This window comes from Flavobacterium sp. (assembly GCF_050696275.1).
In the GTDB taxonomy this organism is placed as follows: Bacteria; Bacteroidota; Bacteroidia; order Flavobacteriales; family Flavobacteriaceae; genus Flavobacterium.
In genome coordinates this window covers 1-57,671 of the sequence record NZ_JBOGUT010000018.1, presented here as the reverse complement: position 1 = coordinate 57,671, position 57,671 = coordinate 1, and the positions used below count along the sequence as shown (strand labels likewise).

Below are 57,671 nucleotides of genomic sequence, written 5' to 3'. Positions count from 1 at the left end.
AGTTTTTTGGTTAAAAAAGCTGCTTTTATAGGACTTTCCGGAGTAGAACTGTCAGAAATTGTTTTGGTTCCCAAACAAGCCGACACTCTTTTATCTGTAGAAAAAATCAAAACCGACATCAATCTTCTGCAATTAATAACCGGGAATATCCAACTGCAGAAACTCGAAATAAAAAATGGTTTTATTCAACTTATTAAAAATAAAAACGGACGCAATTTTGATGCTTTTCTAAAACGTGATAAAAGTGAAAAAGTGAGTGAAAGCCGTAATTATGCGAAACTTACTTATCGCATTTTGACTAAAATACTGAATTTGGTTCCTTCTGAAATGGAATTGGAAAATCTGTCATTCCGAATCGTCGATATGCATCGGTATGTGACAATGCATATTGACCATTTACAATTGGAAAATCATCAGCTGCAAACCGCAATCAATGTAAAAACCAGTACTTTTTCACAAAACTGGAACATCGCAGGATTTGCGGATCCTCGAGACCGAAAAGCAGATCTGAAATTCTCCAACAGCGATACCACCAAAATACAGGTTCCTTATATAGACGAGCGATTTGGCTTAAAATCAAGTTTCGACAGTATCCACGTGAATCTTAACAAACTGGATATGGAAAGTGGCGAATTGCATATTGACGGTTTCGCATCTATTTCAAATTTTACTGTAAACCATCCTAAAGTCGCCCAAAAAGATGTAGTAATTAAAAATGCTCGTTTTGATTATCGCTTTTTACTTGGAAGTGATTTTGTTTCTTTAGACAGTACTTCAACAGCACAATTAAACAATATAAAAATAAAGCCTTTTGCGGAATACAGCACCGAAAAAGACACTATTTACAAACTGAAAATCGATATGGAAAAGATGAAGGCACAAGACTTTATCACTTCACTGCCGGAAGGTTTGTTTACCCACTTTGAAGGCATGGAAGCGGAAGGAGATTTTGATTATAAATTAAATTTCGAATACAATAAAAACAAGCCAAACGCCTTGGTTTTTGACAGTAAAATCAATAAAGAAAACCTAAAAATCACAAAATACGGCCAAGCCAATTTATCTAAACTTAACGAAGGATTTACGTATCGGGCAATAGAGAACGGAGTTCCGCAACGTCCTATTTTAGTGAGTTCAGCAAACCCTAACTACACTTCTTTAGACCAAATTGCTCCTTATCTTGAAAAAGCCGTTCTGACTTCGGAAGATCCGTCATTCTTTACGCATCGCGGTTTCATTAACGAAGCATTTAAACAATCGATAATTAAGAATATTAGAACCAAAAAATTCTCTCGGGGCGCCAGCACCATCAGTATGCAGCTGGTCAAAAATGTATTCCTGACAAGAGAAAAAACACTTTCCCGAAAGCTGGAAGAAATTTTACTGGTGTATATTTTGGAAAACAATAGAATCGCATCCAAATCAAGAATGCTGGAAGTCTATTTCAACGTAATTGAATGGGGGCCGAATGTATATGGAATTGGTGAAGCAGCTCATTTTTACTTCAATAAAAGACCTATCGATTTAAATCTGAATGAATGCCTGTTCCTGGCCTCTATTGTTCCGAAACCGAAGAAATTCATGTGGCAGTTTGACAACGAAGGCAAACAAAAAAGATATGCTGAACAGCATCAGAGATTCATTAAAAACTTAATGTTCAGACGTGCATTAATCTTTCCAGAAGATACTATTGGAGAATTTCCAATGACCATTTCAGGACGGGCGCGTTCATTTTTGAAACTAAAAGTGGTTCGGGATTCCATTCCCGCTGATTCACTTTCAATGGATGAATTTGATTTTTAAGTGTAAACGAGTGTTAAAACAGTTTGACTATTTTACTTTTTACAGATTCGAATTGCATCGGAATTCCAATACTCTTTCATAAAAAAAGAGACATACAATAAAACTTTTGTACCTTTATGTGAGTCCTTTTGATAAAAACCACTATAAAACAGGGCTTTACTAAAAACCAAGATGTAAAATTTAAAAACTGTAAAAATGGTAAGCGGAATTTTATTTGCGTTGTTACTATTGGTAATAACACTACTTTTTGGAGCACTTGGGGGAATGCTTGGCGAAAGACATCAGAAGCGTCATGGAGGAGAATACTTAGCCGAATCCGGTTGCGTAATATTTGCAGGAATTGGGTTATTACTTGCAATATGGTTATTCTCAAAGTAACTTCTTTTGTATAATTTTATCTAACAAACAGGGAAAAAAGCAGATCGTTACTATTTAAAATTCTTCAAAAATTCTTCTTTGTAAGTTGGTGAAATTTCGATTTCAGCTCCGTCATTCAACATGATATAACCTCCTTTATTGTAGGATTTTACAAAATTCACATTAATAATATGTGACTTGTGAACCCTCAAAAAAGGAAAAGGTAAAATCTCGGAGAAATGTTTCAGAAATCGGCAGACCATTTTCTTGTTTCCGTTGGACAGATACAAATCTGTAAAATTTCCATTCCCGCGCAAACGCACAATATCTTCCATTTTCACCACCTCAAAACCTTCAAGCGTCGGTAAAATAACCTGTTGTTTTTCTGGCTTGGTTTCCCGAAAGTTTTCAACGATAATTTTATTTCTATCGAAGATTTCATGATTTAAAATTTGCTGCTGCACTTTGTTTACGGCAACAATCAATTCTTCGATACTAATAGGTTTCAGCAGATAATAGGCGGCACTTTGGTTTAAGGCCTTCAAAGAATATTCCGAGAAAGCCGTAACAAAAATGGCTTCGAACTGCAAATCTTTACAGGCTTCCAGGACATCGAAAGCATTTCCAAAAGGCATCTCAACATCCAGAAAAACCAGTTGTGGCATTACTTCATGTAACAAAGGAACTGCTTCTTTGATGTTTTGGGCTTCTCCAATCACTTCTACCTGCGGGCAATATTTACTCAAATAATTTTTAAGTACTTCGCGCGCAGCCGCTTCATCTTCTACAATTACAGCTCTTATTTTTTGAAATGTCATCATATTTTGTCTATTAACGGGAAATTAATTTCGACAATAGTTCCGGTTTCCGGGGTTATTTTTTCACTTACGTTAAAAGTAATATTTGTTTTATACAATTCGTTAAGTAATGTAATGCGTTCTTTTGTATTTGTCAGTCCCCGCGATTGATGGACTTTCTGATTTCGGGTTTTAAGTTCCTGGCTTTTGGTCAGACCAATACCATTATCGTCAATAATTACACCTATTGCGCCTCTTTTCAGCGTAAATTTAAGCAACAGCGTCCCTTTTATTTCCTTATAGCGCAAACCGTGCCAAATGGCATTTTCTAAATGTGGCTGAATAATCATATTCGGAACAAATGTAGTTTCGATATCGAGGTTTTCATCGGCTGAAATCTGGTAATCGAATTTGTCCTGAAATCGCAAATGTTCCAAATCCAGGTATTTCCTCAACTGTTCAATTTCATTACTCAACGTGACGAAGTCTCTGTTGGAATTTTCCATCATGTTTCGCATCAAATTAGAATAAGATGTTAAGTATTTATTGGCTTCCAATTCTTTGTTTTGAGAAATAAACTGATTTACACTGTTCAGACTATTAAAAATAAAGTGCGGATTCATTTCGCGTCTCAAGGACTGCAATGCAATTTTTTTGTTCTTTGTTTTGATAGAATACAGGGCTTTCACGATAAATCCGAAAAAGAGCAACAGCAATAAAATGGATCCCATTAAGAAATAATTGAAGGTGTTTTTTTTCGAGATCAATTCGTCCTTCAGTACCTTTTCTTTTTCCAACTGACGAATTTTCTCTTCTGTGATTTGAAAAGCTTTAGCGTCAATTAGCGAAGTGTCCGATTGAATTAACTTTTCAAAATTCTGAAAAAACTGCTCATACAAAGCAATACTTTCTTTGTCCTTGCCGTTCGATTTGTAATACCGCAGCAATTGCGTCAGGCTCTTTTTTACTTCTTCGGTATTTCCTTTCTGAGAAGCCAGATTATAAGCCTGTTTTAATGAAATAATCGCTTTTTCAGGTTCGTTTTTCTTAAAATAAATGGTGGCCAGGGATTGAAGCTGCTTAATTTGCGTATCAAAATCCTTTTTATCTACAGCTTCCGTCAATAACTTTTCGTTGATTTCAATTGCTTTATCAAACTGATTATCGGAAGCATATACTTTGGCAATTTCATTTTTAATCTTAACAATGGCTTCGGGTTTGTCTTTCGAGAATGAAATCGCTTTCTCATAACTCTCTATCGCCACTTCTTTATTTTTTTGCTGCAGGTTCATTTCGGCCTGCTGCACATAAGCATCAGCTGCTTCTTCTTTTTTATTTTCTTTTTCAAGCAGTTGGATATTTAACCTATTGTAGGTCGACTGAACCGCGGGATTATTATCGTTTTTCAGGCGATTTGCATCATTTCTATTCAGTTGTTCGTCATTTTTATCCATGGAAGCCGCTCCGGCTGCTTCATAACTTTTGATAGCAGAACTGAATTTATTTTGGCTTTCCTGTGCTTTTGCTAGCTTTCTGGCGACTCTGGTTTTGTCCGTTTTCTTGTTTAATTTAGTATAACTCGCCAATGCTTTTTTTAGGTATTCTTCTCCTTTGGCATAATCTTCTTTTTCAATAAATTCCTGAGCTAAAACCTCATAATTTTTGGCAATTTCAGCTTCATCGTCTACATCTAATGCTTTTTTTAAATCATCGGCAGCTTTATACATTTTGGCTCCAGCCGCTTTTTTACTTTTCACAATAGTGTCTTGTGCCATCGCTTGATTTGAAAGCAATGACATCCAAAAAAGACAATTAAAAAGCACTGATACTAAACGCATTTCCTCTTCTGTATTTGATAATGTAAAGTAAATTAATTTAAAATGCTTTTCCTAATTGTTTCACCAAGTCAAAACCCCATTTCACCCATTCTGCAAAAAACGGATGCTTTGTCTTGATAATTTTGAAGTATAATCTTAAAACTAGAAATCATGAAAACGACAATTCTATTTGCAGCAACATTATTAGGTACTTCACTTTCATTTGCAGCTTGCAATAATGCTTCCGGTAATAACAGAAATACAACTACTGTAACGGAAAATGCCTCCGAAAAATCGGCAAAAGACGGAAACACAAAAATTCAGGTGGCGCTCTTGCTGGATACTTCCAACAGTATGGATGGATTAATCGAGCAAGCCAAATCACGTTTGTGGAATATCGTAAACACATTGACTACCTTAAAATACCAAGGCAAAACACCTGATATTGAAATCGGTTTATACGAATACGGCAATGACGGTTTGTCTTCTCAATCGAACTACATCCGTCAAGTAACCTCATTAACAACTGACCTGGATTTGATTTCAGAAAAACTGTTTTCATTAAGAACCAACGGCGGTTCAGAATATTGCGGTGCGGTGATTGCCGATGCCACCAAACAACTTTCCTGGGGCAAAGACAGTGCTAATATGAAACTGATTTATATTGCCGGAAACGAAGCCTTCAACCAAGGAGGAATCAATTATAAAGAAGCCATTAGCGATGCATTGCGTAACAATATTTTTGTAAATACTATTTTTTGTGGTGATGCTCACGAAGGGGTTAACACTTTTTGGAAAGACGGTGCAGATGTAGGAAAAGGAAAATATTTCAATATCGATTCAAATCAGTCAGTGCAATATATTGTGACTCCTTATGATGTAAGAATTTCGGAATGCAACACAAAAATCAACACCACTTACATCAGTTACGGAACGAAAGGATATGAGAAAAAAAGAAATCAGGAAATGCAGGATCAAAATGCACAAGGAGTTTCTTCAGCTAATTATGCAGAACGTGCCGTAAGCAAATCGAAAGCAGCCTATAAAAACGACAGCTGGGATTTAGTCGACAAATTAAAAGACGATAAAGAGGCTATCGGAAAAATCAAAAAAGAAGAATTACCTGAAGAACTAAAAAACAAAAGCAAAGACGAGATAAAAGTATATGTTGAAAAGAAATCTAAAGAAAGAGAAGCCATCCAAAAAGAAATCTCAGAATTAGCTAAAAAGCGTCAGGATTATATTGACAACGAAGCTAAAAAAACAAAAACACAGGATGATTTAGGCAATGCCATAAACACCTCTATCATAGCTTTTGCAAAAATAAAAGGGTATACAGTCGAAAAATAAGTATACTGCTTTCCAACCTTTTCTAACAATTCATTCTCTAAATGAGGTATAACATTAATTTACAATAATGAAAAATATCATTCTCTTACTCACTCTTTTTGCTTCAACAATTGGCTTATCGCAAAAACCAATTTTTACTTCGGCTAAAGTAAAAAACGCCACGGTATATTTCAGCGCTGCCGAATTATCGCAAACCACATCGGTCAATCTTCCTTTAGGAACCAGCGAAATAGTGGTGAAAAACGTAGCCGATTATTTAAACGAAAGCACCATACAAATTGGAGCACCATCGACTGTAACGGTTTTGTCAGTCCAGTTTACCAATAATTATATTTCAGAATATGAAATTGACGAAAGCAGTCCGGTCATCAAAAAAGTGCGGGATAGTATCACCCTGGTAAAACTGGCTCTTGGTAAAGTCGTAAACGAGCGGGTATCACATTCAAAAACGATTGAGTTGCTGGATAAAAATCAAAATGTTGCAGGACAAAATTCCGGACTGAATATAAGCGAATTAATGAAACTTGTTGATTATTATAAATCGAAAAGAACAGAATTGAGCGATTTAGTCAATGTTTTGTACGAAAGAGAAAACAAGTTGAATGATCGGTTGGCGAAACTAAACACCAAACTGGAAACCAATACTAAAAAGGAAGAAAAAATGTCGTCAGGAAAATTGGTTTTACAAGTGATGAATGAAGTGGCTGGCAATGTAAATCTGGATATTAATTATGTGACAAACAACGCCAGCTGGTTCCCTTTCTATGATTTGAGAGCCGAAAATATAAAAGATCCGATTAATATGATGTACAAAGCACAAGTAGTTCAAAATACAGGAATTGACTGGAAAAAAGTCAAACTGACACTGTCTTCCGGAAATCCGAATCAAAGCAATCAGGCACCGATTTTAAGTTCTTGGTTTTTACGATACGGATACGAGAAAAATTATGGTTACAATCAAAATGCAAGGCTGAATGTAATCCAGTCGATATCAGACAAAGAGGATCTGATGGAAGTTAAAAAAGAGAAAGGAAAAACGGCCTCCATTTCAGATTTTACCACCATTCAGGAAAACCAATTGAATGTTTCATTCGACATTGATATTCCGTATGATATTTCATCCAATGGGAAAGTGCACAGTGTGGCTTTAAAAGAAATAAAACTGCCTGCTTCCTACAAATATTATGCAGCACCAAGAGTCGAAAAAGAAGCTTTCTTACTGGCTGAAATCAATGATTATTCTAAATATAATTTATTGCCTGGTGAAGCAAATATCATCTTTGAAGGTATGTACGTTGGAAAAACAATGATCAATCCCGGACAGACTTCTGATACGTTGAATTTAAGTATGGGACGCGACAAGAAAATTTCTATCAAACGGGAAAAAGTCACAGACAAATCAGGAACAAAGTTTTTATCTTCCAAAAAAGAGCAGACTTTCACCTATGATATCACGCTGCGAAATAACAAAAAAGAGGCTGTTCAAATGTTACTGAAAGACCAATATCCTATTAGTACGGATAAGGAAATCGAAGTCGAGCTGAAAGATAAAAGCGGAGCGAAAGTAAATACTGAAACCGGAATACTCACTTGGGAATTGGATTTAAAACCTAATGAAACACGAAAAATCAGAATCAGTTATGTTGTTAAATATCCGAAAGACAAAATAATCGGCAATTTATAAAGCTAAAAAACCAGTGAAATACTGGTTTTTTTATTCACATAAAAATCAAATAGTTACAATCAGTTTTGTAACTATTTTTTTATAAATTTACGTACCAAATCAAAAACCGATAAACCATGAAAAAAATCTCATTACTGTTAATTTTATTTAATTTCAGCTTTTCATTTTCGCAAACCATCGCCATTCAGTCTTTTGCAACAGGATTCACTAGTCCTGTCGAAATCACACATGCCGGAGACAGTCGTTTGTTTGTTGTTCAACAAGGCGGGATAATTAAAATTTTAAATTCCAACGGAACAACAAATGCTGTTGCTTTTCTCGATATTTCTGGAATTATCAGCTCCGGCGGAGAACGCGGCTTACTCGGTTTGGCTTTTCATCCCAATTATGCTACTAACGGTTACTTTTATGTTAATTATACCAATCCAAGCGGAAATACTGTAATAGCCCGTTATTCGGTTGACAGCGGAAATCCAAGTATCGCAAACCCGGCAAGTGCATTAGTACTTTTAACAATTACCCAGCCATTTTCCAATCATAACGGAGGAAGTATAAAATTTGGCCCTGACGGCTTTCTTTATATAGGGATGGGAGATGGCGGAAGCGGAGGAGACCCTGGAAACAGAGCACAAAATACCACTGAATTGCTAGGCAAAATGCTCCGAATTGATGTGAATTCGGGTTCACCTTACGGAATCCCAGCCGGAAATCCATATGTAGGAATCGCCGGTGCTGATGAGATCTGGGCCATTGGTGTTAGAAACCCATGGAAATTTTCTTTTAACAGAAGTAATGGTGATTTATGGATTGCTGATGTAGGTCAGAATAATGTAGAAGAAATTAACAAAGTTACTTCAACGCAAGCCGGTTTAAATTACGGATGGCGTTGCTATGAAGGCAATTCAGCCTATAACACCACTGGTTGTGCTGCAATGGGAACAATGACATTCCCATTAGCTGTTGTAAATCATTCCACTGGAGTTTGTTCTATTACCGGAGGCTATGTCTATACTGGAACAATGTATCCTGCTTTTGCCGGAAAGTATTTCTTTACGGATTACTGTAAACCTCAAATTGGCATGATGACTTCGGTTGGAGCAGTTACTTATTCTGCCTCATTTGCCGGTAATAATTTTACCACCTTCGGTGAAGATACGAATGGCGAGCTTTATGTTGCTGCTATAAACAACGGAACTGTCTATAAAATCTACGATTCTTCGTTAAGCGTTTCCGAATTTGACAAAACGCTATTTGCTGTTTATCCAAATCCGGCAAAGTCAGAAGTTTTTATCCGAAAATCCAATGAAAGTTATCCTGTCGAAGTAGAGATTTTCGACACCAATGGAAAGTTATTGCTAACTCAAAAAACAGAAAACCTGGAAATAAACACTATAAAAACGGGAACCCTATCTGCCGGTCTTTATCTTGTAAATATTAAAAACAATCTCGGAGTAACATTCACTCACAAATTAGCGATTGAGTAATTAAGGCGCCGGGTTGGGAATTAATTCCTGTATTTTATTGATTTCGGCTAAAACGGCATCAGTAAGCATTACATCAAAAGCATTGATGTTTTCTTCCAATTGATCTAATGTCGTTGCGCCTATAATCGTAGAGGTTACAAATTGTTTTTGGTTTACAAAAGCCAAAGCCAATTCTGTTAATGACAATCCGCAATCATGTGCCAGATTCTGGTATAATTTGGTTACTTTAAAACAGTTCTCATTTGTGTATCTTATAAAATTCGGAAACAATCCAAGACGGGAATCCGATTGAATACCATTCAGGTGTTTTCCTGTCAGGAATCCGAAACCCAGTGGAGAATAAGCCATTAAGCCTACATTCTCGCGCATGCATATTTCGGATAAACCAACTTCAAACAATCTGTTCAGTAACGAATAAGGATTCTGAATTGTTGCAATTCTTGGAAGGTTATGCTTTTCACTTTCGTTCAGAAACTTCATCACGCCCCAAGGATTTTCATTAGAAACTCCAATATGTTTGATTTTTCCTTCTTTGATTAAACTGTCAAAAATGGTTAAAACCTCCAAAATATTATCCTGCCATTTAGTATCAATTTCCAAAACTCCCCGTTGCCCAAACATGTTCATCACGCGTTCCGGCCAATGCATTTGGTACAGGTCAATATAATCGGTTTGCAGATTTTTAAGACTCAGATCAACTGCTTCCTGTACGCTTTTTTTCGAAAAATCCAACGGCTGACGAATGTAACCCATACCACGATTAGGTCCAGCAATTTTAGTTGCTATAACAAGATTTTCCCTTTTGCTTTTTCCGATTTTATGAATCCATGAACCAATAAAACGTTCTGTACTTCCAAAAATATCCGCATTCCCTCCAATAGGATACATTTCAGCTGTATCCAAAAAATTGATTCCTTTTTCTATAGCATAATCCAACTGTGAGTGGGCTTCGGCTTCCGTGTTCTGATTCCCGAAAGTCATGGTTCCGAGGCAAATTTTACTAACTTTTAAATCAGTATTGGGTAACGTTGTATATTTCATTTTCTTTAAGGCACTGAATAGCTAAAGCGCTGGTTTATTAAGTTTCGGCTGCAAAGATAACACTCTGCAAAGTAAAAAAAAAGGCGCTAAGAAAACCTTAGCACCTTTTTAATTCAGAACCTTAGTTCTATATTAAATTTCATTCAGCATTTTAGAAATTTCATCCAATTTTGGAGTTAAGATAATCTCAATACGACGGTTTTTTGCTTTCCCATCCTGAGTGTCATTGCTCATTAATGGAGAATACTCACCACGTCCTGCTGCTGTTAAATTCTCTTTCTTTACTTTTGCGTTTGAAGTCAGGATGTTTACAATTGCTGTAGCACGTTTTGTAGATAAATCCCAGTTGCTTTCAACACCACCACCAATGATTCCTGTGATTTTATCATTATCTGTATGTCCTTCAATCAATACGGCAATATCAGGATTGTCTCCCAATACTTTACCCACTAAATCAACTGCTTTTTTTCCTTCAGTACCAACAGTCCAGCTTCCTGATTCAAAAAGTAATTTGTTTTCCATCGAAACATATACTTTCCCGTCTTTATGCTGTACAGTCAAACCTTTGCCTTCAAATGCCTTAAGCGATTTAGACAATGTTTCTTTCAGTTTTTTCATTGAAGCTTCTTTAGCTGCAATTAAACCTTCCAATTCATTTACTCTGTCAGAACGATCTTTTAAGTCCGCTGATAATTTATTCAAACGGTCTTTTTCAGATGCCAATGCTTTTTCTTTTGACTCCAATTGTGATAAAAGTTCACGGTTTTTGTCCATATTGGCTTTTAAAGCCTCATCACTGTTTTTCTCCAAAGCATTATAAGACGCCTGTAATGTTTTCAGATTATTGCTTGAAGCCGCATAATCCGCAGCCAGTTTATCCCTTTCTGCTTTAAGCTTATCCAATTCTGTTTTCAGATTTCCATTATCTGCTAAGTATTGATTGTTGGCTGTTTTCAACGAATCATTCTGATCAGCTAAAGAGTTGCGCTCTTTCTTCAAATCAGCGAATTTTGTTTCTAAATCAGCGTATATTTTTTTAGAAACACAAGATGTGGTCAGGGCAAATGCCAACAAACCTAAAGAAATTCTTTTTATCATTTTTTGTGGTATTTATTATTATCTACTCGTATTTGGGGTTCTGTTTTTATGCTATTTCTATTAAAATCGGACAGTGGTCCGAATGCTTCGCTTCAGGCAATATCAAGGCACGGGTTACTCTTCCCATCAAGGGTTCAGAAACCAAATGATAGTCAATCCTCCATCCTTTGTTATTTCCTCTGGCTCCTGCTCGGTAACTCCACCAGCTGTAATGATGCGGCTCTTTATTAAAATGACGGAAACTGTCTATAAATCCGCTTTTCATAAATCCGTCAAGCCAGGTTCTTTCTTCCGGTAAAAAGCCTGAAATCTTAGCATTTCGAATCGGGTCATGAATATCAATTGCCTGATGGCAGATATTGTAATCCCCACAAATAATCAGGTTTGGAATTTCTATTTTCAGTGTGTTGATGTAATTCTGAAAATCATCCATAAACATAAACTTGTGATCCAGCCTGTCTATATTGGTTCCTGAAGGCAGATACAGACTCATTACCGAAAATCCGTCGAAATCGGCCCGAAGTATTCTTCCTTCAAAATCCATATGATCGATTCCAGCACCAAAAACGATATTGTTCGGTTTTGTTTTGGATAATATCGCAACACCGCTGTATCCTTTTTTTTGTGCTGAAAAATAATACTGGTAAGGATAACCTGCCTTTTCAATTTCTGCGATCGGGATTTGATCTTCGGTTGCTTTAATTTCCTGAAGGCAAATTACATCTGGATCAGCGCTTTGCAACCATTCTAAAAATCCTTTGGTTATTGCTGCCCTGATTCCATTAACATTGTATGAAATAATTTTCATTGGTAAAGAATCTTTTTTTCAAAAGTATAGAAAAACCATGAAATAAAAACAAGAAATTTAATTATCTTGTAAAGCATTAAATATCAATGTTTTTTTCAACAGTCTGATAAATCAGGAGTGCATTATCCACAAAACTTTTCTTTAAGTTCCACAAGTTTTGCTATCTTTGTTTCTCGCATAAAATCAAAAAATTAAATGGGTTTAGTTACCGCTAAAGAAGTTGCAAAAGCTATAAATGCCGATAAATATGGAGTTTTAGGGACTTTCTCGGGTTGGTTACTCATGAAAGTACTTCAAATTTCGACACTTAACAAAATTTACGACAGAAACAAACACTTAAAAGATGTGGAGTTTCTGAATTCGATATTAGATGAATTTCAGATAAAATTCGAAATCCCTGAAGAAGACTTAAAACGTTTACCGAAAGACGGCGCTTACATCACAATCTCAAATCATCCGTTAGGTGGTATTGATGGCATCTTGCTTTTGAAATTAATGTTGGAAAAAGAACCGAATTTCAAAATTATCGCTAATTTTCTCTTACACCGCATCGAGCCTTTAAAACCCTACATCATGCCGGTTAATCCTTTTGAAAATCATAAGGATGCCAAATCGAGCGTCATCGGTCTTAAAGAAACTTTCCGCCATTTGAGTGATGGAAAACCGCTGGGAATGTTCCCTGCCGGTGAAGTTTCAACCTATAAAGATGAAAGACTGGTTGTTGACAAAGCTTGGGAAGAAGGCGCGATTAAAGTAATACGAAAAGCTCAGGTTCCTGTTGTTCCTATTTATTTCCACGCTAAAAACAGTCGTATTTTTTATTTTCTTTCCAAAATAAATGATACGTTGCGTACTGCAAAATTACCATCCGAATTACTGACTCAAAAAGACAGGGTAATTAAAGTGCGTATTGGAAAACCTATTTCGGTGGCAGAACAAAATGAATACGAAACTATAGAAGCGTACTCTGAATTTTTACGCAAGAAAACCTATATGTTGTCCAATGCTTTTGTTAAAGAATCAAAATTATTGACAGCTCCAAGTTTAAAAATTCCAAAACCTGCCAAAGAAATCGTAACCGGAGCCAATCAGGAAAAAATGATTGCCGAAGTAGAAAAACTTCGCAAAAACGACGCCCGATTGTTACAAAGCAAAAATTACGAAGTGTTTTTTGCAGAGGCTAACCAGATTCCGAATATCCTACACGAAATAGGCCGTTTACGAGAAATCACTTTTAGAGAAGTTGGAGAAGGCACAAACGAATCTATAGATATAGACAAATTTGACAAATATTACCATCACATGTTTTTATGGGATGAAGAAACCAAGCAAATCGCCGGTGCTTACCGTATGGGCTTGGGGTCTGAAATATTTTCAAAATATGGTATTGACGGATTTTATCTGCAGGATTTATTCCGTTTTGAACCGGAATTATACGACATGATGAGCAAATCCATCGAAATGGGCCGAGCATTCATCATTAAAGAATACCAGCAAAAACCAATGCCATTATTCCTATTATGGAAGGGGATTGTACACACTACATTGCGTTATCCTGAACACAAATTCCTGATTGGAGGAGTAAGTATCAGTAACCAATTTTCTGATTTCTCCAAGTCATTGATGATTGAGTTCATGAAGTCGAATTACTATGACCCATATGTTGCACAGTATATCCACCCGAAAAAAGAATATAAGGTAAAACTGAAAGATGCGGATAAAGATTTTATTTTCAATGAAGCAGAAGCTGATTTGGTTAAATTCGATAAAATCATTGACGAAATTGAACCTGGAAATTTACGCTTACCTGTTCTTATCAAAAAATACATCAAACAAAATGCCCGTGTGGTTGCGTTTAATGTGGATCCGCTGTTCAATAACGCCATCGACGGCTTAATGTATATCCGAATAGCAGACTTACCTGAAAGCACCGTAAAACCGGTTATGGAAGAATTTCAAGCGGAACTGGAACGAAAACTTTCTGAAAAAGGAGAATAAAATTGTTCGCTGATTTATAAAAAACAAAAAGCCGGGAAAATTTTCCCGGCTTTTTTTATGTTCTTAGAACCAACCTTTCTTACCTACCTGATACGTCTGGTAAAATTCCTGATCAGACTTTGTCAAGTAAATAATACCTTCTATAAGGCCAATGATACTTGAGGCTGCTCCGCAGGTAAACAGAGTTATTACCAGCATTATAATCCCTTCATTTGTATATCCTAAAAGAAATTTATGAATCCCCAGAGGACCTAAAAGGATAGCTAAAATACCGCAAGCTACTTTTTTATTGTCTTGTGGGATTTCGGTCTGTTTATTCCACTCTTCAGTAGGTTTAGTTGTTTCCATTGTTATTATTTAATTATAAAATTTACTCTTGTACACTTCCGATTTCGCTTATCTCGCTAAAATCGCTTTTTGGATCTGCACCATATTGGTTATTGCCTTTGGTTCCCTCAGTAAATAATAAAATCAAAAGCCATATATTAGCAAGAGGTACAAAAGCTAGTAAAATAAACCATCCGCTTTTATTAACATCATGCAAACGTCTGACAGCCACAGCAATTGAAGGGATTATAGTGGCTAAGAAAAGAAGCCCATAAATTGGCCCATATCCAAATTTTCCAAAACCTAGACCTAAAACACCATCAAGTATCATAGCAATAATTGCTAAAATAAAATTCGCTAATGTATAATACCAATACTCACTTCTTCTTGCACGACCATTAAAATTTGCATAATTCTCAAGGACTACTTTTTTGTACCAATCAATCATAATAAATAGTTTTAGTTTTGTTTGTCTTACTCTTAAGGATTTTCAGTCACTCCTGCTTTTTTAAATGAAAAAACAAAAACATTGAATTCAAATATAAATAAATTTTGTTTTCCTTAACAGTAGTTTAGTAATTATTTTCGTAGGTTTATTATTCGTTACAATAAAAAAATCAACAACAATCCAACTTGCACACGTCTTTAATCAAGAGATTCCATACCAATTTCATTAATCTCATCAAATTCCTGCTTCGGGTCTTTTCCATAACCATTATTGCCGGCAGTACCATCAGTACACAACAATATAAGCAGCCAAATAGGTCCCGCCACTGGGATAAAACGAACAAAATAATACCATCCGCTTTTATTAATATCATGTAGCCTTCTCACAATAACAGCTAAACTTGGGATTATAATAATCAGAAAATAAAGCAGTAATGCCCCTAAAAAGACACCTCCTAAAGTCTCTGAAACAGTAAGCATACAAAGGTACAATATCACTAAAAAGACAATGACAACAACATTCATCAATACGAAATACCAATATTCGCTTCGCCTGGCCCTTCCGCTAAAATTAGCATAATTTTTAATCATTACTTTTTTGTACCAATCAATCATAATTTTTTATTTAAAATATTTGTGTTTCATTCTTATTTCAATCTATTAAAGAGCTCCATCGTGTGGCTCCCAAAGTTCAATTTTATTTCCTTCAAGGTCCAGAATCCAGCCAAACTTCCCATAATCAAAAGATTGCATCTCGCCTACAACCGTTACACCTTCTTCTTTTAAAGTTTCAAGTAAAATTTCTAAATTATCAACCCTGAAGTTCATCATGAATTGTTTTTCGCTGGATTCAAAGTATTTTGTATCGGCTTCGAATGGCGACCATTGCGTAGAACAGTCATTCCCTTCTTTGTCTTTCCACCAAAAAGTCCAGCCATATTGGTCTGTAGGAATTCCCAAATGGTTTTTATACCATTCTTTAGTTGCATTTGGATCTTCGCTTTTAAAGAAAAAACCTCCAATACCCGTTACTCTTTTTATATCTTTTTTACTCATGCGTCTGTTTTTTAAAGAAAATAGTTGTGGCCAATAAAAGTAGAATCCCTTCCACTGTAAAGAAAAATAAATGATTGAACACTTCCTTGGCAATATAACTGCTACCCATTCCAAAAGCAACCAGCCCTAATGCCAATAGCAATCCTTGAGTTCTTGCCAAATGGCTTCCGTTTTTAATCGGTTTGGCCAAAAACAACATCCAAATCCCAGACAACAACATCATAATCGAAGAATACATCCAGATAATCTGCATACCTTCGGCTGCAGGCGCTTGAATTTCTCCTTTCGCAATATGCTCTATGACGGCAGGCATTCCTAAAAAAGCATGCGGAATAAACTGCAGACAGGTTAAAACACCCACAAAAACAGTCAGATAATACGCTATTGTATTCATATGTATAATTTTAAGATTTTATCCACGATAGTTTGTGCCAGTTTTTCTTTGCTTTCAACTGTCCATCCGGCAATATGAGGTGTCAAAAGCACATTTTCGGCTTGCAACAGGAATTCAAATGCTTCCGGTTTTTCTCCTTCAAATAAGGTCTCAAAGGAAAGTTTCTCATATTCCAAAACATCCAATCCGGCACCATAAATTTTCCCGGAGCGCAGAGCAGTTACTAAATCGGCTGTAACAACATTCTTCCCTCTTGACGTATTAATTAACCAAAAAGGTTTCGCAAAAGCATCGATAAAATCAGTGCAAATCATTTTATCGGTTTCCGGAGTCCACGGAATGTGAAGACTCAATACATCTGCTTTTTCCTGCAGTTCAGTAAGGGAAACCTGTTTTGCGTTTTCGTCTCCTACATCATTCAAAATATCATAACACAAAACGGCAACATCAAATCCACGCAATTTCTTGGCAAACGATTTACCCATATTCCCATAACCAATAATTCCCACCGTTTTTCCGTCGAGTTCATGCCCACGATTGGATTCCCGGTTCCAATGTCCGGAACGAATTTCTTTATCGGCCTTGTTAAGCTTATTCATTAACGACAATAATGTCCCTAAAGCATGTTCGCCTACCGCATTCCTGTTGCCTTCGGGAGCGGCTATAAGATGGATTCCTTTACTGATTGCATACTCACAATCGATACTTTCCAGACCAGCCCCTACCCTGGCAATAAACTGCAGGTTGGTTGCTTTGTCTAAAAATGTTTTGTCAATTTTAAATCGGCTGCGAATAACAATGCCTTGATAGTCATGAATTTTAGCTTCGACTTCTTCTTTAGATGATACAAAGTCTTCGTAATTACTAAAACCGGCTTGTTGCAATTGTTCCCATAATAAAGGATGATTGCTGTCAATATGAAGGATTTTGATGTTTTGATTCAAGATTTCTGGATTCTGATTCTTCCAAAGTTACAAATTTGAATTGAAATGAAGTGATTAGTTTGTATCCGAAAAAGCCTGCAACGGATTTCGATTTCCTTCCTGAAAGTTACGGTTTTGTCCTTGTCGATTGAAATCTCTAAAACCCAAGAACCAATCTGGCGATTGCAAAATAAAGAATAATCCCGAAAACGTCATTAGTTGTTGTAATAAACGGTCCAGTAGCAATTGCAGGATCGATTTTATTTTTATGCAGAAATAAAGGAACCAAGGTGCCTAAAGTAGCAGCAAACAAAATCACTACAATAATAGAAATAGAAATGGCTAAACCTACCTGATACTGTTGATACATTACAGAATGGTACAGCAAAAGAAACAAAGAGATAATGGTCCCTGAAATCATTGATACAGTAATCTCTTTGCTAAAATATTTTCGACTGAATTCTTTTATGGTACCATTCGCTAAACCTTGTACCACAATAGCAGATGCCTGCACCCCGATGTTTCCGGCAGTTGCCGAAAGCAAAGGCACAAAAATAATTAACGTAGAATATTTTTGGAAAGCACCTTCATTGTTCTTTAAGGCAAATGAGGCTACAATTTCAATAACCATACCCATTAAAAGCCATGGCAATCGGGCTTTTGTAAGTTCAAGAACACTGTCATTTGCTTCAACGTCTTGTGTAATACCCGCTGCTAATTGGTAATCCTTATCTGCTTCATCTTTAATAACATCAATAATGTCGTCAATGGTAATCCGGCCAACCAATCGTCCCATTTCATCTACAACAGGAATGGCTTCCAAGTCGTATTTTTGCATGATACGGGCTACTTCAACATCTTCGGCATCGACATTGACTGAAGTTACTTTTTTGATATAGATATCTGCAATCTGGGTTTTGGTAGATGTTGTAAGCAAATCTTTAAGAGATAACCTTCCTTTCAATCTTCCTTCATCATCAATCACATAAATAGAATGCACTCTGGAAACATTTTCAGCTTGCGCCCGCATCTCTTTTACACAGGTAAGCACGGTCCAGTTTTCATTCACTTTTACAAGCTCTTTCCCCATCAGACCTCCGGCAGTATCTTCGTCATAACGCAATAGATCAACGATGTCTTTTGCGTGTTCCAGGTCTTCCAGCTCGGAGATTACCTCTTCTTTTTTAGATTGCGAAAGTTCCCCAATAATATCAGCCGCATCATCGGTGTTAAGCTCATCAAGCTCTTCTGCGATTTCTTTTGCGGATAATCTTTTTAATATATTTTCTCTTAAATCATCTTCTAGTTCCAGAAGGATTTCAGCCGTCTTTTCTGAATCAAGGACTTTGAAAATATAGGTAGCTTCTTCAAAATCAAGTTCATCCAGAATTTCAGCAATATCAGCATGGTGCAAGTCATTCAATAAAACTTCCAATTGCTTGTCGTCTTTATTTTGAATAAGTTGCTCTAATTCTTGTATTAGATCTTTGCTGATTTTAAACTCCATCGGCTGCTATTTTTTGAGTGAGTTCTATAAATTGTTCCACCGAAATCTGTTCCGGACGGAGGTCAAAGATACTATCTTCTCGCAAATTATCCGACAGATTGAGTGATTTTAAGCTGTTTCTCATTGTTTTTCTTCGCTGGTTAAACGAAGTTTTCACAACATTAAATAATAATTTTTCGTCACAAGGCAAATGATAATTTTCTTTTCTAATCATTCTCATCACACCTGATTTTACTTTTGGTGGAGGATTAAACACGTGCTCATCAACAGTAAAAAGATATTCAACATCATAAAATGCCTGTGCTAAAACAGATAAAATCCCATAAACTTTGCTTCCTTTTTTGGAACAGATTCTTTCTGCAACTTCTTTTTGAAACATCCCCGAAAATTCCGGTATCTGGTCACGAAGCTCTAATGTCCTGAACACAATTTGTGTCGAAATATTGTATGGGAAATTTCCAATAATAGCAAATGGCTCATCACCGAAAACCTCCTTAATATTGTATTTTAAAAAATCTTTTGAAATGACTTTTCCTTCCAGCTTCGGATAATGTACATTCAAATATTCTACGGATTCCGTATCGATTTCGATAACATACGTTTCAATAGGTTTTTCGAGCAAATACTTAGTCAGTACACCCATCCCAGGACCTATTTCCAAAACCTTTTTGTATCGGTCTAACGTCAGCGAATCTGCTATTCTTTTTGCAATGCTCTCATCATTTAAAAAATGCTGCCCGAGATGTTTTTTGGCTTTTACTTTGTCCATACTTAAATTATTAAGCTATTTAGCGGTTAGACTGTTGGTTTTTTGATTTTAGAGAATTTAAATTTCATGCATTTGCCCGATACCATTTTCCAAAGGCAGAATTATCTCTTTAATGCTCTGAAATAAGCTCTAATTCCGTTCTGAAAGCAAGCATTTTATCAGCAAAAAGCCTTAATCCTTCCGCTCTCAAACGCGGTGCATCTTCTTCGTAATATCTTTCCAGGGTTTCTTTACTGTCTGTAGTATATTGGATGGAATAAGTAACGCCTCCCATTTCTTCTTCGACTAAAACCTTGACCATTCGCGCTGACGAAAATTTCCCTGTCGCCAAAACATCTTTAATGTGTTTTTCCTGCATCCATTTCATCCATTCGTCGTGAACACTTTCGTGTATATTGATGGTTACGTTGTAAATTATCATATCTCTGTAATTGTAAAATTTGGTTATTGGCTCAATCAGTTATCCAAAAGAGCAACCTTTGAATTATAAATTAGTATCTCCCCGCAGTTTCCTGAAATTATTCCTTGCCTCTACAAAGTAAATACTGTCTTCGTGGCTGAATATTATTTTTTCGTAATTGGCCTTGGCTTTCTCTACATCCTGCAATTGCTTGCGGTAAATTTCTGCTGAGAAAAAAAGAGCTTCATCGATGTAAATACTTTCGGCATGCTTGTCTATAATTTTTTGAAAATAGGTTAACGCCTGTAAAAAATCTTGTTGTTTTTCGTATAATTTACCTATTCTCAACAATGTCACATCTTCGATACTTTGCTCTTTATGCTGGTCTAAAATAGCTTTAAACTGCAGCATTGCTTCATTATCTTTATTCTGATAGGCTAAAAAATCTGCCTTAGAGAATTTCTTTAAAGCTACGTGGGTAGAATCTTCAACCGTATTGTCGCTTATCAGCAAAAATAACTCCATTGCATCGTTCGCTATAAGTTGTGATGTGGAAGATTTCAAGACTTTAAATTGTTTTTGTGACCATTCGAAATCTCCTTTGAAATAACTTGCTTTTGCCATTTTCAGACTGGCTTCATGTGCGACAGCATCGTTTTCTAAATCGTCTTCCACTTGGGCATAATAAATGATTGCCTGGTTGAATTTTTCATCCAAAAGCAATACATCGGCCAATTCGATTTTAACTTCTGCTTTTTGATAATTGTTTAACGGCAGTTCCAAAGCTTTTACCAATGTGGCTTTTGCCGATTCTAATTCTTTAAGATAAAAAGCATTAAAATGCGCATGAAGAATTTGGAGATTCAAAGAATAAGGTGAAATTCCGAATTGTTTGAGCAACAAATCCAATTTAGCTTTAATTGCCGGATATTCTTTGGCGGAAGCCTTATCAATATCCATCAAAGCCAACTGATAATGCGCCTGCATCTGCAATTCTAAATCCTGTGTGTTGAGCAGAATAAAGTCTAATATTTCTCTTGCTGTTTCACTTTCTTTATCATCAATAGCCATTTTTGCCAGATTAATGATATTGAAAAAATTATCAGGACTTCGTTTAAAGATTGCTTTCTCTTGAATAAATGCCTTTCCATACTCTTTTTGCTGAACAAAAAACCAGCTCATAAATTGATTCCAGAACAACTCCTGATTTTTCTGTGTACGGAGTAACAACGCTTTTTTTACATATTCAGTAAATGTTTTCTGCGTATCTTCCATCATAAAACGAACGAGCTGACTTTGTACCAAAGGTAAATTGGTCGGATTTGAAAAACTGTAATCCAATAACTTATCAGTCATCAGTTCGAGTTTGCCCAATTGCCCCTGAAGCAGCGCAATCTGATAATCAAAATTGAAATTGGGATTGCTTTTAATTCCCAGAGTATACGCTTGAATAGCTTGTTCTACCAATACTTTTTGCTCAAAATCACGAGCAATTGTAAAGACGTTATTGGGGTTTTCACTTATTTTCCCAAGTGCTAAATCATAGTTAGCATTCGCTTTATCAATTTTCTTTTGCAACTGATAATTGTATCCCAATTCAATATATAAATTGGGCTGTTTTGTTCGGGCAAGCTTATTCTGGATTAAAAATTCAGCTTTGTCAAATTGTTTCAACTGCTGATAACACAGCACCTGCTTCTGAAAATACTGATAATTATTGGGCTGAATCTTAATTAAGTCTTCGTAAATAACAATGGCTTTGTCAAACTCACCTCTGTCCACATAATTTTGAGCCAATTGTTCGTTTTGTGAAAAAACAAACATTGACCAGAGCAAACCAATAAACAAAAAGAAGTTTTTCATTTTCTATAAAAAAACAATGTACTAATGTAACAATTTTATGCTTCATTAGTACATCGTAAAATGATAAGTTTGTCTTAATTTATAATATCAAAACCTGTATATTTTCGTAATACTTCCGGGATTACGATTCCTTCAGGTGTTTGGCAATTTTCTAAAATTCCGGCTAAAACCCTTGGAAGTGCTAATGAACTTCCGTTTAAGGTATGAGCTAATTGTGTTTTTCCATCTTTCCCTTTAAAACGCAGTTTCAATCGGTTGGCCTGGAAAGTTTCAAAATTAGAAACAGATGAAATTTCTAACCAACGATCCTGAGCGGTTGAAAACACTTCAAAATCATACGTCAATGCTGAAGCAAACCCCATGTCACCACCGCAAAGACGAAGAATTCTATACGGTAATTTCAATTCCTGTAAAATACCTTTTACATGCTCTACCATACCATCAAGTGCTTCGTGTGATTTTTCAGGGTGCTCGATACGTACAATTTCCACTTTGTCAAATTGGTGCAAACGATTCAATCCACGAACGTGTGCTCCCCATGAGCCTGCTTCACGACGGAAACATGGCGTATATCCTGTACATAAAACAGGCAATTCATTTTCCTGCAAAATCACATCTCTGAAAATGTTTGTTACCGGAACTTCCGCAGTCGGAATCAGGTATAAATTATCTTTAGCATCGTGGTACATTTGCCCTTCTTTGTCCGGCAATTGACCCGTTCCGTAGGCTGAAGCCTCATTGACCATATGTGGAACCTGGTATTCCTGATAACCGGCTTCCGTATTTTTATCTAAGAAATAAGAAATTAGCGCACGTTGTAATTTGGCACCTTTTCCTTTATACACAGGAAATCCTGGCGCAGTTATTTTAGTACCTAATTCGAAATCAACGATATCGTATTTTTTAATTAAATCCCAATGTGGCATTGCTCCTTCATGCAAAACTGGAACGTCTCCTTCTTCAAAAATATTGACGTTTTCTTCAGGTGTTTTTCCAACTGGAACAATATCCGCAGGAAGATTAGGTAGCTTGTATAATTCTTCCGTTAATTCTTCTGTAACTGCATTTAAAACTTCTGAAAGTTCTTTGCTTTTTTCTCTGAATTGTGCTGATTTTTCTTTTAGTATTTCTGCCTTGGCTTTTTCACCATTCTTCATCAGCTCACCCACGTCTTTGGACAGCTTATTAGATTCGGCCAAAATGTTGTCTAATTCTACTTGTGTTGCACGACGTTTTTCGTCTAGTGACACAACTCTTGCAACCAAAGCGGTAACATCAAGATTTCTCTTTGCCAAAGCTTTGATTACTTTTTCCTGGTTTTCTCTAATAAATGCTATTTGTAACATGACTTAATTTTTATAAGGAAGCAAATTTAATAATATTTGCTTTAGAATCTTAAAAATAAGTCGAAATTCCTAAATTGAATCCGTCAGTGATTGCAGGAGGATTTCCTAAGATATCACGCTGCTTTTGAAAACGATAATTTAATCTGAAAACAGTTTGTGGAGTTGGCCTGAAACTAACGGCCGGCATGATACTCCAGATATCTTCGCCAATATTTCCACCGGTTTCATTAAACCTGCCCACATTCCAATCTACATACTCTAATCTGCAGGCTACGTTTAACACGGCATTATCCCATCCCAAAATAGTTTTATTTACAACCGGCTGAACAATATCTATAAAACCCCCGTGTTGTTTGTTCCCAAATTGTTGTGTATACGTACTCGGAACATCAACTTTTATCCAGGCAAATTCAGTGGTAATGAAAGTTTTGATTTTTGGAAGTGTTGTATTAAAATCTAAAGCAAATACAGATACTCTGCGCTTTTTATCTAAAATAATTCCGTCATCCTGAAATTTATTATAAATACCACCCATGTAAGAAACCCCTAACTCTCCTATTTTAGTATTTCTGACAGCTAATTTACCTGTAAACAAAGGCTCTCCGCTGTTGATTTCTTCGAAACGTTCCGGATTTTCTTTTGCTGCCGGAAGGAATGTTTTATTCTCGGTATTTTCAATTATCGAATTATCGAAACTTCCCGAAAGATAGGCTTCGTAACCAACCATCCAATTGTTTTGGTATTTTTTTCCGAAAAAACCAGCTCCTGCATTGCTGAATGTACCCGGTAACATTTGAGTTGCCGAAATAGGCCGATCAGTGAACTCCCATTTTGGTCCGTCATGGTTTTGATTGAAAGACCCGATAGGATTTACAATAATCCCCGCTCTGAAATTAACTAAAGGATGGAATTCTACATCAACGGAAGCAAATTCTATGGCAACTTCTTTTCCGCCATCTTCAAATTCAATTTCACTTAAAAATTTCACGCGTTTGCTAATTGCCGATGACATAAAAACAGACAATCTTCGGGCTTGAAACTGATGTCCTTCAGAAATACCATCCGTGGTAAGATGTTGCCAGTTCGCTTCAAGATAACCACCGATAGCAATAGGTGTTTTGGCTATATTTAAAGCCGGACGATTATAAAGAGCGTCCATATTTAGGGTTTTGACTGTGTCTTTTGGAACTCTTTTCAGTAAACTTGGATCAATTTGAGCAATAGAATTTATGGTGAAAAAAAAAGTAAGCGTGACTATAAAGCAGGTAAAATTTAATCTCATTTTAAAGATATTTTTAAAGTATTGTTTTCTAAAATAATTGGGAAACTTCTCAAATCTCCCTGGGCTGGACCGGATTCGGCTACACCCTTGTTACTGAATTCACTTCCATGAGCCGCGCATTGTAATTTATCTCCAAAAACCTGTAATTCCGCACTCTGATGTGTACATTTCATCAGCAAAGCCGAATATTCTGACGAATTGTGTCTGTAAACACAAATTGGGTATTGCAAAATTTCGTTTTGAACAATGATGTATTTTTTATACTCAGTTTTCCCTTCCGATTTAATTTCAAAATCAGTCATTGGCACCAAAATATCAGAGCCTTTTATTTCTTTGGTCAAAACCTGAGAAGACGAACAGCTTTCCAATATTGAAATTCCGACAAGTCCGGCCAAACAGCCAAATCCACAGGTTTTTAAAAATTCTTTTCTGTTCATGATTACAACGATTTTAAGAATCTGATTACTGCATTTTTGTCATCCTGCGACAAATTATGAAATGCAGTTTTACTATTGGTTGCTTCGCCTCCATGCATAGAAATGGCTTCTTCTATGCTTTTGGCTCTTCCATCATGCATTAAAAAATAACCACCACCCTGAGAATTTCCGGAAAGCCCCAAGCCCCATAACGGCGGTGTTTTCCATTCGTATGTTTTGGCCACTCCTTCTGTATAACCATCGTCTAAACCAGCTCCCATATCATGCAAAAGAAGATCTGTATATGGCGAAAACGACTTGAAAGACAATCCATTAATTGGAGAATATCCTGTACTTAATTCTGATTTATGACAACCAATACAATTAATCTGACTGAATAACGTTTTTCCACGAACTACCTCTGCATCATCTGCATTACGCTGTATAGGTGCCTTTAATGTTTTGAGATAAAACACGACATCATTAACCGTACTTGTTGCTATTTCCGGATCAATTTCTTCATTTGTATACACATCGATTGGGTTATAAACCGAAGTAATACCGATGTCCTGATTGTAAGCATTTACCGTTTGATGCAATAAATTGAAAGCTGCCGCTTTTTTCCCAAATCGTCCAATATATTTTCCTCCCTGAGAAATAGCTCCTTCATCATTAATATAAGAAGGCATTGAAACCCAGTTTGGCACTCCTGAAATCCCATCTCCATCCGAATCATTAGGATCAGCCATAGCTAGGATAGCCGCATCTGGAACATACTGTAAAAACCCTAAACCCGTATTAGACGGCGGTGTAAACTTTGAAAAAGTAGCTCCAAACGGAATTTGTTCAGGCATAAATCCAGGCAAAGCTTTATTTTGCAATTGCGGTCCACCTTGATTTAAAAACAGATTTCCTGTTTCATCAATTTGTCCGAAACGGGTTAATGTAGTAAAAGGATGTCCTTTCCCATCACCTGCATGACAACTAATACAACTTGTTGACACGAAAGTAGATCCCAAACCGGTTTCACGAGTAAAAACTTCATTAAAAGCCACGTCACCTTTTAAGAACCGCGCTAATTGTTCCGAAGATAAACCGTCTATTGTTCCGTCTAAGACCTCGTCATCATTTGGCACATCAACATAGGAAGCTTCGCAGGAAATTAACGACCCAACTGACACAATAAGAGAGAAATATAATAATAATCTTAAAGTTTTCATTTATAGAATTTAAATTTTAGACAAAACTAAAAAATATATTCATATGCGACAAAAAAAATTAATTATATTTGCGCTAATTAATTTTTTTATCATGAGTAAATCGTTAGAAGAAGTACATCAATCGGTTTCAGCACAGAATAAAACCACGATTTTCAGGAAGATATTAGCTTTTTTTGGCCCGGCTTATTTAGTGAGTGTAGGTTATATGGATCCGGGAAATTGGGCAACTGATTTGGCCGGAGGCAGTCAGTTTGGTTACACTTTAATTTGGGTATTGTTAATGAGTAATATCATGGCTTTGCTTCTTCAAAGTCTGAGTGCCAGATTAGGAATCGTTACCCAGCGAGATTTAGCACAGGCTTCACGAGAAACCTACTCGCCTTTTATCAATTACATACTGTATTTTTTAGCCGAAATTGCTATTGCTGCCTGTGATCTGGCTGAAGTTTTAGGAATGGCGATTGGATTAAATCTTCTTTTCGACATTTCACTTATTCAAGGTGTCGCAATTACGGTCTTAGATACTTTTCTATTGCTTTTCCTTATCAATAAAGGAATTCGGAAAATGGAAGCTTTTATCATCTCATTAGTTTTGATTGTGGGCATTTCTTTCATTTTTGAAATGATTTTTGCCCAACCGGAAATGGGTAAAGTCATAACCGGTTTAATTCCAACACTACCGAATGACACAGCTTTGTATATCGCCATCGGAATCATCGGTGCCACCGTAATGCCACATAATTTATACCTGCATTCTTCTTTGGTTCAAACCAGAAAATTTGACAGAAGCAAAGCAGGAATCAAGCAGGCTTTGAAATACAATTTCATCGATTCGACCATTGCCTTAAACTTTGCTTTCTTTGTGAATGCGGCAATTCTTATTTTGGCAGCAGCCACATTTCATAAAAACGGCTATTTTGAAGTTGCCGAAATTCAGGACGCACATCGTTTACTTGCTCCATTATTAGGAACAAAATGGGCGCCCATTTTATTTGCTGTTGCTTTAATTGCAGCTGGACAAAGCTCAACAGTAACAGGAACTCTCGCCGGACAGATTATTATGGAAGGTTATTTGAATTTACGTATCCAGCCTTGGGTTCGCCGAATCATCACACGATTAATTGCTATTGTTCCTGCCGTTATTGTGATTTCTATTTTTGGCGAAAGCGTAACCGGAAAAATGCTGATTTTAAGCCAGGTTATTTTAAGTTTGCAATTGGGGTTTGCCATCATTCCGCTGATTCATTTTGTGAGTGATAAGACCAAAATGAAAGGATTTCATATTAGTAAAACAACGCAGGTTGCTGCTTGGTTAATTGCGATTATCATTGTTTCGTTGAATGCTAAATTAGTTTATTCTGAAATCGCCGGGCTTCTGGAAAGTTCTGAAAACCCTCTTATTTTATGGCTTACTGTTGTTCCTTTAGCTATAAGTTTTCTGATTTTATTACTTTATATTGTCTTTAAACCGTTTATTTCAAAAGCAAAAACAGACGTTTTAAACCACTCTCCGCATCATTTAAAATTACAATTTTCACCATCCGGTGTGTACAGTAAAAAAAACGTTGCCATATCTGTTGATTTCTCAAGTGCTGATGAAGCTGCAATAAACAATGCCTTTGAATTAGGCGGAAAAGAAGCGCAATACACTTTAATTCACGTAGTGGAGACCATTGGAGCCATGATATATGGTGATGACATTGACGATTGCGAAACTACCATTGATGAAAAGCTCCTGGAAGAATACAAAACAATGCTTTCAGAAAAAGGGTTTAATGTAACAACAAAACTAGGCTTTGGAAAACCTACCAAAGTAATCCCTCAAATCATCAATGAAGGAACTTTTGACATCCTTGTTATGGGAACACATGGTCATACCGGTATAAAAGATTTGCTTTTTGGAACTACCGTCGATAAATTGCGTCATAAAATTTCGATTCCTTTATTTATTGTTAAAAAATAAGACATGACTTTTTCTGAAGAAAATTACCTGAAAACAATATACCATTTAACCAACCTGCTGGATTCGGAAATCAGTACCAATGCTATTGCAGAAAGAATGGAAACCAAAGCCTCTTCAGTAACTGATATGCTTAAAAAATTATCTGAAAAGGACTTGATTAACTATAAAAAATACCAAGGCGTTTCTTTAACTGAAAAAGGATTGCATTCGGCAAAAATGATTGTAAGAAAGCACCGTTTATGGGAAGTTTTTTTAGTGGATAAATTAAATTTTCCTTGGGATGAAGTACATGATATTGCGGAACAATTGGAACATATTAAATCCGAAAAACTGATTAACAAATTGGATGAATATCTTAATTTCCCAACAGAAGATCCTCACGGCGATCCAATTCCGAATGCAAACGGGCAAATTGTAAAAATCGAAAAACAACTGCTTTCCGAACTCATAGAAAACCAAATCGGAATTTGTGTGGGAGTAAAAGACACTTCTTCAGATTTTTTAAAATACCTGGATAAACAGGGAATTGCCTTAGGGTCTAAAGTTGAAATTTTATCTAAAGAAAGCTTCGATTTATCTCTAAAAATAAAAGTAGACAGTAAGGAACTTACCATATCAAATAAAATTGCAGCCAATCTTTTTGTAAAAAAATCCAACTAAAAGATCGTATTTTTGATTGATTCAAATGAAAAGCAAAAATGAAAAATCTATTCTTCAGTCTTTGTAGTTCACTTTTTCTTCTAAGTGGTTGTTCGGTTCAAAAAGACAGCACCGAAATCAATCAGAAACTGGATTCTAAATCCGAAAAAGAAATTGTGCTGGTAAAAGTTATAGAAGATTCCAGATGCCCGGAAGGCGTTCAGTGTATCTGGGCAGGTGAAGTAACGATTGTCGTTGCTGCTTACGAAAATAAAAAAAAGATTGAGCAGGTGCAATTTGTCATAAACCAAAATTCGATGGATGATGTAAATAAGTGGTTTACCCAACATCTGCCTCAAACCAATAAAAGTCTAAAAGAAACCAGCGTTTTACCGTATCCTAAAGAGGGAGTTCAAATTAAGCCGGAAGATTATCACATCCTGCTAATTTATTAGTATTAGCTGCAACCGCAATCTGTGTTTCCGCAATTTTTTTTAGATTTCTTTTTTCCAAAGAATTTCCTGTACAGAAAATAAACTGCAACACCTAATAATGAAAATGCGATAATTTCCTGAATGTTCATTTTACAAAGTTATAAATAAATTCCGCCACCCAGCGAGATAAAATTATAGGTTGGCGTAGCAATTTTCAAATGCTCAAATCCGCCTGTGAAAAAGCATTTTTTGCGATGAAGTTTTCCTTCAATTTCAAACGCATTAACAGGATGTCCGTTAATTTTGCTCCATTTTGCACTTCCGGAAAAACTAAAATTTTTAGTCATAAAGTAATTGGCAGACAATCCATACGAAAAGCCTCCTTTCTTTACTTCATTTCCCACATAGGAAGCTCCTAAGCTCCATCCGAAATCAAATTTCCCCGTACGGACTCTGTCATAGCATAAATTGAAATGAGACAAGGACAGGCTGTTATTAGTAGCATCAATTCTGTTGATTTCCACTATTAATCTAAAATCTGCTTGAAGGTAAAAATATTGAAAAGGCCTGATTTTCAGATTTATATGATTCCCAAATAAATCGTTATTGCTGTATAAAAATTTATCTTCAAAATCAATTCTGAATTTATTCTTCTCAACAACAACGGTATCACATCCATCGTAATTTCCTGATTTATTGTTGTAAAAAGGATATTCTGAAACTTTATTATACAAATGATCTTCCATAGTATAATCTCCAATTAATCCATATTTAAAAACTCCTAATCCTATGTTTAAAAACAATTCAGCAGCTAAACCAAGTTCTTCACCATTATCTGAACCAGAAGATCTGGAAGTTGTAGTCGACGAACTGCTTGACGACGAGTTTGAGTTAAGTTCTTTTTTGGATTTTTCAGTTTTATTCTGACAATAAAGTGTAGAGCTAAAAACAAATAAAAGAATTAGATAACCGTATTTTTTCATCCTGATTTAGCGTAAATTTATTTGTTATTTTAAAATCTGATAGGCAATTAACGCCACAGTATAAGCAAACCCACTCATGAAAACAAGCTGAATCACAGGCCATTTCCAAGAATTGGTTTCTTTTTTGGTTACTGCCAAGGTACTCATACATTGCATTGCAAAAGCATAAAACAATAATAAAGAAACTCCGGAAGCAAAATTAAATAACTTTTCACCCGTGACAGGATGCACTTCGGCAGCAAGTTTATTTTTTATTGTTGTGTCTTGATCATCTGAATCCTGAATACTGTATATCGTCGACAAAGTTCCCACAAATACCTCACGAGCGGCAAATGAAGAAACAATTGCAATCCCTATTTTCCAGTCATATCCTAAAGGCGATATAACCGGTTCTATTGATTTTCCTAATAAACCTATATAGGAATTCTCCAATTTGTATGATGCTATTTTACCTTCTAAGTTTTCACCTGAAATATTTTCTCTGGCAACAATTTGATCTGCATTCTTGAAATTTTCTCCAGGTCCGTACGATGCCAGAAACCACAACACGATAGAAATAGCTAAAATCATTTTTCCTGCACCGAAAACAAACGATTTTGTTTTTTCAATCACATTAATCCCTACGTTTTTAATCATCGGGAGTTTATAATTAGGCATTTCTACCACAAAATATGTTTTTGACTTTATTTTTAAAATCTTATGCAAAATCCAAGCAGAAAATAAAGCCATTCCAAAACCCAGCAGATACAATAACATGAGTGTTAATCCTTGTAAATTGAAGATACCGAAAATTCGTTTGTTAGGAATTATCAGCGAAATAATAATGGCATAGACCGGTAATCGGGCAGAGCAGGTGGTAAAAGGCGTTACTAAAATTGTGATCAGCCTTTCTTTCCAGTTTTCGATATTTCTGGTAGCCATAATAGCCGGAATAGCACAGGCCGTTCCCGAAATCAATGGTACAACACTTTTGCCTGACAGACCGAATTTACGCATCGTTTTATCCATCAGGAAAACGACACGGCTCATGTAGCCGCTTTCTTCCAATATAGATATGAATAAAAATAAGAATGCAATTTGCGGTATAAAAATAATAATCCCTCCCAGTCCCGGTATAATTCCCTGAACAATCAGATTTGTCAGAACTCCGACTGGCAAAACAGATTCTGCCCATGAACTTAGAGAGACAAATGAAGTGTCAATAAAATCCATCGGGATACTGGACCAATCAAAAATAGATTGGAATATCAGCATCAAAATCAGGAAGAAAATAACATACCCGAAAACTTTGTGAATTAAAATTCTGTCTAGTTTGCTGCGTAGATCTTTGGCCGAAGCCAAATCTATTTTTTGACCTTCTTTCAGCACATTGTTAATAAACTGATAGCGCTTGATGGTTTCTTTTTGCTGCAGTCTTTTCAGCTCATCTTTTGATTTCGCAAAAGAAGAATTATGCAGCTCGTTTCTGTTTAGGTTGGCGAAATTAACGTCTTGCGTAATCACCAGCCATAATTTATATAACGATTGATTTGGGAAAGCTTTCCGTAAACTGTCAAAATAAGTAACATCAATACTCGAAGCATTCAAAGAAGGTTCAGTTGGGATATTTTTGTAATTGATAATAAGGTTTTTCAACTCTTCAATTCCTTTTCCTTTTCGGGAACTGACCAAAGCAATTTTCGTTTTCAGCTGTTTTTCCAAATAGGGAATATCGAGTGAAATCCCTTTATAACTCATCCTGTCCGACATATTAATCACCAGAATGGTCGGTATTTCCAAGTCTTTAATTTGAGTAAAAAGGAGTAAATTCCGTTTTAGGTTCTCCACTTCAGTCACCACGATGGCAACATCCGGATAGTCTTTGTCATTCTTATTCAGTAACAATTCAATGACCACATTTTCATCAAGAGAACTGGCATTTAAACTATAGGTTCCCGGCAAATCCAGAATGGTTGCTTTAAGGTTTGAAGCCAATTTACAGACGCCAACCTTCTTTTCAACCGTAATTCCAGGATAGTTTCCTACTTGTTGGTTCAACCCTGTCAGTTGATTAAAAACAGACGTTTTCCCGGTATTTGGATTTCCAATTAAGGCAATATTGATATTCCCAACTTTCATTATTAGATTTTTTCGTTAGGAATTTCAACTTGAATGCCTGAAGCTGTTTCCAATCGGATGGCAAGATAAGAGTCATTAACATTCAAATACAAAGGATCACCAAAAGGCGCAATCTGCAACAGCTGCACTTCATTCCCAGGCAAACATCCCATTTCCAGCAATTTTAAAGGAATTAAATCAATATTAAAATCCTGAATAATCCCTTTTTGACCTATTTGTAATTTAGCTAAACTAACTTTCACTTATTTAGATTGAATTAAGATTGCAAAATTAGCCATAAAAAATGACAAACCTAATTTTACGAAAGATTAATGGTTTTCGCAAAGAAAATTAATGTCTTCAAGCAGCTTTTTTACCTCTTCCAATTTGGTTCCGTCATAAAAGCCCCTTACCCTCTTTTTCTGGTCAACCAAAACAAAGTTTTCAGTATGAACCATATCGTACATTTCTTCAGGTTTTCCGGTTTTGACAGCCAGATATGATTTTCGGGCGATGTAGTAAATATCTTTTTTATTTCCGGTAACAAGATTCCATTTAGCATCGATAACTCCTTTTTTTTCAGCATATGCTTTCAAAACCGAAACACTGTCAATATCAGGTGTAACAGAATGTGAAAGCAACATGACCTTCGGATTGTTTTTAATTTGATCCTGCAACCAAACCATATTATCTGTCATCATAGGACAAATACTCTGGCAAGTGGTAAAAAAGAAATCAGCCACATATACCTTACCTTCATACTCTTTTTGGGTAATTAATTTTCCATTCTGGTTGGTAAAAGCAAAATCAGCTATAAAATGATTATTGGCCACATATTGAATCGTGGTGTCAACCAATTCAGGATTTACCATTGAAGGTGTGTAAACAGGAAGTGATTTGGCTGGTTTTAAAACCAAATAAAACGAGGCTATGATAACAACCGACAATATAGAGAGTACAATGAAAAGGGTCTTAAATCTTCTTAAAAAATTCAACATGGAAATTTATTTTTGCAAAGGTACAATTCCAATCTAAAAAACGGCAAAAAGCCCAGTAATACAAAATGTTAAAAAAAAAGTTTCGTTTCGGAATATTTATAAATTTGAAAAAGCTTGTAACATTTTTTACTTTAAAAACACTTATACTCTTAAACCAAAACACGATAAAACTAATAGTAACAATGAAAAAGAACATTATAACAGCGGGTTCGCTGGCGGTCTTTTCGCTTTTTAGCTTAACTGTCACGGCCCAACAGGCAAAGAAAAATCCGGGAATCAATCTGGATTTGATGGATAAATCGGTAAAACCGGGAGACGATTTTTTCAAATTTGTAAACGGAACATGGTTTGATAAAACCCAAATTCCAGCAGACAGAGTACGTTGGGGAAGCTTTGACGAACTGCGTCAGGCTACAGATAACGATGCTTTAGCTATTTTGAAAGAAGCAGCAGCCAATCCAAAACTGGATCCAAAATCAGATCAGGCAAAAGCGGTAAATGTTTACAAAACATATATGGATACCATTTCCAGAAACAAGTTGGGAATTACACCTTTAAAACCGTATCTGGCAAAAATCAATGCTGTAAAAACCATTCAGGATGTAAATAAATTATTGATTGAAATTGAAGCAGAAGGAGGCGGTTTAGGCTTTTACGGTGTTGGCATCGGTCCGGATGCTAAAAACAGTAACAGAAACGTAGTTAACATTGGTACGGGAAGTTTAGGATTACCTGACAGAGATTATTATGTTTCAGACGAAAAAGATTCGAAAGAAAAGAGGGAGAAATATGTCGCACACGTAACCAGAATGCTTCAGTTTTTAGGAGAAAAACCTGCTGATGCCAAAAGTCATGCGGAAAAAATCCTGGCATTGGAGATAGAAATGGCTAAACCAAGATTAGACAGAGTAGAACGCCGTGACCGTAGAAAAACATACAATCCGATGACGGTAGCTGATTTACAAAAATTAACACCATCTGTAAATTGGAAAGAATATTTTGAAGGAATTAGAATTGGAAAAATCGATTCTATTATCGTTTCACAACCAAAATACATGACTGCTTTAGAAGGTATTTTCAAAGCTAACAAAATAGAAGACTGGAAAGCTTACATGCGTTGGACATTACTTAATCAGTCAACCGGAGTTTTAACCACCGATATCGAAACAGCAAGCTGGGAATTCTACAGCAAAACATTGCAAGGTGCCTTAAAACAACGTCCAAGAGATGAAAGAGCATTACAGATTGTTAACGGAAGTGTTGGTGAAGCCTTGGGAAAATTATATGTTGAGAAAAAATTCCCTGCCGAAGCAAAAGCAAAAGCAAAAGCAATGATTGAAAATGTATTTTTAGCATTTGAAAATCGCATCAACAATTTAACCTGGATGACTCCTGAAACCAAAAAAGGCGCTGTTGACAAACTGAGAAAATCAGTTATAAAAATTGGTTACCCAGACAAATGGAAAGACTATTCTAAATTGGATATCAAAGGAATTGCACAAGGCGGAACCTATTTTGAGAACGCGAAGAATTTAGCTAAATGGACTTATGACGAAGATCTTGAAGATTTGAAAAAACCAGTTGATAAGACACGTTGGGGAATGTCACCTCAAACAGTAAATGCCTATTACAATCCGTCTTACAACGAAATTGTTTTCCCGGCAGCTATTTTACAACCGCCTTTTTATGATTATAAAGCAGACGACGCAGTAAACTACGGTGGAATCGGAGCTGTAATAGGTCACGAAATTTCGCATGGTTTCGATGATTCCGGTGCTCGTTACAATGCAGAAGGAAATTTAGTAAACTGGTGGACTGATGCAGATTTAAAACAATTTACAACTCTTGGAGATGCATTTGCAGCTCAATACAGCGCTTTAGAGCCGCTTCCGGGAACTTTTGTAGATGGTAAATTTACTTTGGGAGAAAATATTGGAGATTTAGGTGGAATAAACTCCGCTTATGACGGATTACAAATTGCTTTAAAGAAATCCGGAAATCCAGGATTGATTGACGGTTATACTCCTGAACAGCGTTTCTTTATTTCCTGGGCTACTATCTGGCGCTCGAAGATGAGAGATGAGGCAATTAAAAACCAGGTAAAAACGGATCCACATACTCCTGGAATGTACCGTGCTTATGTACCTCTATTAAATGTTGATGCATTTTACCAGGCATTCGGAATTAAAGAAGGAGATAAATTATATGTAAAACCGGAAAACCGAGTGAAAATTTGGTAGTTCATTATTACAGATCAAAAAGGCGCAAATTGCGCCTTTTTTTATTTTTTCCCCATTGCTTTATTTACCAGATACAAACCTGACAACGTTACACCACCGCCAATCATAATCATGATTGTTAATGGTTCATTGAAAATAACAGAGCCTAAAATTACGGCCACAATCGGGTTAATATAAGCATAAACGCTGCTCACTTCAGCAGGAAGATGCTGCAACGCATAAATAAAAGCAATAAAAGTAAATACGGAACCAAAAATCACCAGATAGGCAATCGACCACCAGGATTCGGCAGGAATTTGGGTAACACTAATTGATGTTCCTGTAGCTCCGGTATAAGCAAATAATAAAACACTCGAAATCATCATTTGCAGTCCCAAACTGAAATACGGATTAAAACTTGCCGCTTTTTTCTTTGTATACATACTTCCAAAAGCCCATGTGAATGTCGCGATTAAGGATAATAAAATTCCAAAACGGAAATCAGGCTTCAGAAAATCTGCTAAATAATCATAAAAAACCAAGCAAACACCTCCAAAGCTCACCAACAATCCAATAACAGCACCTTTTGACAATCGCTCTCCTTTAAAAAAACTAATGATAACAATCCATAAAGGGAAAACGGCTCCAATAATCGCTCCAAGTCCACTGGAAATGTATTTCACACCCCAAGTGCTTAATCCGTTACTTAAAACAAAATTAAGAATGCTCAGTATAAAAATGGTTTTCCATTGCTTGCCTTTCGGCCAGGCTGTTTTTTTGAAAAGAAAAAAAGCAATGTAAATTGAAGCTCCTATAAACTGTCGGATGGCTGCTAATTGTAGCGCCGGCATGTGCTTTACTCCTTCTTTGGAAGCTATCCAAGTCGTTCCCCAAAAAAAACTGACCCAACACAAAGCCAACATAGGCAGACCAATTGATTCCAATCTGTTTTTTGTTGAATGACGCAGGTTTGAGATTTTGAACACGTTACAGCTTGCTTTTAATGAATGAATATTTCAAAACCTTCTCTATTTTTTCACTCGAAACTAATTTTCCAACCGAAGATTTATCAGACGCAAAAGTAAGCAAAGCCAAATTCATTTCGGTGGCTTTCCCGATGTAAAATTCCGAACGACTGGGATGAAATGGTGATACTGCATTAAAAATTTCGCCAAAACTGTGCTTCTCAATAATTCTCAGAATAATTCCAATGCAATCCTCGAGATGAATCATATTTATGGGTGCGTCCGGGTTTTCCAGATTTTCTTTTCCGGCCAAATATTTTACCGGATTCCGATTGGCACCAATCAGCCCGCCAAAGCGCAGCACAGTTGCTTTAAAATTCGGATTGTTTTGAAGCATTTTTTCAACTTCCAGAAGTTGTCTTCCGCTTTCTGTATTGGGTTTTGGAGTTGTATTCTCTGTCACAGTGCCATTTTCGTCGGCATACACGGAAATCGAACTTACAAAAAGCACTTTCTTTATCCCTGATTTTTCAATGTACGGAAGCAGGTTTTTTATCTTTACAACAAAATCCTCTTTCTTTTCTCCTCGCAATTTCGGAGGAATATCCAAGATTAAAATTTCAGATTCTGCAAGAAAATCTGTTATGTTTCCATGTACTTCATCTTCGCCTGCCGAAATTAAAAAAGCCGTAATTCCTACCGACTCCAGAATTGGAATTTTGGCTGTAGAAGTTGTTGATCCATTAACCGAAAATCCTTCTGCAATTAATTTTTCCGCTAATGGCAACCCAAGCCATCCGCACCCTAAAATCGAAATTGTTTCCCGCTTTTTATTCTTCTCCCCCATATCAATCAATTGTCTTTTTTAACCAGTACAAATCCGTCATTTTCAATTGCCATATAACCTTGGTCGTACAAAAAGTAATAGATATTCCCAGTCTTGGTTTGATAAATTGAAGTAAAAAAATCAAAATCAAAACCTTTTCCCAGCAGTTTTGCTCTGGAAGTTTTTGCCTTTCCATCCGGATTAAGCTCAGACAGGATTCGGTAATTCTTACGCAGTTTATTGTTAATATTCCGCATAAGATTCGTGCTGTCTTTATTTATTTTGTTGTTATATGCATTACGACAGCCATCGCTGCAAAACTTCTTATCTTCGCGGCCAATGATTTTTTCACCGCATTCCAAACACTCTTTCATAGGTTATAAATTAAAAACTCCTTTATACAATAATGCCTGTTTGATATGTGCCAAATGATGATTGCAATGCCAATCGTAAATCCCAAGATTTTCTTTTACTGAAAACAACCGCTGGTGTTGCGGATGAAAATACATTTTGTTCCAATCTTCTTCCGAAAGACCATCCAATAGTCGTGACCAACGGACATGTACCCCTTCAATAATTTTTAGAGAAGATTCAATATCATTGTCCAGACCATCCGAAAGCTGAGCCCAAAGCGATTCTTCATACGGACGGATTGTAGGTCCATTTTCAGTCAGTGTGAGTTTCAGACGGATAATACTGTTCATGTGACTGTCTGCCAAATGATGAACTACCTGTTTAACAGTCCAGCCTTCGGGGCGGTATTTCCAATTGAGTTCTTCCACCGAAAGAGAAGCGACCAAATTTCTCAATTGATTCGGAAAAGCAGCAATAGTAGCCTTCCATTTTTCCAAATGATCAGCTGTAACTTCCAAATGGCTATCAAAATGGCCAATAGGAAATTTTAATTTTTCTATATCAGTATTGTTTTTCATTTCTTCTTCTTTTATCATTTGCCAATTCCTCAAATATAAGCAAATATTTTCCATTTGCAAACGGTTACAAATAATTACAATCGAAAGTAAATGCATACCAACCGAATAAAATCAGTGAATCAATACATCTTTGTCCTGTCGAAAACAAACACAATCGGCACCTATTTTACAAATAACAATAACCTTTAATTTTACACGCCATGAATGCCATGAAAAACAAAGTACAACTAATTGGTCACGTAGGACAAGATCCTGAAGTAAAAACAATCAACAGCAAAAAAGTAGCCAATATCACCATCGCTACCAATGATTTTTACTACAACGAAAAAGGAGAAAAAATAGAACAAACAGAATGGCACAGGGTAACTGCCTGGGGAAAAACTGCGGAGATTATCGAGAAATTTGTAGTCAAAGGAAAGGAAATTGCCATCGAAGGAAAATTAACCCACAGAAATTATGACGACAAAGACGGTATAAAACGTTACGTCACCGAAATAGTGGCTAATGATATTCTGCTGTTGGGAAAATAAGTAGTAAATACTGTGTTCTGTAAAATCATTCCACAGACATAAAAAGTCACTCTTAATTAAGTTGGTCAAAGCCCGGGCACGATTAAACCAGGCTTTGGTCCGACAAACAAAACAACAGCAATAAATCAATACCAAATTCCCCATTTTTTTGTGAAAAATTAATCCAAATCGCCTTATAATTTTATAGATTTTTAACACTTTAACAATTCAATGTTAAAACACCACAACTAAATTGTTATTTTTGGGAAAATTTTCAAACCCCATGAGAAAAATTACGTATCTGCTTGTTTTACTTTCGATTCAAATCGGTTTCTGCCAGTCTTCTGATGCGGAACACGGCAAAATGGTTGAAGCTGAAATGAAATCGGCCTCAAAATTGATGGATTTAGCCGTAAATCCGAACACACAAAATTACGACGTAACGTACAGTAAACTTGAATTTACGGTAAATCCTGCGTCACTGAACATGACAGGTAAGGTCACAACTACCTTTAAGGCGCTGTCAAACATGAATACTGTCATTTTTGATTTTTATAAAAAAGCAACAGGAGCTTTTATCATTACATCAGTTAAAAAAGACGGCGCAAATCTGACATTTGTACACAATAGTTCACACGAGTTGGTCATCACATTACCTGCGATGCTTACAGCGGGAAATTCAGCAACTGTTGAAATAATATACGGAGGAGCCCCATCCCAGCTTGAAGGAGCATTCTCAATTGCAACGCACAACGGTACAGCGGTTTTATGGACACTTTCAGAACCTTTTGGCGCACGGGACTGGTGGCCTTGCAAACAGGATTTAAATGACAAAATAGATAATGGTGTTGATGTTTACATCACCGCACCATCACAATATAAAAGCGTTGCTAACGGAATTGAACCTGAAGCACCTGTAACTGTGGGCCTAAATAAAACAACTCATTTCCATCATGGTTATCCTATCCCTGCTTATTTAGTAGCGATAGCCGTCACTAATTATCAGGTTTTTAACCAGCAAGGTGGTTTAGGAACGGTCCAAAGTCCTTTTTTCCCAATCATAAACTACCTCTATCCTGAAGAAGCTGCTGCAACACAAACCAGTTTAGCCGTAACTCCGGATATTATCAATTTTTATGAAACCAAAATCGGCCCTTATCCTTATCGAAATGAAAAATACGGACATGCTCGCGCCAACCTAAGCGGCGGCATGGAACATACTACCGTATCTTTCATGAATAGCTGGTCTCGTGGGTTAATTGCCCATGAAATGGCGCACCAATGGTTCGGGGACAAAGTAACCTGCGGCTCTTGGAAAGACATTTGGCTAAACGAAGGCATAACGGAATATATGTCAGGTCTTGTGGTGGAAGAATTCGATGGGCCAACCGGTTTTGTCAGCTGGAAAGATGGAAAATCACTCAATGTAACTTCTGCTGTCGATGGTGCTTTATACCTGACAGATGTAGAAGCGGAAAATGTAGGCAGGATTTTCAGCAATCGGCTTACTTATAACAAAGGTGCTATGGTAACTAATATGCTTCGGTTTAAATTAGGAGATACCAATTTCTTTCAAGGCTTGCGAAATTATCTGAATGATTCGACTTTAGCATTTGCTTATGCTGTCACTCCTCAATTCCAGGCACATCTTGAGGCCGTTTACGGAAGCAGTCTCCAGGAATTTTTCAATGATTGGGTTTACAATCAGGGATACCCTACATATACTGTCAATGCTCATAATTCGGCACCGGGTCAAGCAACTGTTCAGATTAACCAGACACAATCTGACCCTTCAGTATCCTATTTTGAAATGCCTGTACCTGTAAGGTTAACCGGAAGTTCAGGACAGCAGCTTGACGTGGTTTTAAACAATACTTCAAACGGACAAAGTTTTGTTGTTAATGTTCCTTTTACAGTGACAGGAGTAGAATTTGACCCAAATAAAGACATTATTTCACGTAATAACATTGCTACATTGGGTACAGAAAATTTTGATTCTGGAGCAGCCATTCAACTATATCCGAACCCGGTTTCTGATATTTTAACCATCAATTTACCAGAAAGCATTACTTTGGAAAAAGTAAGTTTGTACAATACTTTGGGACAAAAATCTTTGGAAACAAACCAGCATGAAATCAATGTTTCCCAATTAACTTCCGGCTTGTATGTTGCTGTTTTTAAAACTTCAAATGGTACTTTTCATAAAAAAATTATAAAAAAATAGTCAAATTATATTTCTGATGTAAAAAGTAAGGCGAAAACCTTACTTTTGCTCTTTATACAAATTACTAAAATCAAAAAATGGATACTTTAATTCAAATTGGCCAAATCCTATTTATACTTTCTATACTTGTCATTCTTCACGAATTCGGTCATTATCTTCCTGCTAAATTATTTAAGGTCAGAGTTGAAAAATTCTATTTGTTTATGGATGCAGGTTTTTCACTTTTCAAAAAGAAAATAAAAGATACGGAATGGGGAATTGGATGGTTGCCTATTGGTGGTTATGTAAAACTTTCCGGTATGATTGACGAAAGCATGGATAGTGAGCAAATGGCTCAACCGGCACAACCATGGGAATTTCGCTCCAAACCAGCTTGGCAAAGGCTTATTATTATGTTAGGCGGAATCACCGTTAACATATTACTAGCTTGGTTCCTGTATACAATGATTTACAGCTACTACGGTCAAAAATACATTGCAACAAACGAATTACAAAAAAACGGTTTGGCTTTTGGAGAAGTAGGACAATCTGTTGGGTTTAAAAACGGAGATAAAATAATCTCTGTAGATGGAAAATTCCAGGAAAAATTCAACCGAATGGTAATTGACATCCTTTTAGGAGATAAAGTTGTTGTGGAAAGAAACGGTAAGCAAGAAACACTGGTCCTAACCGACGAGCATAAAAAAGAAATCCTTAGCAAAGAAGGAAGAAATTTCATTGAACCAAGAATCAGCAATATCGTAATTGACTCCGTTGTTAAAGACTCAAAAGCCAATCAGGCAGGATTACTCAAAGGAGATCAAATTGTAGCATTAAACGGCGTTAAAACAGTTTATTTTGACGAATTAACTTCCGAAATCAACAAACACAAAAACGATTCAATAAAATTAAGCATTATAAGAAATAATTCTCCTTTAGTCATTAAGGCAGCTACTGACAAAGAAGGTAAATTAGGGTTTTTCAAAAAACCTTTAACAAAAGAAGATTTGAAAAACAGATTTGAAACCGTAAATCATTTAAGTTTCTTTCAGGCGATTCCTGTTGCCGTTGAAGAATCTTATACACAATTCATTTACAACATCAAACAATTCAAATTATTGTTAAAGCCAAAAACAGGCGCATACAAGCAAGTAAAAAGTCCAATTGGTATCACAAGACAATTGCCTACCGAATGGAATTGGGAGTTTGTATGGGGTTTTACAGCCATATTTTCAATAGGTTTAGCGTTTATGAATTTGCTTCCTATTCCGGGCCTTGATGGTGGTCATGCCATTTTCACCATTGCTGAAATGATTACAGGAAAAACTTTAAGCGTAAAAGCAGCAGAAAGAGTTCAAACCGTCGGAATGATTATCTTACTGAGTTTGATGGCCTTAACTTTCGGAAAGGATATTTACGAATGGGTTATGGATGTTATTGCAAAAAAATAATTAAAAAAAATGCAAAAATAATTTGTGCAATACAAAAAAGCCCTTATATTTGCACTCGCAAAAAAGGTGTAACGCCTTCCTGATAACAGGAAGCACAAAAAAATAAAGTTCTTTTTATAACTAAATAATACAGTTTCCTCCTTAGCTCAGTTGGTTAGAGCATCTGACTGTTAATCAGAGGGTCCTTGGTTCGAGCCCAAGAGGGGGAGCCATAATGGGCAAACAACTAGAAATAGTAGTTTGTCCATTTTTTGTTTTACCTAATTCGTTGATATTTAAGGTCACAAGAGACAGTAATTCATTTACTTGTGTGGTTCGATAAGTATTTTCAAAAAATATAAGATTCCCTGTAAATATCGAACCAACAATCTTCTGCTTTATTTCTAGGTTTGCGCTTTGATAATATTTCTTCAGGTTAAATAAGAACGAAAGCCCGTAATCAAAGTATTGTTTAAAAGCTGATTTGTCTATACTCAACTCATTCTTCTCATCCTTCAAACTTTTTAGCTCATCTTGTATTCTGAACTTGATAGAGTTGTATTCCTCAAAACCAAATGAATCAGCTAAATATTTATCTTGCAAAGAAGTTAATTTTAAATCAGCCTGTCTAATTTTTTCTTCTAATTGCTTAACTCGTTCAAATCTCGCTTGCTCGTCCTGATTGAATACATCTTCGAGGATTGATTTATACAAGACTAATACACTTTCATCTATCTTAAAAGTATCTAAGTAGTTTTCAAATATATCATTCGCCATATCAGCTCTAAACCTTTCTTTACATCCATTTTGACAATGATAGTAAAAGTGCCTAGACCCATTCCTGCTTGTTGACCTACTACCCGTTAACTTTCCACCACATTTATTACAAAATAAATGCCCTCTCAGCGGCAATTCTTCTTTCCGAGTTAGTTTTACTGGAGTTTTTTTTCTTCTTCCTAAAATTACATCTTGAACCTCATCAAATAGTTCTTTCGATATTAATGGTTCGTGCTGTCCCAAAACCTCTTCTTCTGGTTCATCCTTCCATTCCGATAAAGTAATTACACCATAATAATATGAATTACGAACGTGGTTCAAGAAACTTTGTTTGCAACAGTTTTTCAAACCTTCCTTAATCAATTTTTTTCTTACTTCTTCGATTGTATAAACACCCTTAGAAAGCTCCTCAAACCCTTTCTTAACTAACGGAGCATTAATCGGATCAAATACAATCGTTTTAGTGATTTTATCATTTAAATATCCCAATGGAGGTCTACCCATAGTTCTTCCTTCACGTTGAGCCTGACGCATTCCTTGCTTAGTATTTAAACCTCTCCTTTCATTCTCAATTTGAGGCATTAAATTGTAAATAAGAAACGGGAGCATACTTTCTGGACTATCTAAATCAGTATGGTTCTCTAAAGTCCTAAATTCAATCCCAAGTGATTTGAACTTAGCTAGCATATTCATAGTATTTGGCAAGCTTCTCGAGAATCTATCAGGTCTAACACAAATAAACATATCGGGCTTGATTTTTCGGGTTTCAACGTCTTTTAAAAAGACATTAAATTCTGGACGGTTAAAATCTTTTGCCGAGTGATCATCCTGATAATGCATTAAAATTTCAATGTTGTTGTTGTCACAATGAGCCTGAAGTTTAGAAAGCTGATCTTGTAAGCTAAAACCATTATCTTTTTGCTCGTCAGTTGACACTCTTGTGTATATCGCTGCTGTCTTTCTTCGATTCAGTTTTGAAATTATCATACTCTATCGTTGCTATTTTATATAAAAAATCTCTAATTAATTTAATTTCACTTTCTGTAAATTCAGCACCATTACTTTCAAGCTTGACTTTACATTTTTCAATTGATAACATTTTTGCAGTATTATCCTAATTCCTGAGGTTTTCAATAAATTAGTATTCGCAAAAAGGTGGAGGTTTTCCATCCGTTAAATTTTAAATTTTTCTGAAGAATTGATGTTTACAATCTTTCCTTTTTCTGTTCTTATTTCAATATTTTGATATGAGGCATTGTTGATTATATCAATTATCTTTTCTTTATTGCCAAGCTGCCTGTTACCTTCCACTAAATAAATATCACCATCTTTCATTCTGATTTTAATTTCTTGGAAGTCGCCAGTTCTAATAAAATATAAGACTTTCATTTCACTTGCTTTTAATTCATTGTCAAGTCCCAAATTTCCAAGTAATTCAAAATTATTATTTGGAAATATCTGATTAGCTAAATAAAAAAAATTGAATACTATATGAGGTGGCAAATTGCTGGATTTAATTGTTTCTGAATAAACCGATGTTGTAGTCACACTTGTAGTTCCGTCTTTATAAATTATCATTAAGTATGGCTCCTTAAGGATTGAATGGATTAGAGCAAACTCAATCAGCTTGAAGTTCTGAATACTTTCATCAAAAAGTTCTTCTCTAACCCTAACAATTTTATCTAAATCCAAACCAAAATCTCTTAACTCACTTACAATATCAATCCAAATTGATTCGATTCGATCAAAATAAAACCAGCCTCCTTCGGTATTTTGCTCCGCTTTGATAACACCTTTTTTGACCCAATAACTTATAACACGCTTGGATTGTTCTGTACGCTTTCTTGATTTCTCTTCGTGGAAATTTTCTTTAAGATCTTTGTCTAATAAAAAATTTAGTAGGTTTTCCGAAAGATCTTGATAGATTTCTTCCTTTATCCTTTGATCTATCTTTTCCTGTTCTTTCTTTATTTTCGCAATATCTAATCCCATAACATTGTTTTTTATAATGTAAAGATAATATAAAAAATGATGTTACAAAAAAAAGACGCCCGAAGGCATCCTTTAATTATTGTATTATGATTAATACTTTGTGTCTTTTGACGACTTTGGGTCATTACCTGGTTTAACAGTATCACTATCCCTAATCGGTCCAGCGTTAGGTCTATGAATCCTAACTTCCCCACCACCTGAATTTGCCGAATATTGCTTTGCTAACTTTTCAGCCTCTTTTTGAGTGCTGACAATTGCAGAAGCTCTATCACCGTTTTCTTTTTTCACATTCCATCCCTCTTGTCCTTTTTTCTGCGTAACATGATAATTTGCCATTTTACAAAAGTTTAAATTAATACCTATTTTATATTTTAACATATAGCGGTTTTCCCGCATTTTTAATCAGAAAGTGTTCGCATTTATCTGCAGTAAACTGTTTACGTACATGATCCGTTACTTTACCTCCATTGCCATCATATGACAGATAAACACCTTCTTTACTTTTAGTCCAACCCGTCACTAAATCAACAAAAACTCCAACGGCAGACGAAGCTAAAACACCATTTGGCCAAACCACTTGTGGCCTTCCTCCTGTATTGCCATACTTTGCAGCCTCCTTTGCTAGTTTTTCTTCAGTCAAAAACCCATAACAACTCATACATGACGACCCCGGCATGGATAAAATAATCTGACCACTCATAAAATAGCCGCCGGAATTATAAACATCCATACCAATATCAATCAACGGTATTAAAAACCGCCTGCATTCCGACTCTAATTGTTGCCTTTCCGTATAAGAATCTACACACCCAAAAACAATATCGCAGTTTTGTAACTCTTCCACAGCTCGCTGCCACTTATTCTCAACTAATGTTAAATTTGATTTAGGGAAAATTTTTGTGATGACACGTTTAGCAATACTTGTTTTTAAAATTGCTTTTTTAACATCTGTATAAACACCTCCTACCAATCGATTTAGATTTGTAATTTCAATTTTATCATCATCAAAAATGGTTATATTTTTAACCCCAATGTGAGCTAGCTGTTGACCAATATGTGAGCCTCCACCACCATATCCAATTATTCCTACTCTAATGTTTTCAAATAAAAACTGTGAGTTTGCACCTAAAAAAGATTGCCTGTCAAACATTAAATCTTTTCCTGTGCTCTTATTTGAATATTGTAATATGAAAGGTTTACCCACAACACTTATTAAATCAGCCTCTAATAAATTATCCGAAGCCTCAATCTTTATACTTGAATAAAAAGCATTCTTACTCAAAATTAAAAAGCCATTTGCATGCTTAGGAGCTATATTTTCAAAGCTTTTCACTACTGCTGGCAAACTTTTTTCATCTGTAGAACTTGGATAGGGTTTACCTGAATGATTATGTAGATGTACGTGGAAGCATCCACAACTTTGATCAAAAGTAGCCTGCATTGATTTCCTTATCGCTGTCGAATTAATTTTTGCTCCAACACTATAATCTTCGATATAATCCTCATCATTAACTGGTTGATAATCCGTTGCAATTATCAAAGTAACTCCTGAAGATAAATTAACAGTCTTTGCAAACAAAAAACCTACTCGCTCGAAAGCAAAAGGATGTGAACGCTCTAAATCTAAAAGCATTTTTCCATGCAAATGCTCTGGAATCCTAAATTTTATATTTGTTTTTTTACTTTTCATCTTAAGGCGCTTAAATGAATTTGCAACATTTCTGCTAATCGCAATCCCGAATTAACTTTCCACGAAATTGCATACCAGTTTTCTCCAAGAATTCTAACTCCATTTCTGTTCCAATTACGAGTAGGACACCCAGTAACCATTGCAGAATAAAAAAGGCTCGATTCATAACCATCTTTATGTGATGGACACAATAACGCATTAACAACATTTGGTTTGCAGTAATCAGGAAGCTGCAAGTTGTCAATTCTGACATAAGTATAACCCCCTTCCTGAGCCATGCTCAGGTCTGGGGCTATGCTTTTCAATTCTTTAATCTGATCTTCAGAAAAATTCATTATTCAATATTAAGATGAAGAACCATCCTTAACGTGGCTAAAAAACTTTTCACAACCCTTAATCAAGACCGAAGAATTATCCGCTAACGGCGTTAACTTACCATTAATTAATTCCTCAAGCTCATGAGCTGTTGGAACTCCTCCTAGGTTTTTAATTTCCACAACAGAGTGTTTACCTCGAGAAATGAGATAAGGTTTATCGTTGATGTGAATTTCTACCAGTCTAGGAACTTCATGTTTGTGAGAAAAGAACTGTTCAATTCCTCCACGAGCTAGATCTACTTCTGTTTCATCGAAAATAACTTCATCCTCCCAAGGTCTCTCTATATCAAGAAACAACTTGTCATCTTTAGGAATGTCTCCAAGTTTTTTTACTTCTGCTCCAGAAATGTATTGCTCTTTCCAGTCATATTTTTTACCGTTGATTACTAATTCTAACGATGGCTTTCCATCTCCGCATGATGGATTTTTAATTTCTTCTGTCATTTTTTCTTTTTTTTAACAGACATGCCAATAGATTAAATCAGATACCATGTAGGCATATACAAGTCACCTGTGCAACAATGTTTTTCGTATTACACTTGCACAGGTCATAGAAACTACTACCTTTGTAATACAATTTAGAAAAAAGGGATAGCAAAAGGTGATAAGCCTCTTGTTTGTAAGTCCGCAAAAACTTTAATCCTTTAAATACAGCCCAATTCACTGGTTGCAACAGTAAATTGGGTTTTTTATTTTATTTTTTTTTATCAGCTATATCATTTAGTTATTACTCTTACATTAATTTTAATATTTTCATATATTGATTGTATTAAACTCTTGGAACAATACGCGCTGCCGTTTTAATATCCACTGCCTGAACCCCTAAAGACTGAAGCATCTGCCTCATATCAGTGAAAACTGGTTTTTCTCCATTCGGGTCAGAAATAGTCAATATTGCCGTAAACGGAACGCCTTCAACAGGTATGGTTACACCATCTCTTGCAAGATATTCTACATCTAAACTCCAATCTGTAGTTGGACCAACTCCTCGGAAAGTTTTTTCATATACTTTTACAGGACTCCATTTAAAAGAATGTTCAATCTGATCTTTTTCAAAGTGACTATCTCCTTCCTCAGGCGTATATACAGCTTTTAAACGCCCTAAATAATGCCCATCATTTTGCAGCTGACGTAAATGAGCGTCTATATTTATCCTAACAAACTCAGCACCGTATTTGTAGTCAAACCTTGGAGTACTCACTATAGTGAGTTTAGCATAACCAAAACATTTACCATCTTTCATCAAACTAGAAGGCCAAGAAAATTTAAAACTCATTTTATGTTTATTAATCACTCTGTTAGCAAAGACCAGAGTAATACTCGAAGGATCTCCTTCCAAAATTTCATCTGATCCTTTTGGTATTCCAAAACCAACCAAATGCTTTGTTACAGTTCTCAGGTTTTTATCATTAAGTGCTTCTGGCAATACAGCATTATGAACACTTAGTCCAATAAGGGTTTCTCGTGAAACATCACCTTCAATTGAATGGTCAAGACTTGCCAAAGTTTTGGCTACATTTGGAGCAGCATAACTTGTACCACAACCATCCACCACTTTACCTGTTGTGTCTAAAGATAATAATCCATGCCCATGTTCAGGATGACGCGTTCCAGAACCCCCAATATGAGCAAAGTCTGGTTTAAGTCCAACTCTTAGACCAGGACCTCTACAACTATAATTACTTAAAGCATAAGGAACAACACCATCCATATGAGGTGGATTAAGCGCTGAAACACTAACATTTCTACAACTTTCAGCAGGTTTTTTAATTGCATCGTTTCTCGACGAGGCTAAAATTTTTAGAGCTTCAAAGACATCTTCTGGCCATTCCTTTCTCATATCAACTGGCCCAGTGTTTCCAGCTGAAATAACAAAAATAACATCATTTTCTTCAGCAATTTTATCCAATAGTTGAGCAAATAAACTATACCCAGAAGTTGATGCATGCTCATCAACATTCATACTAAAGTTAAATATCCTTACACCTGTTCTTGATTTAAGATCCTGAACCGCAGCTTCTAACTCAGAAAAAAATTGAAATGGCTTAGGGAAATAAGTGTCATATCTACTTGCAATGGGTAAAATATCCAAATCTATTATTTTGCACCCATCCACTTCCTTACAAATTGCATTTCCATTAAGCGATTGTCCCATTATTGTTAAACCAGCTATAAAAGTTCCGTGATTCTCATCTTTGTCTGATGAACTAATAAGATTCCACCTGTCTTCTAACCAATCACCGTAAACATCAGAAACCCCACCATCAACTACACATATTTTTGGATATGACACTCCTTCAACAAGTGGAGGAATACCATAACTACTTCCTCTACTAATTTTACTCCCAGATTCGCTTTGAGTAATAATTGGGGGCAAAGCAATTTTTTTAACAAGCGGATGTCCACCTAAAAAATCCATTAGCAAACTGTGTTTTTCAACATCGAAATCTATTTCCTTTTTTTCACCAATTTTATTCGTTGATGATGGTGATGGTAAAAATTGTATTGAAGGAGCTGAGACAGCTTTTTCTAATTTAATTCCAAAAATTACTGCAGCTCCTTTACCAGCAATAACTCTTGAAACAATTAAACCATTACTAATATTTTTTAATCCGTCAAAAAAACTTTTAAAAAGTTCAAGCTTATCAGAGCTCAATAAATCCCAGTCTTGCCTTTGAGGTGGATCAGAAAACAACTCTACCAAATAAGAGCCTCCACTTTGTGGTTTAGATAACCATTCAATACCTTCATTTATGGAGAATTTTCTTTTATCACTTGCAGTATATGGCTTTATATCTTCAATTGCACCGATTTCACTTCGCAATCTTGAAGGATTAGGTTCATCTTTTCCAGTAATTTTATTTTGTTTATATCTTGTTTCTGTTTCAACCTTGCTAACAGCATTACCAATCTTCGTAACACTTTCAGGAGTTAATTCTACAAATAGTTCTCCTAAATCACCTGCTCCAACAATTCGAGCAATTTCACTTTTAAAAACTTGAGATGTTGGGCGATGGCTTTTTGCTAAGGCAGTTTGCTTTAAAATTACCTTAGCATAAGAAATCTTAGAATAACTACTCACCAATTGAAGGCTCTTAATCTCGTTTAGTTGTTTTTGCAAATTATCACGATGACCTATAAATTCCAAGTCATTGCCTGCAAAGAAATCCTTTGAACCACCACCACGCTGATTTTCCAATGCTTGAATAAAGTCATTGGTATTTAAAACAATTTGAACGGGACTATTTGCCATATTTTATATTTTTTCTGAGTCTTTAAATTTTGCTAATTGTTTGCTAAGCGACGAAGGTGTAATTCTAAACAAGGATGCTATATCTTTCTGTTTAAAAGCATATGTCTTATCATTTAGCAACATTGCGATAAAATCTTCATCGTTATGCAGCATTATATTTCTTTTTACTAAATTCACCCTTCCTGAGTTAAGTAGCGCAAATTGCTTCATTACTGAAATAATACTGCTCTCTTTTTCTAAAACAAATGTTCTTTTTAGCCATTTTGACAACATTTCAGCATCGGCTCCAGAAGAACCTTCAAGACACCATGCAAGAAATTTTATTTCACTATCTTCAAATTCTAAAGGGGTTATGAATTTTTTTAACAAATGAACCATCACTTCAGCAGAAGGCTTAGGTATTTCGATTTGAATATCAAATCTTCTCCAAATTGCAGGATCCAACAAACTCTCGTGATTAGTTACGCCAATAGTGAAACCTCTTTCATGACGAGAATCTAAACTTTGCAATAAAGTATTTACTACTCTTTTCACCTCTCCAACCTCCTGAGGGTCATTTCGCAGCTTAGCAATTGCATCAAATTCATCAAGTAATAAAATACATTTATATTTATTAGCAAATGCAAATAAGCTTCCAATATTACGCGATGTTGTACCCAAATAAGAAGACATTAACCCTTCTAAACGAGCCAAAACCACAGGCATGCCTATCTGTTTCGCTATCCATTTTGCAAGATGCGTTTTACCACTTCCCGGAACACCATAAATCAAACATGAACTTGCAGGTATTGCATTTATTTCCAGCAACTTATCAAACTCCATCCATTCATTCACAATCGACTGTATTGCTATTTGAATATTTTCGTCAAATAAAGGCATTTCAAGAGGTAAGTTTTCTGGGAAGAAAATTTCCGCAAGTGGGGTAGATGTTTCTTTATCAACAGGAATGGCTGTTTTGACAGTTAATTTCTCACCACCAGCCATAACAAATGACTGTTGAATTTTACTTGGAGACATCTCTAAGCTACCTTTTGAAGAAGACAATAAGCCTTCAAGAGATTTCGCCTCTTTACTATAGCCATCTTTCTCCAAACTTTCCTTTAACCTCTCGATTTGATGTATAATCGCCTCATTGGGAGTTATTAGAGCTGATCTTGATAAAGCTTGTATTATGTTGAAATACTTAATCATTTTTTTGGGGTTTGTTATTTTGTTATACAAATATATAATATTATTTCCAATAACAAGATATTTATTTCCAAAAAAAGATATTTATTTCCATAATTTGATTTAACTTTCCTTTTTAAACATTTTTTAGCCAATATCAACTAAACAGACAACAAAAAGAGAGCATCTGAATAGTATTGATAATCTGAATAAAAAACAGCCCTTAAAAGGACTGTTAATATATGTTGAAAAAACATTAATGACTCTTCGGCAGCTTCTTAATTTCCATTCTTAAAAACTTGGAATGAATGGACTTGAAATTTATGCTAAATGTTACTCCGCCGATTACAGCACTAGCTCCATCTGTATCAAAATTATTCTTAATCCATTCTCTGGCTTTCTCTGGTTCTGAATTTTTATATTGTGATGCGGCAACATATTCTAAGAACGCCTCTACCTCTTTTTGATTGTTCCCAGAATTATCGATTGCAGTAGCTTCTATTTCAATAATTTCTTCTGGAGAGCATCCAGTTATAACTACGCTAAATTTTCCATTAGGCAAGCTTAATCCACAGTATATAGATGTGTGGTCTGATTTTATTTGTTTGTCAATTTTAAACCCTTTATTTTCGAAATTAGGGTATATGTCAGCTGCAATCATATCTGGTATAATGTAAAAATCATCTCCGCCGTAATCACAAATCTTATATTCAAACTCCGTCTCTGATTTTATTTCCACATTCTCTTTGACCACAGAGTCAGTTACAACAAGTTTGTCTTTCTTGCTTTTCGACAAACCTTTCTTGTTGGCAATACCTGCCGAGAACAAAAACAACAAAATATAGAATGTATATCTAAATGGCTTTTTATTCCAAAATTCAAATCTTGCAGAAAGTTCGCTAGAGACGATAGGTAAAATAATAACTCCCAACATTAACATTAACAAGCCTCCAAAAAGCGATCTATTCATTATTGTACCTAATCCTGCAATAATTACTATAATTGCTAAAGCCAATTTAATTTTTTTCATGATAAAATAGTTTTGTATTGAATATGTAAATCTACGCATAATGACAAATTTGTCATTACAAACATCAATATATTTTCAAACTTTTGCTGACACATGAGTCAGCAAATAAAAAATACAGAACTATTATCCACTGTAGCTAAAAGATTGAAAAATCTGAGAAGCGAAAAAGGCTTGTCTCAAGAAGAAGTGTACAATGACACTAACATTCATATTGCCAGAATAGAAACTGGTAAGTTTAATATCTCTATTTCTACATTAAACGCCTTGTGTGAATATTATTCAATTAGTTTGGAGAAATTCTTCTCTGATGAATTTTAAAACGTTCAAACAAAACCATAACCTGCTTTTGTTGAAATTCCTTATTCCTCCTCGTTTTAAAACCAGATGCATTGAGCTCTTGCGTGATTTTATAGAAAGTTTTTCCTTGACTATGAAGTGCCATAATTAATGCAGTAGCCTTAGTATTGTTTTCATTTTCCAAAGCATTCAACTGTCTTTTTTGAAGACCTTTCTCTCTTGCAGCCAAATTCAAATTTTGTGGAGTGCCTAATTTTTTCCCTTGTCGTTTTAGCTCCGCTAGAGCATCTTTAGTCCTCTGACTTGTCCGTTCTCGTTCTTCTTGAGCCAATACAGCCATAATTCCGATAGTTACTGAATTAGCGTCTGGCATATCTGTGCATTTAAACTTCACCTGACTATCTTTCAAAGTAAAAATAAAAGTAGCATTTCTACTTAATCGATCTAGCTTGGCAATTAACAAAATTGCTTCGTGACGTTTACAAAGCTCAATTGCTTTGAGTAAGTTAGGACGATTATTTTTCTTCCCAGATTCAATATCTGTAAGTTCATCAATCAATTCATCATCTGAATTGAGAAAGTTACTTACCGCTGATTTTTGAGCTTCAATACCTAACCCTGAATTACCTTGCTTTTGCGTACTAACACGGTAATATGCTATATATTTTTCCATTAGTTACTTTTTTTAAAGGGATGTTTGTAAAACTTAACTATTAGAAAAGCTCATTCAAAATAGTACCGTCTTTGTCAATGTGTCTAACGTCAAAACCATTTGCTTGAAGGTAATCACCAATCAAAGCTTTTCTGTGACAATACAGTGGAGATTGTTCTGAGCACATCAGAGCTGTTTTAAGCCCCTCATGATTAATATTTATCACTTCTTCTATACCGATTGTAAAAAATACTTTAGATTGGATTTTTTGATAATCAACTTCATAGTTAGTATAGCAATCCAAATCTGATGGTTTGCCTCCAAGCTCATAACCTAAAAACAAATACCGGATATTGTGGTTGATTAAATGTAATTCTAACTTCTTGCTTCTGAAGTCTGGGTTAAAACGTGAAAATGGATTAGTACGAACATCTATTAAAATCTGAATCTCGTATTTTTGAAGTAATTGGATAAAAACCTGAATGCTTCTGTTCCCGTAGCCGATTGTGTAAATCTCTGAACTCATTTATTTTTTATAAATCTATTCAGAATTTAACTTTTAACCTGACGTTTTGAGCTTTTTTTTTAAGGAAAAAACCTAACACCAGATTCATCATCCAGTTGCAAGGTTTTCAAGTATTGCAATAGTTAGGCTTAGATGTTTAGGCTTTTGTAAATTAAAGCCATACATATCTAACTCATTACCGATAATTTTATTTAGTTTTATAATTCAGATAACCAAGTCAGCAGTAACCTTAAAAAGAACACCATGAAAAGAATCGACAAAACAATTGATTATAAAGGATATACAGTCCATATATTCAGGGGATTGCCAGATAGTAATGACTTGAATCTAGATCAAGAAATTAAAATAAAAATATCTAAAACAGGAGAAAACATAAGAGGAGAATTAATTCTAAGACCCTTATGGATATTTGATGAAGATGAAAATGATGATCCAGATTTTGCTTACAAACTTAAATATCAAACTGGGGATTATTTTCAACAAACCTTTAACTCTAATCCAAAACGTCAAGGTATTGCCTCTATTTTACACGATTTCATAATTGATCATAAAAATGATTGTGATTTAAATAATATTTTTTCAACGAATTCTGATGAAGATGAATATGGAATTACAATAGAAGCAAATAGTTTTTGGGAAAAAAGAGTCAGTCTCGATAAAGATGAAAAAGATGAAACTTTGAATCGTTTTAAAATAAAATTCCCAACTTCTTAAAGGTGGCGGGACTTTAGCAGCAATCTTTGACGACTACTAACCATTTACAAAAGAAGCAACATAAAAAATGAGAAAATTACTTTTAAGAAACGTTGGTGATGGGCTAAATCTTATCATCAATAATAAAAGTCATCACGACTTAACAGTTGATTTTGGAGGTGACGAAAACGTTCATTCCTATTGTTATTTTGACAACAGTTTTTTACTATCTCATTTCCATGCTGACCATTATAACGGTATTTTGAATTGTCATCATCATCCTTTTTGTCATTGGAACTTGGAAAATTTTTATCATCCTGCAATGCCAACTTTTGCGGAAGCAAAAGAATTTTTTATGAGTCTTTTAACAATGAACATTAGAATTTCAAATAATCACCCTATACAAAACACAATTTTTGATTACGTTAGAAGACTAAATAGAAGACCCTTAAATTTTAGAGCGGTTTCTAAGGGAGACATTGTCGTTTGTGGCAGGCGTAAATATGAAATCTTGTGGCCACCAAAAGAACTTATAGAAGAAGACGCATTAACAGACATTAGAAACGCAATTAAAGACTTCGAAGAAGCAAAAGAAAGTGATAGACAACTGAGTGAAATTTACCAAAACATCAGTCTTAGATATGCAGAAGTTGAAAACATAAACAATATAGAAGCAGAAAATACGAGCGACATAAATCGTTTAACAGAATTTGAAGGTAATCTTTCTGAAATTGTTCAAAAAGCAAATAAATCATTACGTAAAGCATCTAATAGACTAAGCATAGCTTTTAGACAAGATGACAATCTTCTTTTTTTAGGCGACCTTGAAAGTAGTGAAATAAATTCAGTAGTTACTGACTTAGTGAACAATCACAATACTGTATATGATATTCTTATTGCAGCACACCACGGAACTCATTGGCATAGAAGTTTGACTTCTATTAACGCTAACATTTGTTTAGCTTCTATCGGACAGACCCTAAAAAGAAATATTAAATACGAATACAAAGGGATTTCTAACAAGTTGGTACGAACAGACGAATGGGGAGATATAATAATCACAAAAAGAAACCGAGTAAGATAACTATAAATACACACAAAAAGACAAGGCAGCTGCTAACAGCACATTTGCAAACCGTTACTGGTCAGTGTAAAAAGACAACGATAATGAAAATACGACCAAAACAATTGCTACCGAAAAAATACAAATATTTAACAGCATGACTTTTGCCAACTGAGTAATTTTTTATGGAGACACAAACATCAAGAGCCAATTTATATTTATACAAAACCCAGCGTAATGATCTAAAGCAACACGCTGATAAAATTATTCAGGGTATCAAGAAAATTGGGCCTAACCATGCCAAAAGAGCCATTTGGGAGCTGTTTCAAAATGCGGTGGATTTGAGTCCTTCATGTGAGATTAATCTCAATCTTACAGATACCGAACTCATCTTTTCACATAATGGTGTGCCATTTACCATGCATACCTTAGATTGTTTGTTTACACAGGTTAGTTCAAAAACCCTTACAGAAAAGAAATTAGAAAGAGAAGAAGCTGACCCTATTGGTCAATATGGTACTGGTTTTATGACTTCACATTCTTTTGGTGATGTGGTAAAAGTAAGTGGTGCTATTCAAGATGAATTTGAAGGGGAAGAATCAAATAATTCTGCACAAGGACATATAAATTTCACCGACCTTGTAATTGACCGCAGTACTCAAGATTGGGAGAAACTATGCGATAAAATAAGTAATCTCCGTAAGAAGGTTACAGAATTGTTGAATGAACCACTCACCTTTGAAGAGTTACCCAAAACAGTCTTTAAATTTGGTTACAACAACGACTTAAATAAGAAAAGAGCATTTGATGCCACTGAGTCACTCAAAACAATTCTACCTTATGTAATGATTTTCAATGACAGATTGAAGAAGGTCACTGTTATTGATAATCTTGGCAATACAACTACTTACATAAAAAATGAAGTAGAAGTAAACAATGAGCATTTTCATACACGAGAAATACAGGTAAATGACGTAATCAAAAAAATCAGCTATCTCAAAACGGATAGATTAATCATTATACTTCCCATTGAGAATAACATATCTGTTGAAGGGTTTATTGGAAAAGCTGAAGTATTACCACCAAATTTACCGAGACTTTTTCTTTTTTATCCACTTATCGGGACAGAGCATTTCGGATTCAACTTTGTCATTCACTCTAAAAACTTTCAGCCTACCGAACCACGAGACGGATTACATCTGAATTCAGAAAATGAAAAAAACAAGACTGAAGAAATAGTCAATCAAAAACTAATGCAAGAGGCATCTGATTTGATTTTTTCATTCTTGGAAAACAATCTTTCAAAAATTAAAAAGCCGCATTTGTTAGCCGAAATCAACTTTTCAGTTAGTACTGATGATACTGAACTGAACAAGTACTTTATAGAACTAAAAAACAAGTGGACTGATAAGTTTAAGACACTTCCGTTTGTAGAAACTCAAACTTCAAGGATATCGGCACAAAAAGCAGTTTTTCTTAATGAGTCAGTCATTAATGAAGCTGTTGAACCTACCCTAACATCCATTTACAATATTGTTGGTCGTTTTTATGAAAATGTACCAAAACAAGACCTTATATCCATCTGGACTAAACTCATTGATAATTGGAATATTTTGGATATACAAAAAATTGGGTTTACCGATATTACCGACAAAATTCAAGAGAAGGAAACAATTCAATCTTTCGACAAATCTGGGCTAATTCTTTTATACAAAGAAATGATTCGAAAGGATCAAATAGAATTATTCGACAAAGCCATAATACCTTAC

55 protein-coding genes and 1 tRNA gene (1 of these 56 running past the window's edge) are annotated in these 57,671 nt (G+C 35.5%); 18 read left to right on the top strand and 38 right to left on the bottom strand.

Annotation, left to right across the window (positions count from 1 at the left end; genetic code table 11):
• Both ACRDEC_RS10565 and ACRDEC_RS10560 read left to right on the top strand, forming a co-directional pair.
• Positions 1 to 1,803 carry the 3' portion of a transglycosylase domain-containing protein gene (locus ACRDEC_RS10565; protein WP_431498303.1) on the top strand. It extends 153 nt beyond the left edge of the window, so only the last 1,803 of its 1,956 coding nucleotides appear in the window; the start codon falls outside the window, past its left edge; its stop codon occupies positions 1,801 to 1,803.
• A gap of 195 nt (positions 1,804 to 1,998) precedes the next feature.
• Positions 1,999 to 2,181 carry a hypothetical protein gene (locus ACRDEC_RS10560; protein WP_431498302.1) on the top strand — a complete coding sequence of 61 codons (183 nt, stop codon included), beginning with the start codon at positions 1,999 to 2,001 and terminating at the stop codon, positions 2,179 to 2,181.
• Positions 2,182 to 2,231: 50 nt separating this feature from the next.
• On the opposite strand, the gene ACRDEC_RS10555 is transcribed toward ACRDEC_RS10560, so the two are convergent.
• Entirely contained in the window at positions 2,232 to 2,981 is a 750-nt protein-coding gene (locus tag ACRDEC_RS10555; RefSeq protein ID WP_431498301.1) for a LytR/AlgR family response regulator transcription factor, read from the bottom strand.
• Complete coding sequence (locus ACRDEC_RS10550; protein WP_431498300.1) at positions 2,978 to 4,795, bottom strand: tetratricopeptide repeat-containing sensor histidine kinase; 1,818 nt, start codon at positions 4,793 to 4,795, stop codon at positions 2,978 to 2,980. The genes ACRDEC_RS10555 and ACRDEC_RS10550 overlap by 4 nt, the downstream gene beginning before the upstream one ends.
• A gap of 150 nt (positions 4,796 to 4,945) precedes the next feature.
• Here ACRDEC_RS10550 and ACRDEC_RS10545 point away from each other — a divergent pair, with 150 nt between their 5' ends.
• The 3 genes from ACRDEC_RS10545 (at position 4,946) to ACRDEC_RS10535 (ending at position 9,292) form a co-directional block, all read left to right on the top strand.
• Entirely contained in the window at positions 4,946 to 6,124 is a 1,179-nt protein-coding gene (locus tag ACRDEC_RS10545) for a vWA domain-containing protein (protein WP_431498299.1), read from the top strand.
• A gap of 67 nt (positions 6,125 to 6,191) precedes the next feature.
• Positions 6,192 to 7,808 carry a DUF4139 domain-containing protein gene (locus ACRDEC_RS10540; RefSeq protein WP_431498298.1) on the top strand — a complete coding sequence of 539 codons (1,617 nt, stop codon included), beginning with the start codon at positions 6,192 to 6,194 and terminating at the stop codon, positions 7,806 to 7,808.
• A 116-nt stretch (positions 7,809 to 7,924) separates the two neighbouring features.
• Positions 7,925 to 9,292 carry a PQQ-dependent sugar dehydrogenase gene (locus ACRDEC_RS10535; RefSeq protein ID WP_431498297.1) on the top strand — a complete coding sequence of 456 codons (1,368 nt, stop codon included), beginning with the start codon at positions 7,925 to 7,927 and terminating at the stop codon, positions 9,290 to 9,292.
• Here the strand turns inward: ACRDEC_RS10535 and ACRDEC_RS10530 are convergent, their stop codons facing one another.
• The 3 genes from ACRDEC_RS10530 to ACRDEC_RS10520 form a co-directional block, all read right to left on the bottom strand.
• Positions 9,293 to 10,333 (bottom strand): aldo/keto reductase, encoded by a 1,041-nt coding sequence (locus tag ACRDEC_RS10530; RefSeq protein ID WP_431498296.1) that lies wholly within the window; start codon positions 10,331 to 10,333, stop codon positions 9,293 to 9,295. It abuts the gene before it with no gap.
• 132 nt (positions 10,334 to 10,465) lie between these two features.
• Positions 10,466 to 11,431 (bottom strand): OmpA family protein, encoded by a 966-nt coding sequence (locus tag ACRDEC_RS10525; RefSeq protein ID WP_431498295.1) that lies wholly within the window; start codon positions 11,429 to 11,431, stop codon positions 10,466 to 10,468.
• Between the two features lie 46 nt (positions 11,432 to 11,477).
• Positions 11,478 to 12,239, bottom strand: a complete 762-nt coding sequence (locus ACRDEC_RS10520; RefSeq protein WP_431498294.1) for an exodeoxyribonuclease III — start codon at positions 12,237 to 12,239, stop codon at positions 11,478 to 11,480.
• Between the two features lie 195 nt (positions 12,240 to 12,434).
• Between ACRDEC_RS10520 and ACRDEC_RS10515 the strand changes: the two genes are divergently transcribed.
• A complete protein-coding gene (locus ACRDEC_RS10515; protein WP_431498293.1) occupies positions 12,435 to 14,237 on the top strand; it encodes a GNAT family N-acyltransferase in 1,803 nt (600 codons plus the stop codon).
• A gap of 63 nt (positions 14,238 to 14,300) precedes the next feature.
• Here ACRDEC_RS10515 and ACRDEC_RS10510 read toward each other — a convergent pair whose 3' ends face one another.
• The 14 genes from ACRDEC_RS10510 to ACRDEC_RS10445 all read right to left on the bottom strand — a co-directional run bounded on the left by ACRDEC_RS10510 (position 14,301) and on the right by ACRDEC_RS10445 (position 26,187).
• Positions 14,301 to 14,585 (bottom strand): TM2 domain-containing protein, encoded by a 285-nt coding sequence (locus ACRDEC_RS10510; protein WP_431498292.1) that lies wholly within the window; start codon positions 14,583 to 14,585, stop codon positions 14,301 to 14,303.
• A 22-nt stretch (positions 14,586 to 14,607) separates the two neighbouring features.
• A complete protein-coding gene (locus ACRDEC_RS10505) occupies positions 14,608 to 15,012 on the bottom strand; it encodes a DUF805 domain-containing protein (protein WP_431498291.1) in 405 nt (134 codons plus the stop codon).
• A gap of 197 nt (positions 15,013 to 15,209) precedes the next feature.
• Positions 15,210 to 15,626, bottom strand: a complete 417-nt coding sequence (locus tag ACRDEC_RS10500) for a DUF805 domain-containing protein (RefSeq protein ID WP_431498290.1) — start codon at positions 15,624 to 15,626, stop codon at positions 15,210 to 15,212.
• 45 nt (positions 15,627 to 15,671) lie between these two features.
• Positions 15,672 to 16,067 (bottom strand): VOC family protein, encoded by a 396-nt coding sequence (locus tag ACRDEC_RS10495; RefSeq protein ID WP_431498289.1) that lies wholly within the window; start codon positions 16,065 to 16,067, stop codon positions 15,672 to 15,674.
• A complete protein-coding gene (locus ACRDEC_RS10490; protein ID WP_431498288.1) occupies positions 16,060 to 16,461 on the bottom strand; it encodes a hypothetical protein in 402 nt (133 codons plus the stop codon). The genes ACRDEC_RS10495 and ACRDEC_RS10490 overlap by 8 nt, the downstream gene beginning before the upstream one ends.
• A complete protein-coding gene (locus tag ACRDEC_RS10485) occupies positions 16,458 to 17,408 on the bottom strand; it encodes a 2-hydroxyacid dehydrogenase (protein WP_431498322.1) in 951 nt (316 codons plus the stop codon). The genes ACRDEC_RS10490 and ACRDEC_RS10485 overlap by 4 nt, the downstream gene beginning before the upstream one ends.
• Before the next feature lie 133 nt (positions 17,409 to 17,541).
• A complete protein-coding gene (gene mgtE, locus ACRDEC_RS10480; RefSeq protein WP_431498287.1) occupies positions 17,542 to 18,891 on the bottom strand; it encodes a magnesium transporter in 1,350 nt (449 codons plus the stop codon).
• On the bottom strand, positions 18,881 to 19,660 hold the full coding sequence (rsmA, locus tag ACRDEC_RS10475; RefSeq protein WP_431498286.1) for a 16S rRNA (adenine(1518)-N(6)/adenine(1519)-N(6))-dimethyltransferase RsmA: 780 nt from the start codon (positions 19,658 to 19,660) through the stop codon (positions 18,881 to 18,883). The genes mgtE and rsmA overlap by 11 nt, the downstream gene beginning before the upstream one ends.
• Positions 19,661 to 19,769: 109 nt before the next feature.
• Positions 19,770 to 20,081 carry a DUF4286 family protein gene (locus ACRDEC_RS10470; RefSeq protein ID WP_431498285.1) on the bottom strand — a complete coding sequence of 104 codons (312 nt, stop codon included), beginning with the start codon at positions 20,079 to 20,081 and terminating at the stop codon, positions 19,770 to 19,772.
• 63 nt (positions 20,082 to 20,144) lie between these two features.
• Entirely contained in the window at positions 20,145 to 21,923 is a 1,779-nt protein-coding gene (locus ACRDEC_RS10465; protein ID WP_431498284.1) for a tetratricopeptide repeat protein, read from the bottom strand.
• Between the two features lie 74 nt (positions 21,924 to 21,997).
• On the bottom strand, positions 21,998 to 23,269 hold the full coding sequence (gene serS / locus ACRDEC_RS10460) for a serine--tRNA ligase (RefSeq protein WP_431498283.1): 1,272 nt from the start codon (positions 23,267 to 23,269) through the stop codon (positions 21,998 to 22,000).
• Between the two features lie 49 nt (positions 23,270 to 23,318).
• On the bottom strand, positions 23,319 to 24,551 hold the full coding sequence (locus ACRDEC_RS10455; RefSeq protein WP_431498282.1) for a hypothetical protein: 1,233 nt from the start codon (positions 24,549 to 24,551) through the stop codon (positions 23,319 to 23,321).
• Positions 24,548 to 24,988, bottom strand: a complete 441-nt coding sequence (locus tag ACRDEC_RS10450) for a Rieske (2Fe-2S) protein (protein WP_431498281.1) — start codon at positions 24,986 to 24,988, stop codon at positions 24,548 to 24,550. Before ACRDEC_RS10450 ends, ACRDEC_RS10455 begins: the two co-directional genes overlap by 4 nt.
• 2 nt (positions 24,989 to 24,990) lie before the next feature.
• The gene (locus ACRDEC_RS10445) at positions 24,991 to 26,187 is read right to left on the bottom strand and encodes a di-heme oxidoredictase family protein (protein ID WP_431498280.1); all 1,197 of its coding nucleotides are present in this window, start codon (positions 26,185 to 26,187) and stop codon (positions 24,991 to 24,993) included.
• Between the two features lie 91 nt (positions 26,188 to 26,278).
• Between ACRDEC_RS10445 and ACRDEC_RS10440 the strand changes: the two genes are divergently transcribed.
• The 3 genes from ACRDEC_RS10440 to ACRDEC_RS10430 are packed head-to-tail and all read left to right on the top strand — an operon-like array spanning position 26,279 to position 29,244.
• The gene (locus ACRDEC_RS10440) at positions 26,279 to 28,150 is read left to right on the top strand and encodes an Nramp family divalent metal transporter (RefSeq protein ID WP_431498279.1); all 1,872 of its coding nucleotides are present in this window, start codon (positions 26,279 to 26,281) and stop codon (positions 28,148 to 28,150) included.
• A 3-nt stretch (positions 28,151 to 28,153) separates the two neighbouring features.
• Positions 28,154 to 28,810 carry a metal-dependent transcriptional regulator gene (locus ACRDEC_RS10435; protein WP_431498278.1) on the top strand — a complete coding sequence of 219 codons (657 nt, stop codon included), beginning with the start codon at positions 28,154 to 28,156 and terminating at the stop codon, positions 28,808 to 28,810.
• 38 nt (positions 28,811 to 28,848) lie between these two features.
• Positions 28,849 to 29,244, top strand: coding sequence for a hypothetical protein (locus ACRDEC_RS10430; RefSeq protein ID WP_431498277.1), 396 nt, complete (start codon positions 28,849 to 28,851; stop codon positions 29,242 to 29,244).
• 137 nt (positions 29,245 to 29,381) lie between these two features.
• Here the strand turns inward: ACRDEC_RS10430 and ACRDEC_RS10425 are convergent, their stop codons facing one another.
• From ACRDEC_RS10425 to ACRDEC_RS10410, 4 genes are all read right to left on the bottom strand, one after another.
• Positions 29,382 to 30,206 carry a hypothetical protein gene (locus ACRDEC_RS10425; RefSeq protein ID WP_431498276.1) on the bottom strand — a complete coding sequence of 275 codons (825 nt, stop codon included), beginning with the start codon at positions 30,204 to 30,206 and terminating at the stop codon, positions 29,382 to 29,384.
• Positions 30,207 to 30,230: 24 nt separating this feature from the next.
• Entirely contained in the window at positions 30,231 to 32,324 is a 2,094-nt protein-coding gene (feoB, locus tag ACRDEC_RS10420) for a ferrous iron transport protein B (RefSeq protein WP_431498275.1), read from the bottom strand.
• 2 nt (positions 32,325 to 32,326) lie between these two features.
• The gene (locus ACRDEC_RS10415) at positions 32,327 to 32,566 is read right to left on the bottom strand and encodes a FeoA family protein (protein ID WP_431498274.1); all 240 of its coding nucleotides are present in this window, start codon (positions 32,564 to 32,566) and stop codon (positions 32,327 to 32,329) included.
• Positions 32,567 to 32,632: 66 nt separating this feature from the next.
• Positions 32,633 to 33,301, bottom strand: coding sequence for an SCO family protein (locus ACRDEC_RS10410; protein WP_431498273.1), 669 nt, complete (start codon positions 33,299 to 33,301; stop codon positions 32,633 to 32,635).
• A gap of 182 nt (positions 33,302 to 33,483) precedes the next feature.
• Here ACRDEC_RS10410 and ACRDEC_RS10405 point away from each other — a divergent pair, with 182 nt between their 5' ends.
• Positions 33,484 to 35,541: a M13 family metallopeptidase gene (locus tag ACRDEC_RS10405; protein ID WP_431498272.1), complete on the top strand. Its 2,058-nt coding sequence runs from the start codon at positions 33,484 to 33,486 to the stop codon at positions 35,539 to 35,541.
• A gap of 41 nt (positions 35,542 to 35,582) precedes the next feature.
• On the opposite strand, the gene ACRDEC_RS10400 is transcribed toward ACRDEC_RS10405, so the two are convergent.
• The 4 genes from ACRDEC_RS10400 to ACRDEC_RS10385 form a co-directional block, all read right to left on the bottom strand.
• Positions 35,583 to 36,443, bottom strand: a complete 861-nt coding sequence (locus ACRDEC_RS10400; protein ID WP_431498321.1) for a DMT family transporter — start codon at positions 36,441 to 36,443, stop codon at positions 35,583 to 35,585.
• Positions 36,444 to 36,507: 64 nt separating this feature from the next.
• A complete protein-coding gene (locus ACRDEC_RS10395) occupies positions 36,508 to 37,332 on the bottom strand; it encodes an SDR family oxidoreductase (RefSeq protein ID WP_431498271.1) in 825 nt (274 codons plus the stop codon).
• Positions 37,333 to 37,337: 5 nt separating this feature from the next.
• Positions 37,338 to 37,685, bottom strand: a complete 348-nt coding sequence (locus ACRDEC_RS10390; RefSeq protein ID WP_431498270.1) for a hypothetical protein — start codon at positions 37,683 to 37,685, stop codon at positions 37,338 to 37,340.
• 3 nt (positions 37,686 to 37,688) lie between these two features.
• Complete coding sequence (locus ACRDEC_RS10385) at positions 37,689 to 38,243, bottom strand: YfiT family bacillithiol transferase (RefSeq protein WP_431498269.1); 555 nt, start codon at positions 38,241 to 38,243, stop codon at positions 37,689 to 37,691.
• A gap of 209 nt (positions 38,244 to 38,452) precedes the next feature.
• On the opposite strand from ACRDEC_RS10385, the gene ACRDEC_RS10380 reads away from it, so the two are divergent.
• From ACRDEC_RS10380 to ACRDEC_RS10365, 4 genes are all read left to right on the top strand, one after another.
• Complete coding sequence (locus ACRDEC_RS10380) at positions 38,453 to 38,773, top strand: single-stranded DNA-binding protein (protein ID WP_431498320.1); 321 nt, start codon at positions 38,453 to 38,455, stop codon at positions 38,771 to 38,773.
• Between the two features lie 262 nt (positions 38,774 to 39,035).
• Positions 39,036 to 40,976: a M1 family aminopeptidase gene (locus ACRDEC_RS10375; protein WP_431498268.1), complete on the top strand. Its 1,941-nt coding sequence runs from the start codon at positions 39,036 to 39,038 to the stop codon at positions 40,974 to 40,976.
• A 77-nt stretch (positions 40,977 to 41,053) separates the two neighbouring features.
• Positions 41,054 to 42,406 carry an RIP metalloprotease RseP gene (gene rseP / locus ACRDEC_RS10370; protein WP_431498267.1) on the top strand — a complete coding sequence of 451 codons (1,353 nt, stop codon included), beginning with the start codon at positions 41,054 to 41,056 and terminating at the stop codon, positions 42,404 to 42,406.
• A 135-nt stretch (positions 42,407 to 42,541) separates the two neighbouring features.
• Positions 42,542 to 42,618, top strand: a tRNA-Asn gene (locus ACRDEC_RS10365).
• Here ACRDEC_RS10365 and ACRDEC_RS10360 read toward each other — a convergent pair.
• The 9 genes from ACRDEC_RS10360 to ACRDEC_RS10320 form a co-directional block, all read right to left on the bottom strand.
• A complete protein-coding gene (locus tag ACRDEC_RS10360) occupies positions 42,581 to 44,149 on the bottom strand; it encodes a recombinase family protein (RefSeq protein WP_431498266.1) in 1,569 nt (522 codons plus the stop codon). The two genes, ACRDEC_RS10365 and ACRDEC_RS10360, sit on opposite strands and share 38 nt — an antisense overlap.
• A 186-nt stretch (positions 44,150 to 44,335) precedes the next feature.
• The gene (locus tag ACRDEC_RS10355; protein WP_431498265.1) at positions 44,336 to 45,154 is read right to left on the bottom strand and encodes a MerR family transcriptional regulator; all 819 of its coding nucleotides are present in this window, start codon (positions 45,152 to 45,154) and stop codon (positions 44,336 to 44,338) included.
• Between the two features lie 90 nt (positions 45,155 to 45,244).
• Complete coding sequence (locus tag ACRDEC_RS10350; RefSeq protein ID WP_431498264.1) at positions 45,245 to 45,490, bottom strand: DUF2188 domain-containing protein; 246 nt, start codon at positions 45,488 to 45,490, stop codon at positions 45,245 to 45,247.
• A gap of 28 nt (positions 45,491 to 45,518) precedes the next feature.
• Positions 45,519 to 46,844, bottom strand: coding sequence for a HesA/MoeB/ThiF family protein (locus ACRDEC_RS10345; RefSeq protein ID WP_431498263.1), 1,326 nt, complete (start codon positions 46,842 to 46,844; stop codon positions 45,519 to 45,521).
• Positions 46,841 to 47,179, bottom strand: a complete 339-nt coding sequence (locus tag ACRDEC_RS10340) for a hypothetical protein (protein WP_431498262.1) — start codon at positions 47,177 to 47,179, stop codon at positions 46,841 to 46,843. The genes ACRDEC_RS10345 and ACRDEC_RS10340 overlap by 4 nt, the downstream gene beginning before the upstream one ends.
• Before the next feature lie 9 nt (positions 47,180 to 47,188).
• Entirely contained in the window at positions 47,189 to 47,665 is a 477-nt protein-coding gene (locus tag ACRDEC_RS10335) for a multiubiquitin domain-containing protein (protein WP_431498261.1), read from the bottom strand.
• A gap of 325 nt (positions 47,666 to 47,990) precedes the next feature.
• The gene (locus ACRDEC_RS10330; protein WP_431498260.1) at positions 47,991 to 50,474 is read right to left on the bottom strand and encodes a S8 family peptidase; all 2,484 of its coding nucleotides are present in this window, start codon (positions 50,472 to 50,474) and stop codon (positions 47,991 to 47,993) included.
• 3 nt (positions 50,475 to 50,477) lie between these two features.
• A complete protein-coding gene (locus ACRDEC_RS10325) occupies positions 50,478 to 51,665 on the bottom strand; it encodes an AAA family ATPase (protein ID WP_431498259.1) in 1,188 nt (395 codons plus the stop codon).
• 232 nt (positions 51,666 to 51,897) lie between these two features.
• Complete coding sequence (locus tag ACRDEC_RS10320; RefSeq protein WP_431498258.1) at positions 51,898 to 52,671, bottom strand: hypothetical protein; 774 nt, start codon at positions 52,669 to 52,671, stop codon at positions 51,898 to 51,900.
• 93 nt (positions 52,672 to 52,764) lie between these two features.
• Between ACRDEC_RS10320 and ACRDEC_RS10315 the strand changes: the two genes are divergently transcribed.
• Complete coding sequence (locus ACRDEC_RS10315; protein WP_431498257.1) at positions 52,765 to 52,989, top strand: helix-turn-helix domain-containing protein; 225 nt, start codon at positions 52,765 to 52,767, stop codon at positions 52,987 to 52,989.
• Here the strand turns inward: ACRDEC_RS10315 and ACRDEC_RS10310 are convergent.
• On the bottom strand, positions 52,955 to 53,641 hold the full coding sequence (locus tag ACRDEC_RS10310; RefSeq protein WP_431498256.1) for a recombinase family protein: 687 nt from the start codon (positions 53,639 to 53,641) through the stop codon (positions 52,955 to 52,957). The genes ACRDEC_RS10315 and ACRDEC_RS10310 overlap by 35 nt on opposite strands.
• 40 nt (positions 53,642 to 53,681) lie before the next feature.
• Positions 53,682 to 54,146, bottom strand: coding sequence for a DUF488 family protein (locus tag ACRDEC_RS10305; RefSeq protein ID WP_431498255.1), 465 nt, complete (start codon positions 54,144 to 54,146; stop codon positions 53,682 to 53,684).
• 243 nt (positions 54,147 to 54,389) lie between these two features.
• Between ACRDEC_RS10305 and ACRDEC_RS10300 the strand changes: the two genes are divergently transcribed.
• From ACRDEC_RS10300 to ACRDEC_RS10290, 3 genes are all read left to right on the top strand, one after another.
• Positions 54,390 to 54,860: a hypothetical protein gene (locus ACRDEC_RS10300; RefSeq protein WP_431498254.1), complete on the top strand. Its 471-nt coding sequence runs from the start codon at positions 54,390 to 54,392 to the stop codon at positions 54,858 to 54,860.
• A 67-nt stretch (positions 54,861 to 54,927) separates the two neighbouring features.
• Positions 54,928 to 55,923 (top strand): hypothetical protein, encoded by a 996-nt coding sequence (locus tag ACRDEC_RS10295; protein ID WP_431498253.1) that lies wholly within the window; start codon positions 54,928 to 54,930, stop codon positions 55,921 to 55,923.
• Positions 55,924 to 56,087: 164 nt separating this feature from the next.
• On the top strand, positions 56,088 to 57,671 hold a 1,584-nt coding region (locus tag ACRDEC_RS10290; RefSeq protein WP_431498252.1), incomplete at its 3' end, for a sacsin N-terminal ATP-binding-like domain-containing protein.

Excerpts from the sequence above, each read along its gene's own strand:
- ACRDEC_RS10505 (WP_431498291.1), bottom strand. The coding sequence starts at position 15,012 with ATGATTGATTGGTACAAAAAAGTAGTCCTTGAGAATTATGCAAATTTT.
- rseP (WP_431498267.1), top strand. The coding sequence starts at position 41,054 with ATGGATACTTTAATTCAAATTGGCCAAATCCTATTTATACTTTCTATA.
- ACRDEC_RS10340 (WP_431498262.1), bottom strand. The coding sequence starts at position 47,179 with ATGAATTTTTCTGAAGATCAGATTAAAGAATTGAAAAGCATAGCCCCA.
- ACRDEC_RS10510 (WP_431498292.1), bottom strand. The coding sequence starts at position 14,585 with ATGGAAACAACTAAACCTACTGAAGAGTGGAATAAACAGACCGAAATC.
- ACRDEC_RS10445 (WP_431498280.1), bottom strand. The coding sequence starts at position 26,187 with ATGAAAACTTTAAGATTATTATTATATTTCTCTCTTATTGTGTCAGTT.
- ACRDEC_RS10530 (WP_431498296.1), bottom strand. The coding sequence starts at position 10,333 with ATGAAATATACAACGTTACCCAATACTGATTTAAAAGTTAGTAAAATT.
- ACRDEC_RS10360 (WP_431498266.1), bottom strand. The coding sequence starts at position 44,149 with ATGATAATTTCAAAACTGAATCGAAGAAAGACAGCAGCGATATACACA.
- ACRDEC_RS10550 (WP_431498300.1), bottom strand. The coding sequence starts at position 4,795 with ATGCGTTTAGTATCAGTGCTTTTTAATTGTCTTTTTTGGATGTCATTG.
- ACRDEC_RS10555 (WP_431498301.1), bottom strand. The coding sequence starts at position 2,981 with ATGATGACATTTCAAAAAATAAGAGCTGTAATTGTAGAAGATGAAGCG.
- ACRDEC_RS10350 (WP_431498264.1), bottom strand. The coding sequence starts at position 45,490 with ATGGCAAATTATCATGTTACGCAGAAAAAAGGACAAGAGGGATGGAAT.
- ACRDEC_RS10455 (WP_431498282.1), bottom strand. The coding sequence starts at position 24,551 with ATGAGATTAAATTTTACCTGCTTTATAGTCACGCTTACTTTTTTTTTC.
- ACRDEC_RS10405 (WP_431498272.1), top strand. The coding sequence starts at position 33,484 with ATGAAAAAGAACATTATAACAGCGGGTTCGCTGGCGGTCTTTTCGCTT.
- ACRDEC_RS10330 (WP_431498260.1), bottom strand. The coding sequence starts at position 50,474 with ATGGCAAATAGTCCCGTTCAAATTGTTTTAAATACCAATGACTTTATT.
- ACRDEC_RS10395 (WP_431498271.1), bottom strand. The coding sequence starts at position 37,332 with ATGGGGGAGAAGAATAAAAAGCGGGAAACAATTTCGATTTTAGGGTGC.
- ACRDEC_RS10345 (WP_431498263.1), bottom strand. The coding sequence starts at position 46,844 with ATGAAAAGTAAAAAAACAAATATAAAATTTAGGATTCCAGAGCATTTG.
- ACRDEC_RS10310 (WP_431498256.1), bottom strand. The coding sequence starts at position 53,641 with ATGGAAAAATATATAGCATATTACCGTGTTAGTACGCAAAAGCAAGGT.
- ACRDEC_RS10300 (WP_431498254.1), top strand. The coding sequence starts at position 54,390 with ATGAAAAGAATCGACAAAACAATTGATTATAAAGGATATACAGTCCAT.
- ACRDEC_RS10535 (WP_431498297.1), top strand. The coding sequence starts at position 7,925 with ATGAAAAAAATCTCATTACTGTTAATTTTATTTAATTTCAGCTTTTCA.
- ACRDEC_RS10385 (WP_431498269.1), bottom strand. The coding sequence starts at position 38,243 with ATGAAAAACAATACTGATATAGAAAAATTAAAATTTCCTATTGGCCAT.
- ACRDEC_RS10435 (WP_431498278.1), top strand. The coding sequence starts at position 28,154 with ATGACTTTTTCTGAAGAAAATTACCTGAAAACAATATACCATTTAACC.
- ACRDEC_RS10520 (WP_431498294.1), bottom strand. The coding sequence starts at position 12,239 with ATGAAAATTATTTCATACAATGTTAATGGAATCAGGGCAGCAATAACC.
- ACRDEC_RS10295 (WP_431498253.1), top strand. The coding sequence starts at position 54,928 with ATGAGAAAATTACTTTTAAGAAACGTTGGTGATGGGCTAAATCTTATC.
- ACRDEC_RS10380 (WP_431498320.1), top strand. The coding sequence starts at position 38,453 with ATGAAAAACAAAGTACAACTAATTGGTCACGTAGGACAAGATCCTGAA.
- ACRDEC_RS10500 (WP_431498290.1), bottom strand. The coding sequence starts at position 15,626 with ATGATTGATTGGTACAAAAAAGTAATGATTAAAAATTATGCTAATTTT.
- ACRDEC_RS10450 (WP_431498281.1), bottom strand. The coding sequence starts at position 24,988 with ATGAACAGAAAAGAATTTTTAAAAACCTGTGGATTTGGCTGTTTGGCC.
- ACRDEC_RS10545 (WP_431498299.1), top strand. The coding sequence starts at position 4,946 with ATGAAAACGACAATTCTATTTGCAGCAACATTATTAGGTACTTCACTT.
- serS (WP_431498283.1), bottom strand. The coding sequence starts at position 23,269 with ATGTTACAAATAGCATTTATTAGAGAAAACCAGGAAAAAGTAATCAAA.
- ACRDEC_RS10490 (WP_431498288.1), bottom strand. The coding sequence starts at position 16,461 with ATGAATACAATAGCGTATTATCTGACTGTTTTTGTGGGTGTTTTAACC.
- ACRDEC_RS10400 (WP_431498321.1), bottom strand. The coding sequence starts at position 36,443 with ATGTTGGCTTTGTGTTGGGTCAGTTTTTTTTGGGGAACGACTTGGATA.
- mgtE (WP_431498287.1), bottom strand. The coding sequence starts at position 18,891 with ATGGAGTTTAAAATCAGCAAAGATCTAATACAAGAATTAGAGCAACTT.
- ACRDEC_RS10320 (WP_431498258.1), bottom strand. The coding sequence starts at position 52,671 with ATGAAAAAAATTAAATTGGCTTTAGCAATTATAGTAATTATTGCAGGA.
- feoB (WP_431498275.1), bottom strand. The coding sequence starts at position 32,324 with ATGAAAGTTGGGAATATCAATATTGCCTTAATTGGAAATCCAAATACC.
- ACRDEC_RS10560 (WP_431498302.1), top strand. The coding sequence starts at position 1,999 with ATGGTAAGCGGAATTTTATTTGCGTTGTTACTATTGGTAATAACACTA.
- ACRDEC_RS10335 (WP_431498261.1), bottom strand. The coding sequence starts at position 47,665 with ATGACAGAAGAAATTAAAAATCCATCATGCGGAGATGGAAAGCCATCG.
- ACRDEC_RS10375 (WP_431498268.1), top strand. The coding sequence starts at position 39,036 with ATGAGAAAAATTACGTATCTGCTTGTTTTACTTTCGATTCAAATCGGT.
- ACRDEC_RS10515 (WP_431498293.1), top strand. The coding sequence starts at position 12,435 with ATGGGTTTAGTTACCGCTAAAGAAGTTGCAAAAGCTATAAATGCCGAT.
- ACRDEC_RS10325 (WP_431498259.1), bottom strand. The coding sequence starts at position 51,665 with ATGATTAAGTATTTCAACATAATACAAGCTTTATCAAGATCAGCTCTA.
- ACRDEC_RS10465 (WP_431498284.1), bottom strand. The coding sequence starts at position 21,923 with ATGAAAAACTTCTTTTTGTTTATTGGTTTGCTCTGGTCAATGTTTGTT.
- ACRDEC_RS10390 (WP_431498270.1), bottom strand. The coding sequence starts at position 37,685 with ATGAAAGAGTGTTTGGAATGCGGTGAAAAAATCATTGGCCGCGAAGAT.
- ACRDEC_RS10540 (WP_431498298.1), top strand. The coding sequence starts at position 6,192 with ATGAAAAATATCATTCTCTTACTCACTCTTTTTGCTTCAACAATTGGC.
- ACRDEC_RS10305 (WP_431498255.1), bottom strand. The coding sequence starts at position 54,146 with ATGAGTTCAGAGATTTACACAATCGGCTACGGGAACAGAAGCATTCAG.
- ACRDEC_RS10430 (WP_431498277.1), top strand. The coding sequence starts at position 28,849 with ATGAAAAATCTATTCTTCAGTCTTTGTAGTTCACTTTTTCTTCTAAGT.
- ACRDEC_RS10425 (WP_431498276.1), bottom strand. The coding sequence starts at position 30,206 with ATGAAAAAATACGGTTATCTAATTCTTTTATTTGTTTTTAGCTCTACA.
- ACRDEC_RS10470 (WP_431498285.1), bottom strand. The coding sequence starts at position 20,081 with ATGATAATTTACAACGTAACCATCAATATACACGAAAGTGTTCACGAC.
- ACRDEC_RS10440 (WP_431498279.1), top strand. The coding sequence starts at position 26,279 with ATGAGTAAATCGTTAGAAGAAGTACATCAATCGGTTTCAGCACAGAAT.
- ACRDEC_RS10410 (WP_431498273.1), bottom strand. The coding sequence starts at position 33,301 with ATGTTGAATTTTTTAAGAAGATTTAAGACCCTTTTCATTGTACTCTCT.
- ACRDEC_RS10355 (WP_431498265.1), bottom strand. The coding sequence starts at position 45,154 with ATGGGATTAGATATTGCGAAAATAAAGAAAGAACAGGAAAAGATAGAT.
- ACRDEC_RS10525 (WP_431498295.1), bottom strand. The coding sequence starts at position 11,431 with ATGATAAAAAGAATTTCTTTAGGTTTGTTGGCATTTGCCCTGACCACA.
- ACRDEC_RS10495 (WP_431498289.1), bottom strand. The coding sequence starts at position 16,067 with ATGAGTAAAAAAGATATAAAAAGAGTAACGGGTATTGGAGGTTTTTTC.
- ACRDEC_RS10315 (WP_431498257.1), top strand. The coding sequence starts at position 52,765 with ATGAGTCAGCAAATAAAAAATACAGAACTATTATCCACTGTAGCTAAA.
- rsmA (WP_431498286.1), bottom strand. The coding sequence starts at position 19,660 with ATGGACAAAGTAAAAGCCAAAAAACATCTCGGGCAGCATTTTTTAAAT.